This window comes from Bartonella sp. MM73XJBT.G (assembly GCF_028618435.1).
Lineage (GTDB): Bacteria > Pseudomonadota > Alphaproteobacteria > Rhizobiales > Rhizobiaceae > Bartonella.
On sequence record NZ_JAQISW010000008.1, the window covers coordinates 1 to 57671 of the forward strand.

The 57671-nt window shown below is 38.3% G+C and carries 41 protein-coding genes and 3 pseudogenes; 12 read left to right on the forward strand and 32 right to left on the reverse strand.

What is annotated here, in order from left to right:
* Both PVV59_RS05645 and PVV59_RS05650 read left to right on the forward strand, forming a co-directional pair.
* Window positions 1–356 (forward strand): annotated as a pseudogene (locus tag PVV59_RS05645) (hypothetical protein); the annotation flags it as partial.
* An 85-nt stretch (window positions 357–441) separates the two neighbouring features.
* A complete protein-coding gene (locus PVV59_RS05650; RefSeq protein WP_273755156.1) occupies window positions 442–1350 on the forward strand; it encodes a hypothetical protein in 909 nt (302 codons plus the stop codon).
* A gap of 657 nt (window positions 1351–2007) precedes the next feature.
* Here PVV59_RS05650 and PVV59_RS05655 read toward each other — a convergent pair.
* The 5 genes and pseudogenes from PVV59_RS05655 to PVV59_RS05675 all read right to left on the reverse strand — a co-directional run bounded on the left by PVV59_RS05655 (window position 2008) and on the right by PVV59_RS05675 (window position 8962).
* On the reverse strand, window positions 2008–2145 hold the full coding sequence (locus PVV59_RS05655) for a hypothetical protein (RefSeq protein WP_273755158.1): 138 nt from the start codon (window positions 2143–2145) through the stop codon (window positions 2008–2010).
* A 1503-nt stretch (window positions 2146–3648) separates the two neighbouring features.
* Complete coding sequence (locus PVV59_RS05660; RefSeq protein ID WP_273755160.1) at window positions 3649–5010, reverse strand: MFS transporter; 1362 nt, start codon at window positions 5008–5010, stop codon at window positions 3649–3651.
* Window positions 5011–5058: 48 nt separating this feature from the next.
* On the reverse strand, window positions 5059–6315 hold the full coding sequence (locus tag PVV59_RS05665) for a cytochrome P450, cyclodipeptide synthase-associated (protein ID WP_273755162.1): 1257 nt from the start codon (window positions 6313–6315) through the stop codon (window positions 5059–5061).
* 50 nt (window positions 6316–6365) lie between these two features.
* Window positions 6366–7109: pseudogene (locus PVV59_RS05670) on the reverse strand (tRNA-dependent cyclodipeptide synthase).
* A 776-nt stretch (window positions 7110–7885) separates the two neighbouring features.
* Window positions 7886–8962: a YrzE family protein gene (locus PVV59_RS05675; protein ID WP_273755164.1), complete on the reverse strand. Its 1077-nt coding sequence runs from the start codon at window positions 8960–8962 to the stop codon at window positions 7886–7888.
* 502 nt (window positions 8963–9464) lie between these two features.
* Between PVV59_RS05675 and pyrF the strand changes: the two genes are divergently transcribed.
* The 3 genes and pseudogenes from pyrF to hisS all read left to right on the forward strand — a co-directional run bounded on the left by pyrF (window position 9465) and on the right by hisS (window position 13157).
* Window positions 9465–10310 carry an orotidine-5'-phosphate decarboxylase gene (gene pyrF / locus PVV59_RS05680; RefSeq protein WP_273755165.1) on the forward strand — a complete coding sequence of 282 codons (846 nt, stop codon included), beginning with the start codon at window positions 9465–9467 and terminating at the stop codon, window positions 10308–10310.
* Window positions 10311–10912: 602 nt separating this feature from the next.
* Window positions 10913–11271 (forward strand): annotated as a pseudogene (locus tag PVV59_RS05685) (helix-turn-helix domain-containing protein).
* A gap of 398 nt (window positions 11272–11669) precedes the next feature.
* On the forward strand, window positions 11670–13157 hold the full coding sequence (gene hisS, locus PVV59_RS05690) for a histidine--tRNA ligase (protein WP_273755167.1): 1488 nt from the start codon (window positions 11670–11672) through the stop codon (window positions 13155–13157).
* 511 nt (window positions 13158–13668) lie between these two features.
* On the opposite strand, the gene PVV59_RS05695 is transcribed toward hisS, so the two are convergent.
* Window positions 13669–14193 (reverse strand): peroxiredoxin, encoded by a 525-nt coding sequence (locus tag PVV59_RS05695; RefSeq protein WP_273755168.1) that lies wholly within the window; start codon window positions 14191–14193, stop codon window positions 13669–13671.
* A gap of 215 nt (window positions 14194–14408) precedes the next feature.
* Between PVV59_RS05695 and PVV59_RS05700 the strand changes: the two genes are divergently transcribed.
* Window positions 14409–16037 carry an alpha-D-glucose phosphate-specific phosphoglucomutase gene (locus PVV59_RS05700; RefSeq protein ID WP_273755169.1) on the forward strand — a complete coding sequence of 543 codons (1629 nt, stop codon included), beginning with the start codon at window positions 14409–14411 and terminating at the stop codon, window positions 16035–16037.
* A gap of 778 nt (window positions 16038–16815) precedes the next feature.
* Window positions 16816–17151: a zinc ribbon domain-containing protein YjdM gene (locus PVV59_RS05705; RefSeq protein WP_273755170.1), complete on the forward strand. Its 336-nt coding sequence runs from the start codon at window positions 16816–16818 to the stop codon at window positions 17149–17151.
* 1146 nt (window positions 17152–18297) lie between these two features.
* Here PVV59_RS05705 and PVV59_RS05710 read toward each other — a convergent pair.
* The 23 genes from PVV59_RS05710 to PVV59_RS05820 form a co-directional block, all read right to left on the reverse strand.
* Window positions 18298–18876, reverse strand: a complete 579-nt coding sequence (locus tag PVV59_RS05710; protein WP_273755171.1) for a NifU family protein — start codon at window positions 18874–18876, stop codon at window positions 18298–18300.
* 61 nt (window positions 18877–18937) lie between these two features.
* Window positions 18938–19429 (reverse strand): universal stress protein, encoded by a 492-nt coding sequence (locus tag PVV59_RS05715; protein ID WP_273755172.1) that lies wholly within the window; start codon window positions 19427–19429, stop codon window positions 18938–18940.
* 84 nt (window positions 19430–19513) lie between these two features.
* The gene (gene trpS / locus PVV59_RS05720) at window positions 19514–20584 is read right to left on the reverse strand and encodes a tryptophan--tRNA ligase (protein ID WP_273755173.1); all 1071 of its coding nucleotides are present in this window, start codon (window positions 20582–20584) and stop codon (window positions 19514–19516) included.
* Window positions 20585–20645: 61 nt separating this feature from the next.
* Entirely contained in the window at window positions 20646–22217 is a 1572-nt protein-coding gene (murJ, locus tag PVV59_RS05725) for a murein biosynthesis integral membrane protein MurJ (RefSeq protein ID WP_273755174.1), read from the reverse strand.
* Between the two features lie 1052 nt (window positions 22218–23269).
* Complete coding sequence (locus PVV59_RS05730) at window positions 23270–25687, reverse strand: BID domain-containing T4SS effector (RefSeq protein ID WP_273755176.1); 2418 nt, start codon at window positions 25685–25687, stop codon at window positions 23270–23272.
* Between the two features lie 344 nt (window positions 25688–26031).
* Window positions 26032–28005: a BID domain-containing T4SS effector gene (locus tag PVV59_RS05735; RefSeq protein WP_273755177.1), complete on the reverse strand. Its 1974-nt coding sequence runs from the start codon at window positions 28003–28005 to the stop codon at window positions 26032–26034.
* Between the two features lie 306 nt (window positions 28006–28311).
* Window positions 28312–29625 (reverse strand): BID domain-containing T4SS effector, encoded by a 1314-nt coding sequence (locus PVV59_RS05740; RefSeq protein ID WP_273755179.1) that lies wholly within the window; start codon window positions 29623–29625, stop codon window positions 28312–28314.
* Between the two features lie 357 nt (window positions 29626–29982).
* Window positions 29983–30831: a BID domain-containing T4SS effector gene (locus PVV59_RS05745; protein WP_273755180.1), complete on the reverse strand. Its 849-nt coding sequence runs from the start codon at window positions 30829–30831 to the stop codon at window positions 29983–29985.
* A 357-nt stretch (window positions 30832–31188) separates the two neighbouring features.
* Window positions 31189–32331: a BID domain-containing T4SS effector gene (locus PVV59_RS05750; protein ID WP_273755181.1), complete on the reverse strand. Its 1143-nt coding sequence runs from the start codon at window positions 32329–32331 to the stop codon at window positions 31189–31191.
* Window positions 32332–32650: 319 nt separating this feature from the next.
* Window positions 32651–34249 (reverse strand): BID domain-containing T4SS effector, encoded by a 1599-nt coding sequence (locus PVV59_RS05755; RefSeq protein ID WP_273755183.1) that lies wholly within the window; start codon window positions 34247–34249, stop codon window positions 32651–32653.
* 1655 nt (window positions 34250–35904) lie between these two features.
* Window positions 35905–37821 carry a Ti-type conjugative transfer system protein TraG gene (gene traG / locus PVV59_RS05760; RefSeq protein WP_273755184.1) on the reverse strand — a complete coding sequence of 639 codons (1917 nt, stop codon included), beginning with the start codon at window positions 37819–37821 and terminating at the stop codon, window positions 35905–35907.
* 151 nt (window positions 37822–37972) lie between these two features.
* Window positions 37973–39607, reverse strand: coding sequence for a BID domain-containing T4SS effector (locus PVV59_RS05765; protein WP_273755186.1), 1635 nt, complete (start codon window positions 39605–39607; stop codon window positions 37973–37975).
* Between the two features lie 10 nt (window positions 39608–39617).
* Entirely contained in the window at window positions 39618–39833 is a 216-nt protein-coding gene (locus tag PVV59_RS05770; protein ID WP_273755188.1) for an antitoxin VbhA family protein, read from the reverse strand.
* Window positions 39834–39906: 73 nt separating this feature from the next.
* The gene (gene virB11 / locus PVV59_RS05775; RefSeq protein ID WP_273755190.1) at window positions 39907–40977 is read right to left on the reverse strand and encodes a P-type DNA transfer ATPase VirB11; all 1071 of its coding nucleotides are present in this window, start codon (window positions 40975–40977) and stop codon (window positions 39907–39909) included.
* Window positions 40974–42155, reverse strand: a complete 1182-nt coding sequence (virB10, locus tag PVV59_RS05780) for a type IV secretion system protein VirB10 (RefSeq protein WP_273755191.1) — start codon at window positions 42153–42155, stop codon at window positions 40974–40976. Before virB10 ends, virB11 begins: the two co-directional genes overlap by 4 nt.
* Complete coding sequence (virB9, locus tag PVV59_RS05785; RefSeq protein WP_273755193.1) at window positions 42148–43014, reverse strand: P-type conjugative transfer protein VirB9; 867 nt, start codon at window positions 43012–43014, stop codon at window positions 42148–42150. The genes virB10 and virB9 overlap by 8 nt, the downstream gene beginning before the upstream one ends.
* Window positions 43011–43715, reverse strand: a complete 705-nt coding sequence (locus PVV59_RS05790; protein WP_273755195.1) for a virB8 family protein — start codon at window positions 43713–43715, stop codon at window positions 43011–43013. The genes virB9 and PVV59_RS05790 overlap by 4 nt, the downstream gene beginning before the upstream one ends.
* Window positions 43669–43983, reverse strand: a complete 315-nt coding sequence (locus tag PVV59_RS05795) for a type IV secretion system protein VirB7 (protein ID WP_273755196.1) — start codon at window positions 43981–43983, stop codon at window positions 43669–43671. Before PVV59_RS05795 ends, PVV59_RS05790 begins: the two co-directional genes overlap by 47 nt.
* A gap of 205 nt (window positions 43984–44188) precedes the next feature.
* On the reverse strand, window positions 44189–45196 hold the full coding sequence (locus tag PVV59_RS05800; protein ID WP_273755198.1) for a type IV secretion system protein: 1008 nt from the start codon (window positions 45194–45196) through the stop codon (window positions 44189–44191).
* Window positions 45183–45716, reverse strand: coding sequence for a type IV secretion system protein VirB5 (locus tag PVV59_RS05805; RefSeq protein WP_273755201.1), 534 nt, complete (start codon window positions 45714–45716; stop codon window positions 45183–45185). The genes PVV59_RS05800 and PVV59_RS05805 overlap by 14 nt, the downstream gene beginning before the upstream one ends.
* Window positions 45703–48066 carry a VirB4 family type IV secretion/conjugal transfer ATPase gene (locus tag PVV59_RS05810; RefSeq protein WP_273755241.1) on the reverse strand — a complete coding sequence of 788 codons (2364 nt, stop codon included), beginning with the start codon at window positions 48064–48066 and terminating at the stop codon, window positions 45703–45705. Before PVV59_RS05810 ends, PVV59_RS05805 begins: the two co-directional genes overlap by 14 nt.
* Before the next feature lie 22 nt (window positions 48067–48088).
* Window positions 48089–48397 (reverse strand): type IV secretion system protein VirB3, encoded by a 309-nt coding sequence (locus tag PVV59_RS05815; RefSeq protein ID WP_273755203.1) that lies wholly within the window; start codon window positions 48395–48397, stop codon window positions 48089–48091.
* Window positions 48398–48718 (reverse strand): TrbC/VirB2 family protein, encoded by a 321-nt coding sequence (locus tag PVV59_RS05820; protein ID WP_273755205.1) that lies wholly within the window; start codon window positions 48716–48718, stop codon window positions 48398–48400.
* Window positions 48719–49112: 394 nt separating this feature from the next.
* On the opposite strand from PVV59_RS05820, the gene PVV59_RS05825 reads away from it, so the two are divergent.
* Window positions 49113–49838, forward strand: a complete 726-nt coding sequence (locus PVV59_RS05825) for a thermonuclease family protein (protein WP_273755206.1) — start codon at window positions 49113–49115, stop codon at window positions 49836–49838.
* Window positions 49839–50487: 649 nt separating this feature from the next.
* Here the strand turns inward: PVV59_RS05825 and PVV59_RS05830 are convergent.
* Entirely contained in the window at window positions 50488–50847 is a 360-nt protein-coding gene (locus PVV59_RS05830) for a helix-turn-helix domain-containing protein (protein WP_273755208.1), read from the reverse strand.
* Window positions 50848–52112: 1265 nt separating this feature from the next.
* Here PVV59_RS05830 and PVV59_RS05835 point away from each other — a divergent pair.
* Both PVV59_RS05835 and PVV59_RS05840 read left to right on the forward strand, forming a co-directional pair.
* Window positions 52113–52958: a TIGR01459 family HAD-type hydrolase gene (locus PVV59_RS05835; RefSeq protein WP_273755209.1), complete on the forward strand. Its 846-nt coding sequence runs from the start codon at window positions 52113–52115 to the stop codon at window positions 52956–52958.
* Window positions 52958–53959, forward strand: coding sequence for a bifunctional riboflavin kinase/FAD synthetase (locus PVV59_RS05840; protein ID WP_273755211.1), 1002 nt, complete (start codon window positions 52958–52960; stop codon window positions 53957–53959). Before PVV59_RS05835 ends, PVV59_RS05840 begins: the two co-directional genes overlap by 1 nt.
* Here PVV59_RS05840 and PVV59_RS05845 read toward each other — a convergent pair.
* Together PVV59_RS05845 and PVV59_RS05850 are read right to left on the reverse strand one after the other, a co-directional pair.
* On the reverse strand, window positions 53943–54104 hold the full coding sequence (locus PVV59_RS05845) for a hypothetical protein (protein ID WP_273755213.1): 162 nt from the start codon (window positions 54102–54104) through the stop codon (window positions 53943–53945). The two genes, PVV59_RS05840 and PVV59_RS05845, sit on opposite strands and share 17 nt — an antisense overlap.
* Before the next feature lie 467 nt (window positions 54105–54571).
* Window positions 54572–54907 (reverse strand): TIGR01244 family sulfur transferase, encoded by a 336-nt coding sequence (locus PVV59_RS05850; RefSeq protein WP_273755215.1) that lies wholly within the window; start codon window positions 54905–54907, stop codon window positions 54572–54574.
* 1243 nt (window positions 54908–56150) lie between these two features.
* Here PVV59_RS05850 and parA point away from each other — a divergent pair.
* Complete coding sequence (gene parA, locus PVV59_RS05855; RefSeq protein WP_273755217.1) at window positions 56151–56777, forward strand: ParA family partition ATPase; 627 nt, start codon at window positions 56151–56153, stop codon at window positions 56775–56777.
* Window positions 56777–57004 carry a hypothetical protein gene (locus PVV59_RS05860; protein WP_273755219.1) on the forward strand — a complete coding sequence of 76 codons (228 nt, stop codon included), beginning with the start codon at window positions 56777–56779 and terminating at the stop codon, window positions 57002–57004. Before parA ends, PVV59_RS05860 begins: the two co-directional genes overlap by 1 nt.
* Window positions 57005–57671 lie beyond the last annotated feature (667 nt).

A 57671-nucleotide genomic window follows, 5' to 3' on the forward strand; every position in this document is an offset into this window, starting at 1 on the left:
ATTATGCGCATGTTTCTCATGATGCTGCGGTCTTTAGCTATGCAAGGGTCTATGGTCATGCCAATGTTTCTGGATCGGCTTGCATTTATAGCCATGGCAAGGTTTATAATTATGCTGTTATTAGGGGGCGTGCAAAGATTTATGGAAAGGTTTATGGCTCTGCTAGCGTGGCTGGCTCTTGTGAAGTTTATGGCTCTGTCTATGGCAATGCAAAACTCTCATATTGTGCAAAGGTCTGGGGGCGTGCTTATGGCAATGCAAAAATAAACAAAAAAAGCAAAGAAAAGTTGGTGCCCCAAAATTGTGAGGTTTATGAAAGCGATCATGTTATCAAGATTGTTGATGAAACAGAATAAAGAACGGCATGGGGGGCTTAAAAAAATATCTTGTTTTTGATTATAACTATTAAAAATAGATCAGAATCAGATTAGAAAATCCAATATGGGGGAAATAAAATATCTTCTTTCAGGAGGCTTTTCTCTTATGTTTTGGTTCTCAAGCATAGAAAAAAAATATACATTTACAGATGATATAAGATCAATTGGAGGACACGAGGTTTATCGTATTAAAGCTGTTAAGGATTTTAGTGATGTTAAAGCAGGTGACTTAGGTGGTTTTATAGAAAAAGGAAAAAATTTATCCCATTACGGCGACTGTTGGGTATATTCTGGCGCTTGTGTCTATGGCAATGCCAAAGTCTATGACAATGCTAGAATTTATGGCAATGCTGAAATCTATGACAATGCTAGAATTTATGGCAATGCTAAAGTTTACGGCAAAGCCCGCGTTTATGAGAATGCTAAAATCTGTGACAATGCTAAAATTTATGACGATGCTAAAATTTATGACGATGCTAGAATTTATGGCAATGCTAAAGTTTACGGCAAAGCCCGCGTTTATGAGAATGCTAAAATCTGTGACAATGCTAAAATTTATGACGATGCTAGAATTTATGGCAATGCTAAAGTCTATGAATTTTCAGAAGTTTATGGGAAAATCGGTGCTTTTAGAGCCTATATTCACGAAATTACCGAAGTTTATGGCTGTGCAAAGATTTATGGCAATGCCAAAGTCTATGACAATGCTGAAATTTATGACGATGCTGAAATCTATGACAATGCTAAAATTTATAAAAGCGCAGAAGTTTTTGGTAATGCCAAAGTCTATGACAATGCCAAAATCTATGAAAAATCCAAAGTCTATGGCAATGCTAAAGTTTACGGCTATGCCGAAGTTTATGGCTATTCTTTCATTTATAAAAACGCTGAAGTTTTTGGCAATGCTAAAGTTTATAACGGGACTGCAATTTTAGGTAAGTTAGATTGTGATATCCGAAAACCTAACAATTAAACTATAAATCATCTAGAAAACACGAGATAGTGGATAAATGACAAGCTTTTTCACATTATATAAAAACTCGTAATTATATACTTTAATGCTGTTTTAAAATTTTATTGTTATCTTAAAAATTATCCTCTTATAGAACAATCTAATGTTACTATAACATCTTTAGATTTTGCGCTCGTCAATTTTGGCGAACGTTAATTTGTTTCTTTTTATGCGATTACCAATCCAATCGTTAAAACAAGCTGTGATCTTTAAACGTATGTTATAGATAATTCCAAACGACTAAATTTAAAAACAATGCGATTTTTGAGTGATAAAAACGTATCATAAAATTTATGAACTGTTATAAATGGTAGCTGCTTTTCATTTCATTTGAATACACACATGCGTTATAATATTCACATCATGATTTGCTTTTTATGCTCTATTCATACGTGCCAATCTTTTATAAAAAATGGTCAAATGAATCATGCATAAAAGTGTGGATTCTTAAGTGGATTCATATAAAATAATTACACGCAACATATTGACTTTATTGTGTTTTTTGATATTATACTGTGTACTTTCCTAAAACTGTACGTTTATCTTTTTGTAACTGTAAAATTTTTTCATATAATGATGGATTTAATCCGCTTGGGTCTGGGTCATAATATTCTTTTTCTAAAAATCCCCAAGAAAGTTACCAAGGACTTCAAGCGGTTCTTCGCATTCCACATTGATTGCACGTAGCCATGCTTTAACTTTTTCGGATTTTGTACCTTCTGGAATCTCAGAAGGAGCAAATGATGCAATAAACAAGTTATTTAACTCCTTACACGTATAATGGTGCGCAAACATTGGAGGAAGTAGTCCAATGATTACAGGAGGAATTTTGTTTTTCTGAGAGATTTTTTGCGGAGGTGATAATTGCATTTTATGGCTTTATAATATCAAAAAGTGGTGTGTGGAGTGGTTTTTAGAATATAATTTTATTGTCTGACCTTGTATAGAAGGTCGCGCAACAATTTTGTGGCTTATATAAGATTTGTGAAAGATAAATGCCATATTGTGTTTTAATTTTTTTCTCCTTTCATTGTTATAACAGTGAAGGGGGAATAGTGTGTGATAATTCGAAAAATATAGAATGAGAACAGAAGTATAATTTTGTATTATCGTAACTGCAGTAGCATTCTTTATTGGCAGATTATTTATTAGAGAGAAGGAAGCAGGCAATGCGCATAATCCCTGAACGGAAGGTCTTGTGACAAGAATTTCAATAATGGCATGTTACTAAATGTTGTGTGTGTTCTTTGCTTGTCAGAAAAAGTAGATGGGGCTCTTTATTTGCATAACCGGTATAGAGTAATGAGTAATGCGGGAGGCTAGTTTAAAATCTCGTTTATTCCGTTAAAGCTTACGGTTTTCTATAAAAAGACTGTTTTCATTATATCCGCTGTGAAGCTCGCATACTTGGTAGATGGAAATATACGCGTTTATCGTGTCTGTAAGGGAGCTTGAAGCAATGAAGTTATGTGTAAAAGAGTTCTGAAAAGCTTCTTTTGTCCGTAAATTTTATAAGGAAAATCTAAAGGCAGGAAAATGTTAGAGAAATCTCAGAGCACACTGTAAAAGTAAAAAAACAGCCTTTTTAGAGATGGTTTGCTGTCTGTCATCGTGCATCATGATTTTCAATGTTTTTAAAATTTCCCTCTCAATGAGAGAGGGCTTTTTTATTAAAGTGGGGGAGATTTCTTATAACAGTTAACAATGAGATGGAGAGAAGATGCTGCTTTACCAGCTGTTTTTGTCGCTTCAGTTTCATTTGGACCTATTGCTGTTATGAAAGCATAGTGATTCAATGACTTTGAAAAGGGGAGAATAACATTATCAAGTTTGTAATACAGTGCGATTTTTCACATCGCGGTGTGTGGTAAAAGATGATTAGCATTTATAGGGGCGTGCGCGGGGGCGGGTTCTATATTCTATGCTGGTGCGGTAGGGCGTCTGTTAGCGCATTTATGGAACTATTCCGCATTGAAACGCGTGCTTAATTTCGTGGATCTTTGCAAAGGTCTGATCAGAAAATCCCATATTTTAAGAGGTTTTTAGAGGGATTTAAAAGCACAGAGGTATCATAAAATTACAAACACCGTACGTTACTGGAGGTGATCAATTTTAGAGCTTAAGGAGCTTATCGATTTAGTGTTCTTTCATAAAAATGATAAAGGCTGAGGCAAGGTCGTTGATGGTCTCTAACAGTGCAAATATTATATGATCTCTTATAGAGCATTGCAAATGTTATGCGTTTTTCAAACAAATATATCACAAATCTGAGTTCTTCTCTTTAGGTGATAAGGAGAGTGCGAGGCAAAACAGTAAAAATGCAGCGATAGAGAATATGAAGAATACGATATATGTTTGATTTAAGGACAAGTATTCTTCTGTCAGTGAATGGATCAAAAAACCAGCGAATATACCCCCTAAGGCACCGCCTATTTGCTGTAATATGCGGGTGATAACGGCTGTATCTTTGACGTATAAACGATTGACATATTGGATGGGCGCGGATAGGCATACAATGGTGGTAATGCCAAGTCCTACGCCTCTTAGTAAGAAACCAAGCCCATCTAAGCTTATGTGATAGCCAAAGCATAATAACCCAAAGCTTGATATCACCAAACCAATGCCGATCATGAAAAAGGGCGTTTTTTCTTTCCATTGCTGGTAAATAAATTTTCTTCCAATCCATGCGCCTACCCCTTGCAGCGCAAGGACTGCACCGATGATAAGGAGGCTATTTTTATGGCTTTCTTCTATAGTGGTGGCTAATGGGAAATAAACGAGGAAGCTGTAAAAGAGAAATGAAGCAATAAGCCCCATGATCATAAGCAATGTGTAGCGCGCATTTTTAAATCCGCTAAAGACGATGAGTTTGTTTTTTGCGTTCTGATTAAAAATAATGAATAATATCAGAGAGATCACTGCTATAAGTGCTAGGATATATACGGAGTTGTTGTTTCTATTTGCGGCTTCTGTGAGGTAAAAAAATGAAATAAGGGATATGGAAAATGCTAAAAATGCAAGTAAGTTAAATTTTGTTTTTGCTGTTTCGTTGGTTTTTAAATGTTTTACGCCAATGGCGACAGCTAAGAAAATAAGGGGAATATTGATAAAAAATAACAAACGCCAAGATACATACTGAGCAATTGAGGCACCCACCAGTGGACCAAAGGCAGGAGCAAAAACCGTTGGTACGGCTACGGAGCCCATAGCTTGGCGCACCCGTTCTTGTCCAAATTGTAAGGCAATAATGGTTTGGGTTAGGGGCAACAAAAGGCCTGTTCCAAAACCTTGAACGATACGGGCTGATATAATGGTTTGAAAATCATAGCTTAATCCTACCCCCAATGATCCAAGCATAAAAATGCAGTTTGCAAGAAGCCAAGTCTTTTTAATCCCTATTCTCCCCTGTACAAAAGCTGCAATCAACAGTCCAGGAACAGTGGCAAGAAAATAGGAGGTTACAACCCATTGTATATTATCGTTCTTTGTTGAAAAATAACGCGCAAGGTCAGGAAGGATGACATTAACAATGCTTCCATCCAGCAAGGGAAGTATACTGGAGATAATGACAGTATAGATGACATACTTTTCTGATTTGCTATAGGAATCTTTCTTCTGCATTATTATGCCCCTTGCTAGATATTATTTATATTGCTTGTTTCCCATAAATCATAGGCCTTGAGAATGAATACCTGTTTGTGAGGATTGTGATATCGGGGTGAATGTGATTGGGAGTGCTGATGGCCCTCTTGTATACAATCCTTCCTCTTCCAAAAGAAAGCCATCGATTAAACTAATCTTAAGGAGTTTATCGAGGAGTCTATTCGCTGTCAGCTCTATTTGCATAAGAGCAAAAGCAGAACCTACACAAATATGTATGCCTGCTCCAAAAGCTAAATGGTTTGCGGTCTTTATAAGATCTGGTTCAGTTTTACGGATCCGTTTGCGTTTTGGGATAAAATTATTGGGCTCCATAAAAACATTAGGATCGCGGTTTGCTGCTCCAATCATGCAAAAAATGAGAGAGTTAGCTGGCAATGAGATCCCTGCAAACTCCATTGCTTGATTGGTCTGGCGAGGTATAAGTTGAACAGGAGAAGTGAGGCGTAATGTTTCTGTTATAGCATCGCCAAGAACTGTTCTATCGTTTTGGATTTTTTCTAATTCATTCGGGTTTGTGAGCAAGTGATAAAAAAGATAAGCTAATGTTTTATCAGCAGGTTCTATGGCAGCCAATAACATGTTAAGGACGAGAGCAACTATTTCAGAAGTTGTCATATTATTGCCATCATCTGTTTTCTGGCATAAAACAGAGATTAAATCTTCTGATGAATTTTTATCCCATTCTTCTATCAGCGGTGTGAGATAAGAAATGATATTTTTACTACATGATAAGCTGAATTCTTTTTCCTCATCTGATTGGTTAAGGCTGGTAACAAAAGATGCGATACCCTTGTGCCATATCGATATATCCTTGTAGCGATCTATCGGTAGACCTAAGACCATTAATGTAACAAGCACACTATAATCTTTTCCGAATTCATTCATAATATTTATTCGCCCCTTTGCAAGATAGGGCATGAGAAGCCGGTCTATTGTTTCTTCAATAAGGGGAGCATAGCGTGTGCGAAACATTTTTCCGGTAAGTTTTGACAAGACAGCGTGTCGCTTTTTATGATGCTCATCTCCTTCCATTTGTGCCAAAACACGATCACCCATGACTGGCTCCGCTCGCACGGCTAAGGGGGCTGTTGTAAAACGGACATCCTTCAAAATCGCGTTGACATCTTCATATCTGCCAAAAAAATAAGCTTTAAGATTTTCATCCCAAAGAACAGAATTAGAAGAATGGATAGCTTGGTATGTTTTATATGGATTGTTTTGGAAACTTTTATCCATAATGTTGAATTGAATAATGTGGCGCATTATACTCCCCCCTTGTTTTTTTAATCATAAATTAACTCTTTATCATAAATTTATGTACATATCGAAACAATTCCGTGGCCTTGTTGTTTATCAACATAGAGAGGAGGCTCGCCTCTGAGCAACAATTCTCCTACTGGCCATTCACGATGGTAGACTAAAATTGAGCTTTCTATGTTAAGGAGAGATGGAGTGTTTATGTAGAACGGTATTTCATCAAAAATATATTCAATAGAAATATCTGTTGTTTCCAAACGGTTTATTTCTTCAGTTGACAATCCCACACTTTTTGCCTGATGTCCAACCGCTTGGATTGACATTTTAGTGCATAACGAACTAAATTTTCCGTTTTTTTTTGTACAGATCTATAGCTTTTGATTTTAGTATTTTGTAATTTTCACTTTGCTTATATTGAGAGAAGTCAAGAACGTGAAATAATTTTTCTAAATTATTAAAACTTTGAATATTGTATAATAACTTTGAATATTGTATAATATACGTCTTATACGATTGAGTTCCTTTTTTGTTTTTCTCTCTGCTTTAATTTTAGTTGCTCCAGATGCTAATATAAGAAGCATCGCTGATTCTATATCGGGGAGCAATATGTCAATGCTATCGAATTTTTTTGCACACCAATATATGAGCTCAGTAATATATTTTTCTGAAAATCTTGAGTTAAATGGGCTTACGCCAATCATAACATGCTGCTTCATCGCGATTAAACGCGAGCAATTCTCCGATTGTCCCCTTATAGAAAACGAAAAATGATCATTGACATCTATTTTTTGTAAACTCACTCTTCCCCCCCTATCCCCACATTATATAGCAATTAATGATTACAAGATCCTGATTTATAAAAAATAAATGATTAATCATCTCATCACATGAACTTATAAAATAAATAAATTGCTTTGTAAAGATTATAAAGGATCGTTGATCCGTTAAGTTACCATAAGATATACATGAGGATTTTTACCACTCACTTTAGTCATTAACATGGGTGTGTTTTCTAAACTTAACGGCTTGGATTTGATGTTTATTCAATGCTGGTAAGAGAAATTGGACACGTATCAAATTGAAGTGCTGGTAAATGGGTAGTCGTATAGAAAAATATTTGTTGAGAGCAAAAATGTATCGCAGAAGCCTTTTAGTGGTAGTCTTTTGATTTTTGACAAGGATACGTGATATTTATGCACTTTGAGCAATGCAATACTAGGAGAGGAAGTTCTCAGTAATCATTAAAATAAATGAGGTTATCATCATATTATATCGTGGATTTCGGGGCTTATGAAATTTAAAAAAAACGTATACGTATAATATCTATAGCTGTCTTATTCTAAAACCGACAAGAGTAGAGTTTTTTCAATGAAGGTTGTGCTGGGGGCTTTGTCGTGTTGTTCACTTTTATAAAAGCTGTATTTAAATTTTAAAAATTCTGGCTGCGTTAAAAAGAATAAAAAAAAATCAAGAAGATTTCGCCAAGGGAATACTTATTGTTATGATTAAGTCTTGCAAGAAAAAGCTGTACAGAGTGTACAGCTTTTTTTAAAGTGTTTGTTTAGAGGTATAAGTTTTAAAGTTTGAAAATATCCTTACGGCTTCTGTAACCATAATAACCACAAACACTGGAAATAATGGCGCCTATCAGACTCCCTAAAAAGCCCCACCATCCCATGTGTGATGCTTTTGTCGTGGCTTTATCAGCTATGTGAAGTGCATCTTTGGCCCGGGCATCAAGCTTTTGAGACAAGGTATCGGTTTGTTTTTCTAGTGCCTTGAGGGTTTGTTCTGTTTTTTCTTCTGCCCCTTGATAGAGTTGAACGGCGCGGGTGGCTGTCGTTTGTGCCTCTGTACGCGACATGCCATTGTTCATCAGGGCTTTGATGATATCGCTTTGATTAACTTTTTCTGTCAGTGTTTCTAGGCGATCAGAAAGGCTATTCCCTAGATTTTTCAGAGTTGTGCGATAATGCGAAGGATCATTTTTGAAAGCGGTGATTGCAGAACCAATATCGTTGAGTGCAGCCTGATAAGTTTGTTTCAAGCGATCAAGATTGAGAGCCGGAATATCGCTTTTTTTGAGAAGCGTACGCAATTCATTGCCCAATTTATCAAAATTAATCCCATTATCACGGTTTTCTGCAAAAAACTTTTCAAAATTTTCGTTGTTTAATTTTGCAAGAAGAGAGGGGAGGTTATCGACGGTTTGTTCTATCATAGAAGCGCTTTTCCCAACTGCTTTAGCGCTTAAGTTTGCTGTACTCGAAACCACGTGGATGGCTTGGAGGGTCATTAGCAATGTTATGAGAGCCCAAGTTAAGAAACCATGAAGAGCCCCAGAGATTTCAGCAAAACGCCCAGCAACAAAGCCTCCACTTGCAAGGCTTATCACCATAACGATGAGAGAGCCAATACCCATTGAAAGGAGAGAACCTCTAAAAGGGGAGGACGAGGTAAAGTCCATTTGGCTTAAGCCTAGAGCGGCTATGAGGAAAGAAAGGCATATTGAAACGGCAAGAGCTGTAACCAGTCCAGCAAAAATGGCGGACCATGAAATAGGGGTATGAAAAAATGAATATTTTTTGTCTAGAGATGTTTCTTCTAGAAAATTCGTATCGAAAGGTGTTTTTTCAGGAATGCGGGTTTCCATGTTTTATCTCCTTGAATATGCTGGAGATATAATGTCTTTTAGCCAATTATGTTCCAAAGTTTATTGCCCATCATGGATAATTAGGCTGCTAAAGGTGAATTGGAGAAAACTAAAGTTAAGATTGAAAACATCATGGTGAAACTTTTTTAATTTTTGTTTAAACGCATGATCGAGCACTTTAGTTGAGTGTAAAAAAGAAGTGTGAAAAAGATAATATGGAAAGCTTTACGGAGACTATCGAACGAAATAATATGGCGTGTTTTTTTGTTTGTATTCTGTCATAAAGTTTAAATTTTTCATTTCATGATAATGTCTTAATTGATAAACATCCGATAGGCTTTGTGAATGGGAATATCTTTTATAAGTTAAGAGCAGATTTTGTCTATGAGAGTTCTATATGAGAGTGCTTTCTTAAGGAGGGGTAGGATTGTATTCTTTTGACAAATGCTTTTCTTTTTGATTGTATCAAAAAGTTTAAAGAGAGGACGTAGTAGGATATCAAATGTTTTGTTCAGCTTTTTTTAAAAATAGTGAAAAATATGGCCCCCTTTGTGTTGGATTTGACCCGAGTCATAAAGTTTTACAAGCATGGAATTTGAGCTGCGATTATAAAGGCTTAAAAGATTTTTGTGATATCCTCTTAACAGCGGTTGTAGGAAAGGTGGGGATCATCAAGCCGCAAGCTGCATTTTTTGAGTTATATGGGGTGGAAGGACTTCAAATTTTGAAAGAACTCATTGAAAATGCACAAAAACAAGGTTTGTTGGTTCTTGTTGATACAAAAAGAGGGGATATTGGCTCTACCGCTGAAGCTTACGGTAAAGCTTGGCTTGGTGCCGATAGTCCTTTCAAAGCTGATGCTATAACAGTCAATCCTTTTTTAGGGTTTGATGCTCTCATTCCTTTGATAAAGATTGCAGAAGAAACAAAAACAGCGGTTTTTATGGTTGTTCAATCGTCTAATCCTGAGGGAAAGCAAATTCGAAATGCTCGCATTGGGGATCAAACGGTTTCTGTTCATTTGGCACAGAATATTGTTGACTATAATAGTCAATCTTCAAGTCAATATCGCCATATTGGTCCTATCGGTGCCGTGATTGGCGCAACATTAGGCTGTGACGCAAAAGAGACAATTGAGCAGCTAGAAAATAGCTTGTTTCTTGTTCCGGGCATTGGAGCTCAAGGGGGAACAATAACACAATTAACCCAGCAGTTTCCTCAAAGGCTGTGGCAGAATATTATTCCTTCAATTTCAAGGTCAATTACAGAGGCTGGTCGAAAGAGTGCTGATTTAAAAAATGTTATTCATAACTTTGCTGAACAATCTAAAAACACACTTCTCTCTTAATTTTTGGATTCTTTCTCTAAGGGAGAAGGCTCTTCCTAACCAATCTTCCTTATAAAAAGATTTCACTTTCTGATTGCATATGGGGGGCTATCCTCTCAATGACGATGTTTTTGTGGGATAGTAGAATAATTATTCAGCTGGAGCTCGTGTGAAGGATAAAATAAAAGTTGTTTTGTATTGTTTAAGGAGCCTATCTAAGGGGGTGGGTTTGAGAAACAAGGGTGAGAATCCTTTCGTGAAATGCGGGTCGATGATGGTATGATTTTGATGCGTGCATGTTAAAGAATTTAAGACGCCGATAATTTCTCATTAAAAATAAAATCTGCGATCTCCTGAAAAACTATTTTTATTGCAAAAATCTTGAAATTACTTTACACATTAAAAGATGATTTTGGTCGCATACGTGGCGACCAAGTGGGCCTTGAAAACCCTAAATCCCTAGCGTAAAAATAACCTCACTATTGTGGGTATCCCGGAGTTCTGGGAGTTTTTGCACTGTCTAGGTGCATTTTCGCACTAAAAGAAAAAAAGCTGATTAGGTTTCAGTACTTTCAAACTCCTGGAATACTCATGCGAGGGCGCTCGCACTAGGTGGGGGGCGAATGCAAACTCAGAACCTTAATATTGATCTTTTTGTCGGCAAAAAATTCGCTTGAAGCGAAAAATGTTGGGGATTCTTAAAAAAAACATTAGGAGACACTTTAGGTGTGAGCTTCCAACGAATCCAGAAATATGAAAAAGGCTTAAATCGTGTGAGCGCAGGACGTTTAAAGGAAATTTCCGATATTTTGAATGTTCCGGTTTCCTTTTTTACACTGATATCACTACAAACGAAAATGCTTCATACCCTTATGATGAAATCGCCTCAAACAGAGAGGAATATTTGCTTTTAAAAAGTTTTAGAGTCTTGACCTCTGTCAAACAAAAAGCCATTTTAAAATTGGTTTCTGATCAGAATTAAAAACGTTTTACATGATGTATGGCGCTATCTTCTCTCTATTTCTTTCTTATCTTAAAAGATGCGGATTTTTCATGCACCCTGACTTTTAAAAAAAATCATTTGTAAAACATCTGGTGTTTTTTCTAACACCTTTCATTTGGCTGGGTTTATATGAATAGAGACGACTTCTTTTCATAAAGATTTATGAAAGTGTCTAGAAACGTCTCATGGCAATAATGCGCTTGTTTTTCTTTGACCTTTGAACGGTTTTTAAAGATAAAGATTAGTTCTACCGATCTGTAGATGATAGAAGGCCTCTAACATGTTGTTAAAAGCTTTGAGGGCGATAAAGTCATTGCAGCGTTTGTTGCTATGAGATAATGGTTATCCGTGAACACATATTGTTGCTAGAGAATAACATGTCATTAAAACAAGAAAAAACCAAAGCCCGTTTACCCCGTGGTTTTGTGGATCGTACAAGTGCACAATTGTATGCTACTGAAACCATGATTGCGCAAATTCGTGAAGTTTATGAACTTTACGGTTTTGAAGCGCTTGAAACCCCCATTTTTGAATATACGGATGTGTTGGGGAAGTTTTTACCTGATTCAGATCGCCCCAATGCAGGGGTTTTTTCGCTCCAAGATGATGATGAACAATGGATGTCTTTACGCTATGATTTGACGGCTCCTCTTGCCCGTCATTTTGCTGAAAATTTTGAAACGTTACCAAAACCCTATCGCAGTTATCGATTGGGGTTTGTTTTTCGTAATGAAAAACCTGGACCAGGGCGGTTTCGGCAATTTATGCAATTTGATGCGGATATTGTTGGAACACCAACTGTTGCGGCAGATGCGGAAATTTGCATGATGGCAGCCGATAGTTTGGAAAAATTAGGTATTGCACGCCATGATTATGCCATTCGTTTGAATAACCGAAAAATTCTGGAAAGTGTTTTGCAGTTGATTGGTTTGGCGGGAAATGAGCAGGTTGATCGGCGCTTAACCGTTCTGCGAGCAATGGATAAACTGGATAAATTTGGACCGGAAGGCATACGTTTGCTTTTAGGAAAAGGACGTTTGGATGAAAGTGGTGATTTTACAAAAGGGGCTGAACTTCAAGATAAAGAGATTGAATGTATTCTTTCCTTACTCACGATAGAAGCAAAAACGGCAGAAGAAACGCTTGATGCTCTCAGAAAAATCGTTGGTCAAAGTGCGCAAGGGCTTGAAGGGGTTGGCGAGCTTGAGGAAATGCATGCAATCTTTGCGGCCAATGGGTATCATAATCGCATTAAAATTGATCCTTCGGTGGTCCGTGGATTGGAATATTATACGGGACCTGTTTTTGAGGCGGCATTGCTTTTTGATGTTCTCAATGATGATGGGCAAAAAGTTGTCTTTGGCTCTGTTGGGGGTGGGGGACGTTATGATGGGCTGGTTGCGCGTTTTCGTGGGGAAAATATTCCGGCAACAGGCTTTTCAATAGGGGTTTCACGTTTGATCGCTGCTTTGCAAAATCTTGAAAAACTGCCAGCAAAAAATACGCATGGACCTGTTGTGGTACTGATGATGGATAAAGAGCCAGAAGCTGTTGCACGCTATCAAAAAATGGTCATGCAATTGCGAAATGCGGGAATTTGTGCGGAACTTTATTTAGGAGCATCGGGAATTAAAGCGCAGATGAAATATGCTGATCGGCGAAAAGCGCCTTGTGTGATCATCCAAGGGTCACAAGAACGTGAGAGTGGAAAAATACAGATCAAAGATTTGATTGAAGGGGCGCGTTTGTCTCATGAAATTAAGGATAATCAAACATGGCGTGAAAGCCGTCCTGCGCAAGTGATGGTGGATGAAGAGCAATTGGTGCAAACAGTGCAAGATATTTTAGCAACCCAAAAACGGTAATGGTTTTGTAAAAGAAATTGCTGCGGAAAGCTTGAATATTTCCCCTTCAATTTTATGGAACTACCCATGAATACGATAACGATAAAGTCCTCAATAATATAAAATCTATTGAGAATATAAAATTTATTGAGCCCCATCTTTATACTTATGAAGGAGTAAACCGGCATCACCATCACAAACTTGCCAGTCTTAGGATGTTGCGGACCAACCCCTTGGCATTTCTCGACGATTCATAAAAAGGCATTTTCGTTCTTTCTTGTACAATTTTTATTCACACGCTAACTTTGCTTGTGACGTGCAAGCCAATGGTTTTCATTGGTCTAAGATAAACAGATTTGAAATGGAAGAATATGACGTTAGGATTTTACCCAAGTCGAATAACACTTAAATAATCATGATCAATCAAAATATTGTGTCGAAGAGATGTTTTTTAAAAAACACAAACGACACAAATTTTCTTTTCTAGAGAAATTTGTGTCGTAAAATTTAAATAGACGATTTTGAGTTGAAGTTAGCTTTTTAAAGCTTTTAAAACATTTTGTGGTGAAGAAACTTCATAAGGGTCGGTTGCGCAATTGTCTGAAAAACCTGCTTCTTCGAACCATTGTTCAATCACACCATCATTAATCACAGCAGCATAGCGCCATGATCGCATACCGAAGCCAACATTGTCTTTTGCAACCAGCATACCTATTTTGCGTGTGAATTCACCAGAACCATCGGGAATTAATTTCACATTTTTGATATTTTGTGTTTTTCCCCAAGCATTCATGACAAAAGCATCATTGACCGAAATGCAATAAATTTCATCAATACCAGCTTGTTTAAATTCATCATAGAGTTTTTCAAAATCGGGTAGCTGAAAGGTTGAGCAGGTGGGGGTAAAAGCACCAGGAAGAGAAAAAAGAATAACGCGCTTTCCTTTAAAGTAAGCATCGCTTTTAACCTCTTGCCACCGATAAGGATTATCTCCACTCACTGATTCATCGCGGACACGTGTATGAAATGTAACATTGGGAACTGTTTTTTTTATCATAAGGATGCTCCTGTATTTTTTATGAAAATTGTGTTTTAAAACAACCCTTGTATCTAAAACCACATGGAAAGAGCGTTTCAAATAAAAGGGCTTTTTAAAAAATTTTGATCTTTATCAAGTGTGCAAATATTTCATTGTTCCGTCAAGTGGAATTAATGGTCGACTTTGAATACTCTTCATCTTAAAGTTAAAGAAAAGAGTATGAAGGGATGAACATGACCATAAAGACAGTTTTAACCACGGCTTTTGAGGGGCAAAAACCGGGAACGTCTGGTTTGCGTAAAAAAGTGTCTGTTTTTCAACAACCCCATTATGTGGAGAATTTTATACAGTCTCTTTTTGAGAATATTGGACCTCTTGAAGGAAAGCTATTGATTCTTGGGGGAGATGGACGCACCTTTAATCGGACACTTCTTCAGATTGTGTTGAAGATGGCGGCGGCGCATGGTGTTTCTCGTATTAAAATGGGGAGGGGCGGTATCCTTTCCACACCTGCTGTTTCGCATCTTATTCGTAAATACCATGCGCATGGTGGAATTATTCTTTCTGCAAGCCATAATCCTGGTGGTTTAGAGGGAGATTGTGGGATCAAATACAATATTTCCAATGGCGGCCCCGCACCTAATTCTCTATGTGAGGCTATTTTTGAAACATCGCAATGTCTTTCTTTTTATAAAATTCTTGAAGCGCCAGATGTTGATTTAGACCGGCAAGGCGTGACTTTTATGGGTAATATGCAGATTGAGATTATTGATCCTGTTGCCGATTATGTAGCTTTGATGCAGGAAATTTTTGATTTTGACTGTATTGCTAAAGCTGTCGCTAAAGGTCTTAGTCTGCGGTTTGATGCCATGCATGCGGTAACAGGACCTTATGCCCATGAAATTTTTGAAAAATGCTTAGGATTTTCTAAAGGGACGGTGGTCAATGGTCTTCCTTTGCCAGATTTTGGAGGCGGTCATCCAGATCCCAATTTGGTTTATGCTAAGCCTCTTTATGATTTATTGATGTCAGAGCAAGGACCAGATCTTGGCGCTGCGTCTGATGGCGATGGTGATCGTAACCTGATTATTGGACGTCAGCAATATGTCTCACCTTCTGATTCTTTGGCAATTATGGTAGAACATGCCGATCTTATTAAAGGGTATCAGCAAGGCATTGTGGGGGTTGCGCGCTCTATGCCAACAACACCTGCTGCAGATTTGGTTGCTAAAAAACGTGGATTAAACTTTTTTGAAACGCCAACGGGATGGAAGTTTTTTGGAACGCTTTTGGATGCTGGAAAAGTAACCTTTTGTGGTGAAGAAAGCTTTGGAACCGGCTCTCATCATATCCGCGAAAAGGATGGTTTATGGGCTGTTTTATTTTGGTTAAATCTTTTAGCGGTAACAGGAAAAACAGTTGCACAAATTGTTCAACAGCATTGGCAGAGCTATGGGCGCTTTTACGCACAACGTTATGATTATGAAGAAGTTGAAGAAGACAAAGCTTTAGCTTTACTAGAACATTTGCGGCAGCACTTACCACAAGCTGGAACAGAACTTTTTGGATTTTTGGTCAAAAAAGCAGATGATTTTACCTATCATGATCCTGTTGATCAAAGTGTTAGCACACGGCAAGGGATCCGTATTTTTTTCGAGAATGGTGCACGTTTGGTGGTTCGTTTATCGGGAACAGGGACGTGTGGTGCGACCTTACGGCTTTATTTTGAACAATATGAAGGAGATCCGCGCAGATACAATTTAAATCTGCAAGAAGTTCTGCAACCTTTGCAACAGGTCGCCTTAAAACTGTTAAACATACAACAAGAATTGGGACGAGAGCGCCCTGATATTATCACGTGAGATCATTGGAATATTTTTTGCAAAGCTATCATGATTGATTACATTATGGTTTTAGAGGGAGGAGAGTTTTAGAGGAATGATTTTACTTATCATAAGAGAGAGCCTCTATTTTCAGGTTCGTTTTATTTTTTCTACGTTTACATATGGCGGACTTCCTCAAACTGTTGGATTCTTAAAATAGAGGTGGTGGGTCATCATAATCTGGCATAATTTGAGCCTTTATGCCCAATGATTTCTGGGTGTCTCGATAAAGGTACTTTCTAAAAGAGTCATAGAGGGGATGTCCTTTACCTCAAATAGAATATTATCTAGAATATTATCGTTGTTTTACTTTTCATATGTTTGTTTTAAGGAGAGCCTTTCTCAAGATACAAGAAACCATCTGATATATGCTATTCATGAAGAGGATAACAATCCATTGAGTACCATCATTTTTACCTTTATGAAGGAGAAAAGTCATATCATCCGTTTCAATGTTAGTTCTTGCATTTGATGGCGTTTTTTAAGTCTTTTCTTAATCATTTTATACAGTTTTTCCCTTTTGTAATATGCAAGCGAAAGGCTTTGGTTAATTCAATATAAGAAGAATCTTATGGTCTACGGGGACATTGTATAATGTTATAAACGCATCGGTTGTTGAAGATGATTGCATTTGTGAATACAGGTGGCTGATCGAGAGGAAATAAAAGAACATGTTTTTCTAAAATAATGGACAATAAGCCCTTCTTTCTTTATGATCCATCATCATGAATGGTTTTTCTTTAAAAAAGGCGAATTTATGACCCAATATCCCAAGTGTCCTCGTTGTGATTGTCTTTATACTTATGAAGAGGATGAAAATTTTGTGTGTCCTGAATGTGCACATGAATGGACCCAAAAGAGTGACGATACTGTTCTTTCCGCGATTGTTTATGATGCCAATGGTCAAATTTTGACAAATGGGGATACTGTTATGGTGATAAAAGATCTGAAAGTAAAAGGTGCTTCCTCTGTTTTAAAAGGTGGGACGAAGGTCAAGAATATTCGCTTGGTGGATGGGGATCATAATATTGATTGCAAAATTCCTGGGATAGGACAGATGGGGTTAAAGTCGGAATTTGTTAAAAAAGTGTAGGCGTTTACCCTTTTGCCATTGTTTTTGCTTTTCGTTGCTTTTCTATTTTCATAGATGATGCTTATCCGATAGACACAATATCTTTATCCTTATGGAATATAAAAGCTATGTTTTACAAGAAAAATACTGACTGTGTCTTTTCTCTTAAACATGCTGATTATGCTAAGGATTGTTGATTGATAAGAAAACAGTAAAAGCATGCGTTTTATGAGAAGAATAATGCCGTAAAGTAAGAAATTTACCACGGCTGAATTGATGAAATTTTTCTCCTTTCTATCAGATCATTTCCCAAACAACTCTCATAAATTTGGCTTTGATTGATTTTTTTAAGGTCTTAATAGCTTTTGCGTCTTCAGTTATGGTGATAAGAGTAAAGGGGATAGAAGTGGAATTCTTGCTTTCAAGAAGAGGAAAAGCCGCTATGATCTTTAAAAAATCTTCTTAAGATGCTTAAGCTTCTTTCACAATGAGACTTATAAAATGGTATAGAGAAAAACGCTGTTGAGCGCTATCATTTAAAAGAGCAAACCATCAACCATTGCCCTTACATATTTTGTTATCTTCCAATTTGTGATGTGTTCGTGAATGATTTTGATTGATGCCATAAAGACAATTGAAATGAGAAGATTATCAGGATTCCCATGAAAGGTGTAAAGGTGAGCCCTTTATCAATTGGTTGTTATAAGAAGCATTTTACGGAATTTTATCGTCGGAAATGCTGAAAATGATGGGACACAAGGGAACGAGTGTATAGCTTTGTCTTACATTCTTTTCTTTTTGCGGGCTTTTCTTTTTGCTGGAATGGCTCCTTTGTTTTTAGGAATAAAATTGCATGACAAGGTCATGAGAAAAAATAAATTTAAAGTGCGCCTCTTCCGATGCGTTATTCTTGCATGTATGTGATGGGTGGTGGAAACGATGCTTTTAAAGGGGAAAAAAACATTTTAAGGCATAGGGAAAGTGAAAGGAAAACCTATCATTTTCTAGGATTTTTTTAAGTCATATTGTATTTTTTTATGATTTCAGCATGGCTTGTGTTTAAAATGATGAGGAATAAAATAGTGTAAGATTTTCACACTCCATGTTTGAGCGTTGGTGAAGAAAGACAATCTGTGTGGTCATTTTACCTGTTGAGGTGTCAAATATTTATTGTGGCATGGCTTCAACGCCTAAAACTTCAGGGATAAAATGGCGTAAAAGATTTTCAATACCATGTTTAAGCGTTGCCGTTGAAGAAGGACATCCAGCGCAGGCGCCCCGCATATTGAGATAAACAATACCATTTTCAAACCCGCGAAAAGTAATATCACCACCATCATTGGCAACGGCTGGGCGAATACGTGTTTCAAGCAGCTCTTTAATGGTTAAGACAATATCAGCGTCTTTTTCGTCATAAAACTCTTCGTTAAGGGCATGGGCTTTTGCTTGTGTTGTCGCATTGGTGGTGATAACGGGCTCATTGGAGAGAAAATGCTCCATAATTGTGCCTAAAATGACAGGTTTGAGATGTTGCCATTCACCATCTTTTTTGCTCACAGTGATAAAGTCATAGCCTAAAAAAACACCATTAACATTGGGAATATTAAACAGTTTAGCGGCCAAAGGCGAATTTTTAGCTGCTTCTTCACGGTCACGAAATTCTAATACGCCCTCCGAAAGGACCAGCCGCCCTGGTAGAAATTTAAGTGTTGCAGGGTTTGGGGTTGTTTCAGTTTGAATAAACATAAACTCTCCTTTTATCATGAAGGATTAGAAAGATCATTCCATTTTTAAAATATTATATTTTTTAGGCAATAGACCGAATATCTTCATCAGCAAGATTGCTAGGAATGACAATGACAGGGATTGAAAAAGCCGTTCCTTTATTCCCGATTAATTGGATAAGGGGGCCTGGTCCTTCTGCATGTCCACTGGCGGCTAAAACAATCAGTGCAATTCTTTTATCTTCGTCAATCAGTTTAGAAATTTCATCAACTTTTTTTCCTTCACGCACGACTATTTCTGTTTCAAGCGCATGGGAAGTGCGAACATCACTGGCAATGTCTCCTAATATTTTATGAGCAATTTGTGTTGATTCTGTGCGCATAACGTTGTTTACACCCAGAAAATGTTGAAATTCTACACTATCAACAACACAAAGCAAGACCAAAGTTCTCTTGGTGTTTTGGGCATGTTGTGCGGCGAACGCAACGGCACGCCGACACTCTGGTGTCTCATCGATGATGACGAGGTTCTTTTTCTTAGGTTCTCTTTTCGGATTTTTGGGTTCAGAAATCATGCACTTTCTCTATTTTGTACAAACGATTTTTTTGCTCTCTACAGTCTTTTTTCGTTTATTGTTTTTATGTTTCGTTTATTGTTCTTATGTATTGTGCAAAAATCCAACAATTTCGCGAATTTTTTTCATATTTTCTTCTGCGAGCATACTAGCACGTTTAGCGCCATCATGCAAAACAGAGTCAATATAACCACTTTCTTGATGAAGGCGACGTAATTCTTCTGTTATAGGGGCAAGCTTATGGACGGTAAGGTCGGCTAGCGCTGTTTTAAAATGCGAAAATTGATGACCAGAAAACTCTAAAAGAGCCTTTTCTTTACTAACTTTGGCAAAGGCGGCGTAAATACCAAGCAGGTTATCCACTTCTGGTCGTTCTTTTAAAGCCTCAAGAGAATCTGGAAGAGGTTCGGAATCTGTTTTTGCTTTGCGTATTTTTTGGGCGATAAGATCTGCATCATCGGTCAAATTAATGCGTGAGAAATCTGAAGGATCTGATTTTGACATTTTTTTTGTCCCATCACGCAAGGACATAACGCGTGTGGCTGTTGTCCCAATCAGCGCTTCTGGGAGGGGAAAGAAGCCTTGTTTTTTTTCTTCATCCGTTTGCATAGAGATGTTAAAATTTAAGTCGGCAATACGGTGTGCATAATCATTGTTAAATTTTTGTGCAATATCGCGTGTGAGTTCAACATGCTGTTTTTGATCTTCACCTACCGGAACATGCGTTGCACGATAGACTAAAATATCAGCAGCCATCAACGTGGGATAGGCAAAAAGCCCAAGGGATGCTTTTTCGCGATCTTTCCCTGCTTTATCTTTAAATTGTGTCATGCGTTGAAGCCAGCCGATACGGGCAACACAATTTAAAATCCAGGCGAGTTCAGCATGTTGAAAAACACGTGATTGGTTGAAAATAATATGTTTTTGGGGATCAATACCAGCGGCGAGAAAGGCGGCTGTCACCGTTCTGGTGGATTCGCGTAAGACAAGGGGATCTGGGTTGACGGTGAGCGCATGCATATCCACAACACAATAGAGGCAGTGATAAGTGTTTTGTAGTTCAACCCAATGTTGAAGGGCTCCAAGATAATTGCCAAGATGTAAGTGACCACTCGGTTGTACGCCGGAAAAAACAAGGGGAGGGAAGGGATCCATAGGAGTGCGCTTTCTTTAATTAGAGGTTATTCGTTTTGTTGTTTTTGACAAAGTATAAATATTATAAACGTTTTTTCAAATTTTTAAGTGTGTGAAAAAAGGAACGGGGATTGGATAGAAAATAGGCAATAAAATAGAGTGAGAATATGCCAAGCATGATCCCTGATAAGGTGATAAAACGCAAGAAAAAAGAGGCTTTTGAGGATAAAGGAAAAGATAAAAATCCAAACACATTTAATCCGTAATAGAGGGCGAGTGCACTCAAAAGGGAAGCGATCATGAGGCATAATATTCGCTTGATCAGTTGGGCGTCGTATTTCCAATAACCCCGTTTTATGAGAACCCCCCAAAGCAATAGGGTATTGACCCATCCAGAAGTAATTTCAGCAATAACAATGCCGCGTGCGGAAAAGGAAGGAAATAATGTTAAAGCGAGGCTGATATTGATGAAAACACAAATGCCCGTAAAAATCATTGGTGTTTTGGTATCTTCATGGGCAAAGAAATTAGGAATAAAGACCTTGATGAGTACAAAAGCTGGAAGTCCTAGTCCATAAAGTCCTAATAACTGTGCAACATGTTGTGTTGATTGATCAGTAAACTGTCCACGCTCAAAGAGTAAACTAACAATGGGGGTGGAAAGCAGCAAAAAAGCAATAGATGCTGGAAGCGTTAACAGGAGTGTTAATTCAATAGAGCGGTTTTGCAAATGGTGGGTTTCTTCATGCTTTTTGCTCCGTAATGCGCGGGTTAACTCTGGTAAAAGAACGGTTGCAACGGCAATGGCAATCACGCCTAGAGGCAATTGATAAAGCCGATCAGCATACATTAAAGAAGAGACAGCCCCCGATTGACTAGAAGCAATGTTGGTATTGATGAGCAAATTAATTTGTGTGATACCACCCGTGATGGCTGCGGGGAATGCTAAGGTTAGTAGCTTGCGAACATTAGGGGTTAAATGGGGACGACGGAAGAAAATTTTCATGCCACTTTGACGTAAAGCAACAGCAATTAAGACAAGTTGAAGAAGCCCAGCCGCTAAAACACCCCAAGAGAGATTTAAGCCGATGTGCCAAGCGTCAAGTTGATAGATCCAAGCATAGGCGAGTACACCAATCAGAATAATATTTAAAAAGAGTGGCGCAACAGCAGCAATAAAATAACGCCGTAGAGCATTGAGCATGCCCCCCATCATCGCAGCGAGCGACATGCAGGTTAAATAAGGAAACATGATCGCCGTAAAATGAATTGTGGCATTAAATTTTGTTGCGTCTTCACTAAAGCCTGGAGCAATAATCGTTCGCACCAAAAAAGGCATACTCAGTTCCATTGCAATCGTTAATAATAAAAGAAGAGAAAAGAGGACACCAAAGACTTCTTCTGCGAATTTGCATGCAGATTCTTGGCCATCTTCAGTGATTTTTTTAGCAAAAAGAGGAATGAAAGCAGCATTAAAGGCACCTTCAGCAAAAAAACGGCGGAATGTATTGGGAAAACGAAAAGCAGCGTTAAAGGCATCAGAAACAGGACCCGTCCCTAGTGCTGCGGCCATAAGCATCTCACGGACGAAGCCGAAAATACGGCTCATGAGAGTTCCGGAAGCAACTGTTGCAATTTTTTTAATCAATGTCATAAAGATATATCAGATTCGTGGTAAAAGAGAAGCGATGAGTAGAGAAATAAGCCGTTTTAAATCGTAAAAATCTGATCTGTATTCTCATACAAAAATATAATACAAAAATATATTTGTGCAGCGTTTTACGACGGTGTTTGTCTTTCTGTCAACAATGGTTGCGTGAAGACTTTTAACATGCTCCTTGTTTTATTGTTGCCTTACAATTTTTATTGTTGCCATAAAATAATTAAAATTTCTTTAGGGGCATGACCCATTTTTACGCTTATGGAGTAACAAGCCGGCTCACCAGCACACACTTTTCCAGCTGCTCTAGAATGTTGTGACAGACTTTGCATTTAGATGATTTAATTTAGATGATTTATAAGAGACATTTTTACTCTTTTCTTAAATTATTTTTATCCATACGTTAATCTCATTTGTAACGTGCAAACGAATGGTTTTGATTGATGCAACATGCACGCAACATAAAGAGACTTAGAATAAGAGAATATTACGATCTTTGGGGCTCTCATTCAACAGGCAAAATAGTGAATACGCATTATAAATCAATTTATTACACCCTATTTAAAAAAATGAAAATAAAATAAAAGTTTGAAGAAATGTGCAGTTTCTATGATTTAGGGCTTTTGATGCTTTTAAACGTTTGTCAGACTGAGCTTAACGGTGATGGCAAAACAGTGTGATGGATTTTTACTTTTACGGCTTTATGTTCTCACCAAATGAGGTCGCCTTCTTATTTTAGAGATTCCATAAATATAAGGGTAGAAAGACGTAATCTTTCAACAGCGTCTTGCCTGTTTTTAGCACCACGGGCAAGAGCATTATAGGTAATGAAAGGGTTGATATGATCTTTTCAAAAATGATCAATCCTTTGCTCTGCTGAGATTTTTTTCATCATTGATGGGAGGGTAAAATCTGAGCCAATAAAGAAAGTTTTCCCTTTATGGTTTTCGTATCTGGTTGACACACGATTGATTTGCCGATGAACGCAGGGGGAAAGCCCCTCTTTTTTATCAGAGAGGGCAAAAAGTGAAAACTTATATGAATTTTTAGAGAGTCATAGCCTTTGTGTGCTGCGTTTTGTGAGAGGGAATATTTTCTTGTCTCTTGATGTTTTGATGAACGTTTTCTATCATTTTTTGTGTTTTACTTGCTTCTTTATCAAAGGTGTTCGACCATGTTTTTTCAGTGTTTTTCTTGAGCCATTGATGCGGGAGAGATTGATGCTGGTTTGGTGCTGAGCGGTTATTCAATTGGGGGGTATAAAAATCCATGGAGCGTATGTTTTGTTCTATCTCTTTTGTCTGTTTAACGATTTCCAGAATCTCTTTTGCTTTGACAGCTGATGTTCCAAGGCTTGTAGCCAGTTTTTCGGGATTATTTTCCTTTATCGCCTCATGCTCGCTTAAGGATAAGCGTTCATTGATTTTTCTCATATAAGTCCTTATTTCCCCCCTTAACTCAGGAGAGTTTGATAATGTTTCTTTCTGTTGTTCTTTTGGTAAGGCGAGGAGATTTTGCATCCAAACCTTAGGCATTAGGACCGATTGTTCACAACGTTTTTGTTTTGCGTGATGGTTATGGAGAATATCTCTTTCTGTTTGTTTTAAAATATCGAGGTAACACTCAATGGCTCTACAGAGGGGCAAAATATTGGCTTCAGCTTCAGCGCGTGCATGATTTTTTATGCCAAAGATATTGCTTCCAGACAACTGAGAAATCGATTGAGGAGATGTGGCAATTTGATGGGTGAGCTGTTCTCCTCTCTTATGATTTTCATGAATCCGTTCAATTTTTTCCTGCAAAATATGCCGATTGCCATAAATGATTTGGCATAAAGTTTCGATTTCTGTTCTTCTTGCTTGAAGTGATGTGTTATTTTTTATCCTCGTGGTAATTTCATTGCTTGTAAGGGGGGGTATTTTTTTTGCGGCAATCAGCACCTCTTGCTGGTGTTGAGCGCTTGGTGTTGTAAAGGAGAAGGTTTCATCACTTGTTAATGTTTGTATCGGCTCTGGTGTGCGCTCTTCTTTCAGTTTAGGCGATAAGGAGAGTTTCTCAGATGGGGCGGTGTCTGTTGTTTTTATCCCACTCTCCCAGTATGCCATTGCTTTTTGGGGGTACTGTTTTGCTCTTTCTTGATGATCTGAACCTGTTGTCATTTGGACGGATATTTGATCATTTGTTGCTATATGGTTCGTTTGTAAAATGGTTTCTTGAAAATCTTTTTGCGCTTGCCTCATAGAGGAAGCAGAGTGAGCCATTGGTTGTGCCCTTTGTTCTTTTTCTTGTAGATTTTGGGGGATAACTTTAGCGTCGTCCTGTAAAGCATGGGGGACAACCCATGGTGAAAAATGGGCTTTTTCTTTTCTCTTTGTTTGAATGGATGTGTTGTCTTTGCTTTTTTCAGTTATTTCATCGTCTTTAAGAGCGTCTCTTTTTTCTTCTGAAAACAATGTTTTTGGCTGGGTTTTTTGCTGGATTTTTTCTGGGCTTTGAGCTTTTGGTACTGTAAAGGAGAAGGTCTCACCACTTGTTAATGTTTGTCTTTGCTCTGGTGTGAGATCTTTTTTATTTCCCAAGATGAGTGTTCCCTGAACATCCATCATGAAACCATTGGCTCCACAGCCTCTATAGGTCCCATGATAGGTTTCACCTTCTTTTGCGACGACAGTGAGATAATAATTTTTTTCACCCATTCCAAGCTTTCTCATAGAGTTGGTGAATTCTTGTAAAATGAGCAATTTTTCTGGATGAGAGATATCCTCAAGCAGATGTTTCATAGGCTCTGAATCGCTACGTTCCATGGCGGCTGCGCGGACAAAGTCTTTACGCTTTTTGCTCACAACAGAAAAATCGAGCGTATGTCCTGCTGCTTGAGCGAGTTTTTCAACAAACAGTCTCTTTGTACGTCTATTGCCCTCTCTGAAAGGATGCAAGTGGTGTAAATCTATCATTATTTCAGCAGCGTGTTCAACAAATTCTTCACGGGATAAGTCTTGTAAATTCTTTTTTTCAGCAAGTGTTTTATCTAACTTTTCTAATCCTTCCTGGATTTTTTTTCCCATAGCAAAAGGTTTTGTAAATTCTTTTCTCTTCAAAATGGGCATAGAAGCAACAGTGCTATCTTCAAAGGTAAAAGGTGTTTCGCGGGTTTGTCCAGCCCATTCAAATGCCCGGAAAAAGAGGCGATGATGAAGATATTTGAGATAGGCGGCATCAAATTGCTCTGGTGGGGGCTCTTGGCGCAGTTTGATCATTTCTTTTTTTACATCATCAGAACAGCGTTCTTTTAATATTTCTTTATCTTTAATACGGTATTTATTTTTGAGCACATTGCTATTGGGGTAGAAAAAATTTTGCGCTGCTTCATTGATTTGCTTTAAAACGGCGGCATTTATTGCAGGGGATTGTTCTTGCAATTCTTTCTGTGTAGAGGAAGCCCCCTGTTCTGTGTTTTCTTTCATGTATATTTCCTTTCAAGTTTTTAATATTTGTTTTTTTAAAAAGCTTCTTTTTTACATTTTTTGCCTTATGTTATTTTCATTAAGCTTTTTCTTCTTCTTCAAAGAAGAATACCGATTGGAATGATGGGAAAAATTTGACTCTCTTCGCATGGAGCCCAAGTTGATGATAGAACAGCGTTAATGTTTGTAACTTTTATGAAATGTTATCGTGCAATTTTTTTGATGCGTTTTGTCATATGAGAGTTTATTCAAATTTTTCTGTATGTTATATGCCACCCTTGGTGCAACCTTGGCAGGATAATTGCTCCAAGGTGGTGTGTGAAAAGCCAAAGGGGATGAGACCATTACGACAAAGCCATTGCTTTTGATGTTTCACCTCTGCGTGGTCGAATAGGGGGGTGCTCTTCTTGTCTCGATGTTTCAGTAACCTCTTGACGTCGCTTTGTTGTTGAGCGCTCAGGCAACTTCTGGGGCTCTGATAAGCTTTGTTGCTTTTGCAATTTTTTATCGAGATCGGTAAGCGGTTGATGGCGTTGTTGTTGCTCTGTTTGATGGTTTTGCACAATGGTTTCTCTTAATTGCTTTATCGTATCAGCATAATCCTTAATGGCGGTACAAAGGGTAGGAAGATTTTCTTCAGCGGCTTTGCGCGCTGCGTTTTTTATGCCAAGGGTTTTTCTACCAGCGAGCGGAGCAAAAAATGTTGGATCCTTTTCAATTTGAAAGACAAGCTCTTCTCCCATATCTGGAATTTTGTGCATATCTTCCATTCTATATTGCAAAATAAATGGATCATTATAAACAATTTGGCTCCAATATTGGACCTCTCTTTGACCATATTGAACCGATGGATCTTGTTGAACTCTGCGGGCAATTTCTTGATTTGACAGAGGCCCTATTTTCTTTTCTGAATTGAGCGGATTTGGTGTGTGTTGAGCGATTGCTTCTTCCTGTTGCGCGTGTTGATGCTGTCGTTGTTTGGTGTGAGGACTCCGTGAAATATTTTGACTCCGTGAAATATTTTCTTGTATATATTTTGAGGTATATACAAAACCGTTAATGGCTTCAGACAGATTAGGAAGCGTTTCTTCAGCTTCTTTGCGCGCATGACTTTTTATGCCAAGAACTTTTCGACCCGCAAGCTTAGAAATAGATTGAGGGTTTTCTCTAACATCCCATAAGAGCTGTTCGCCCATAGGAGGATTTTCTCTAATTTCTTCTATTCTTTGTTCTAAAATAAGTCGGTCACCATAAACCTTTTCGCATAAAAATCGTATTTCTTCGTGATATGCTATGAGCAAGAACTCTTTTTCCATTGTATTAAAAGAAGTTTTTTGTTCCTGAGGCGGTTTTGGTGGTTCATTTGCTGTTTGTGGGGAGCCCGTTTTTTGCGTGACAGCACCGCTTTGTTTTCTGTCTCTTATTTGGTGTGCTTTGCTTGAACGAGGGACTGCATATATTTCACTGTCTTGTGATGATGAACTGCTTTGCTGCCGGACTGTTCTGTGCTGGGCTGTTTTGGGTCTAACACTTGGGATGGGAGTTTCAGGGTTTTGGCTTTTTGTGCTGGTTTGCGCGTTTTCTCTCATGCCTGGAGGCGTTTGCGCTCTTGGTGTTGCATAGGGATTTTCTTCTTTTTGAACTGCTGTTTTGTGCTGGATTCTATCTTTTGCACGCGGTGGTCTTTGTGGCGGCGTTTTTATCTGCGTGGTGGGGTGCTCGAGGGTTTCTGTCTTTTGAATTTTTGCCTCAGTTGGTATTTTTTCTCTTACACGTGGGGGAGGGGGTGGGGCTACTTTTGGGGGGGAGGAGGAAGCTTCAACTTGTGGACTTTGTTGTTGCCTCTCTTTTGCCCGTGGGGGTTTTGGTGGTGCTATTTTTGCCTGTAGAGGAGGCGTTTCTTGGGTTTCTGGCTTTTGAATTTTTGCTTCAGTTGGTATTTTTTCTCTTACGCGTGGGGGTGGGGGTGGGGCTACTTTTGGGTGGGAAGGGAAATCTTCAACTTGTGGGCTGTGTTGTTGCCTCTCTTTTGCTCGTGGGGGTTTTGGTGGTGCCACTTTTGCCTGTAGAGGGGGCGTTTCTTGGGTTTCTGGCTTTTGAATTTTTGCTTCAGTTGGTGTTTTTTCTCTTACGCGTGGGGGAGGGGGTGGGGCAACCTTTGGAGGGGGTGAAAAATTTTCTGGTTGTTTTTGTAGAGGTGGTTTTTGTGGTTTTGGAGAAACTTGGGGAGGAGATGTTCTGGTGGGGGATTGTTCAGTCTGTTGTTGAAATTTTTCCATCATTTCGGTGATAAAAGGGGAGGGGGTTCTTTTTTTCATGCATGGTCCTTTCAAACTCTTTCAATATTGTTTTTAAATACTATTTAAGAATGTGTGTTGGTGTTTATTCTGTTTTATGCTTTTTTATTTTAACTTTATGAGAGAGGATGTGAAACTGAGTGGTCTAACACGATTTCACTCTCTTGCTCTCTTGATGCTGCTTATGATCACTCTTTAAATACTGTTTTATCAATGGCTTAGATTAAATGGTGGAGAAATGAACTTCGTTCCTTTTTTCTTGGCGCAAACCACCTCTTTTATGTGTTGCGCCAAGATGTTGGATTCAGCGTGAAAATTTATGTCTGTTTAGCTAGCAAAAGCCATCGCTTTTGAAGCAGCAGTTTTGCGCGGACGAAAATCTGTTTCTCTTTCTCTCTGTTGGGTAGAGGGCGTTATTCCTTCATGTGTTATTGTTGAAGGCTCAAGGCGTTGAGCAGACTGTGAGACGTTTTGTTGTTGCTGCAAGCTTTGGGTTTGCTCAGATGCTTCACGACGTTCTTGTTTTGTTTGCTGAGTTTTTAAAATGCTCTCTCTTACCTGTGTGACAGCCATTGCATAATTGTCAAGGGCGTCAATGAGGTGAGAAAGACCCGCTTCAGCATGGATGCGTGCTTTATTTTTTAAGCCCCCAAAGTTGTGACCGGCGTATTTGTGAATAGACTGAGGGTTTCCAGCAAGTTGCTGTGCGAGCTGTTCTATTGTTTCAGGGTTTTGGAAAAGTTCTTCCACTTGTGATTTTAAAATGTCTGATTGACCAAAAACAACTCCGCACCAATATTGGGTTTGGGCATGGTGTCTTTTGACTTTTGAATTTTGATGAATTTTGGTGTACATTTCTGCTTCTGAAAGGCTTTCTTTTTCCCTTTGAGAATGATCTGTTTTTTGCAGAAGTTTAGCGACAGCTGCTTTTCCCATGAGGCGTTCATAGTTTTTGAGTTCTTGCTCTGGAGATTGTGAAAGGCCCTCTCTTGCCTGTCTTACGGCTTCTGTATAACAATCAACGTTGATACAGAGGCTGGAAAAGCTCTCTTCTGCTTGTCTACGTTCTCTATTTTTGAAGCCCAAAATACTGGTACCGGAGAGTTTAGCAATGCTTTCAGGATGAGCAGCCATGCGCCATGAAAGCTCTTCTCCCGCTTGAGGATTTTTTTGAATTTCTTGCATTTTTTCTTGCAAAATGTTGGGGTTTCCATAAGCTCTAGCGGATAAACGTTGGATTTCTTCTTGATAGGTTCGAACCAATGAATGGTGGGGAAGTAATAGAGAGATTTGTTCTTCTGAGAGTCGTGTTGTTGCTCCTTGGGCGGCTTGTGGGGCAGCTGCTGTGCGTGTTGTTTCAGTTTCTTGCGGTTTTTGGGGCGCGTTGTTTCTTGAAAGAGGCGTTGTTGAAGGTGCTCTCCTAACGGATGCCTGTGCACCTTTTGCTGTAATCGTTTCTTCTTCTGAAAGAGAAAGTCTTCCCTCATCTTCTTCCAGTATCGTTGATAGTCTTTTGCTTTTTAAAGGCTCTTCTTTAGGGAGAGGGGGGATACCTGAGACTTCTGCTGCTGCTTGTTCATAGAGTTCTATGAGTTCTTTTATTGAAGAGGATGGAAAAGGGTGAGGGTGATCTTTTTTCATGCACGTTTCCTTTCAAAAATTGTTTTAGAAAACCTCTTTGGTGCATAGTCGTTCTTTATGCTTGGATTACTTTGAGACAAAGGAAGATGTCGAACTGATATGCGCTCCAAAGATCTGCGCTATTTAAGGCTAGAATAATGGAGCTTTGTGTCTTTTATACAGTTTTTTTGTGAAATTTTATCAATAAGTTATAGGAAATTACAGGGTCCATTTTTAGGACCGTTTTAGGACTATTTTTTGTAACATTCTAAAACAATTCTTGGCGCAATCGTAAGGAGACGATTTACGCCAAGAAAATTACTCAAAAAGAGATTAAACGAAAAACAAAAATTGATCTGTTTTTATACTCATGTTCCTTTACATGGCATAAGCCATTCCTCTTTCTCCATGTCTTTGTCGTTGTTGGCTTTGCTCTGGACTCTCAGGATTTTGTCCTCTTTCGTGATGATGGTGATGACGATGATGAGATCTTTCAGCGTGCTGAGAATGTTCTTGATGGCGTCTTTGTTCCGCGTGAGGGGTTTGTAAAATCCTCTCTCTTGCCTCTTCTACAGTTTTTGTATACCCATCAAGAGCATCAATGAGCGGCTTAAAGCCATCTTCAGCTTGTTTGCGTGCTTGACTTTTCATGCCAAGCGCTTGGCGACCAGCAAGTTTTCCCATGCTTTCAGGATCCTCAGCAAGTTGATCTGAAAGGTCTTTTCCTTTGCTGGGATCTTTAAGTATTTCTTGCAAGCGTTGCTGGAAAAGTTTGTCATTGCCATAAACAACTTGACCCCAATGTACCACCTCTTCTGCATATGCTTGGACCTTTGGATTTTTTAAAAGCATAACACTCATTTGGTCAGGTGTGAGGGAAGATGAAGGTCTTCCTCTTTGTTGTGGAGCAACCGTTGCATAGTCGGTTTCAGATTCTGATAGCTTTTGTTGATTGCGTCCAACTTTTGAAGGGTCAATGTTGCTAACAGATGCGTATGTAACTTCTTCTTCGCGTTTTCGGGGAGCAACTTCTGTGTAATCGGTTTCAGATTCTGATAATCTTTGTTGATTGCGTCCAGCTTTTGAAGGGTCAATGCTGCTAACAGATGCGTATAGAACGTCATCTTCTGGGTTTGGTCCGCGCTGGTTTCCTCTGTTTGGTTTATTCACTGTTGCGTAGAGGGGTTCTTGGTTTTGGGGATCTTGGTGTGGTTGATGTTTTTTCATGGCTGTTTCCTTTCAATATTTTTAGAAAACCTCTTTGGGGCATTCTTGCCTTTTATGCTTTGTTTGTTTTGAGACAAAAAAAGACATTTTACCGAATGTCCTCCAAAGATTTCGCGCTATTCGAAATCAGTGTAACGGACATTTGTGTCTTTTATACAGTTTTTTTATGAAATATTATCAATAAGTTATAATAAATAACGGGGGTCACTTTTAGGACTATTTTTTGTAACACTTTAAAACAATTCTTGGCGCAACCGTAAGAAAACGATTTACGCCAAGAAACTCACTGCAAAAACTTTATGCAAAAGAAATGATATAAAAAAACAAAAATTGATCTGTTTTTATATTTATGTCCCTTTACATGGCATAAGCCATTCCTTTTTCTCCATGCCTTTGTCGTTGTGGGCTGTGTTCTGGACTGTCTGGGCTTTGTCCTCTTGCATGATGACGACGGTGATGGTGTCTGTGTTCATCCCTTTCTGGACTTTTTTGTTTTTCACCTCTTTCAATTTCACGTGTAAATTGTTTATGAAGTTTTTTTGTTTTGTCTATATGTCTTTCAAGGGCTGAGCAAAGGTGAGAAAAACCCTCTTCAGCCTCTTTGCGATCAGGACTTTTTATGCCAAGGACTTGCCGACCAGCAATTTTTCCAGCGCTTTCAGGATGAGCTGCAAGATTCCATAAGACCTTATCAGCACCTTGAGGATCTTCAAGAACCTTCGCAAGTTGTTCATTCAAGGCATGCTCATTGTTATAAACGGTTTTGCACCAAACTTGAACTTCTCTTACACCATATTGAAATCCTTCGTGTTGTAAAAGTTTGCTCGTAACCATATCTTTAGGGGTTTGAGGAGGGGGCGTTGCTGCTCTGCCCACGCCTTCGTAGATGGGATTTTCCCGTTGTTGGGATTCTTGTCCGCCTTCAGCCCCCATGCCCAATGTTGCATAGACAGTTTCTATTGGTTTATGAGGAGCGCGCCCGCTCTGTGTTCTCGGATCAATTTCTGCATAGAGATGTTCCTCTTGTTTTTGGGGGGCGCGTAAATCCTGCGTGCTTCCGCTAGGTGAGTCATAGAGGGGGTTTCTTTGTTCTTGAAACTCTGTTTCACCTGTTGCTAAATTAACGACGGCATAGGGATTTGTGGGGTTTTCTGGGGAAGGCTCACGTGAACTTCTTCCAGCAGCTGCTGCACGGGTAGCTCCTAGTGGGTATTGGGGGGCATAGGGCGTTTCTAGTGGTCGCTGAGAAGGCGGCGTATCATAGGCACCTGCTCCCATTCGCGGTGTGTTGTAGGGAGTGTTTTCTTGTGTATTTGATCTCCCCCGCGGTGTGTCATAGGGAGAAGCTTCCTGGAGAGGCTGTCTTCTGTTTGCTGCTTGTATCTCTTCTGGGCTTGGGATGCGCGGACCGCCTCTTCTGCGTGATTTATCAACTTGTGCGTAGAGGGGCTCTGGGTTCTGGGTTTCTGGATTTTGAGGTTCTGGGTGGCTTTTTTTCATGGCTGTTTCCTTTCAATATTTTAGAAAACCTCTTTGGTGCATTCCCCATTTTTTTGATAGCTTTTTAAGACAAAAGAAGATATCAAAATGAATGCTCTCCAAAGATTTCGCGCTATTCATATTGGCTTGTAATGGAGGTTTATGTCTTTTATACAGTTTTTTTGTGAAATCTTATCAATAAGTTATAATAAATAATACATAAATAACGGGGGTCATTTTTAGGACTATTTTTTGTAACATTTTAAAACAATTCGTGGGGAAAAGTGCGATGAAATGATTAGGATCAAGCGTTTGTTGGAAGGCAAAAGGGAGCGCATTTTTATCCGGTAAGAGCTAGCGATGAGGAACGACTAACTTTCAAACTGCGGACTTGACATTGTGCGTCTTGGGTATCCTTGACAGTCTGTGCAATTTCTTTGGCTTTGCTTTCTGATGTTCCAAGAAGACAAGCTAGTCTTGTATGATCTTTTTCTTGTATGGCTTTACGCTCATCTGAGGAGAGACGGTTGTGTAGTTGGCGGGAAAAGGTATGGAGTTCTTGTTGTAGTGAACGAGAATGCAATAAAGTTTCCCTTTGTTGTTCTTCTGGTAAAGCAAAAAGGTTTTGTAAATTTTTTCCAGGTTTTTCGATCACGCGGCTTAGGCGGTTTTGTTCTCTTTGATGATGCTCTAGAATTTCATCTTTTGCTTGTTGTGTTATTGCACCATAATTTTTAAGGGCTTGGCTGAGTTGTGGAACGGTCTGTTCGGCTTGTCTGCGATGTGGACTTTTTATGCCAAGAGTTTTTCTCCCGGCAAATTTAGAAATTGATTGAGGGTTTTGTAAAATTTCATCAGCAAATTGATTTCCTAAGTTTGGAGTTGCTGTTATGATATCCATTTTTGTCTTTAAGGCTTGGGTTTTACCATAAACAATCTTTGATAAATGTTCGATTTCTTTTCGGCATGTTTCAACATAAGAATCATTTGAAACTTTTGTGATTAATGATTCATGGGAGAGAGAGGTTAATGTTTCTTTTGGAATGAGAGTTTCTTTTACATTTTGAACGTTGGTTTTTTGAAAACGGAGGCGATCGCCGTTCTGTAATGTTTTGATCTGTTCTGGAGGAAGATCATCTTTGTGGCTCACGACAAATCCGCCCTCGACTTCCATAACAAACCCTTCTGCTGAAGCGCCTCTAAAGATGCCTTCATAAAGGATCCCTTCTTTTGCAGCAACAACAACACGGTTGTTAATTTCATCCAGTTTAGCTTCTCTCATTTGGGAGATAAATTCTTTTAAAACAAGAGACTTTTGCGGATGGGTGATATCTTCAAAAAGATCTTTCATCGGTTGGGGATTGCCATATTGCATGGCTTCAATACAAGCTGCTGTCATGCGTTTTTTTGTGATGAACGAAAAGTCAATGGTATGGCCTGCTGCTTGTCCAAGTTTTTCCATAAACATTCGATTAACGCGTCCATTGCCTTTTCGGAAAGGATGGGCGTGTTCGAGCGCCATAAAAACTTCAGCAGCACTTTCAGCAAACTCTTGGCGTGATAAACCTTTCAAATTGTTCTTTTCGCTTAGTGTTTTTTCAAGTTGTTTGAGCTCTTTTTTTATCTGTGGACCAATGGCAAAAGGAACTTCATAACCTTTGGGGCGCATCGCTGGCATACGGGCAGTGCTGCCATCTTCAAAGGTAAAGGATGTATCGCGGGTTTTACCTGCCCATTCAAAAGCTTGGTGGAAGAAGCTCCAGTGAATTAATTTGAGATAAGCGGCATCAAACTTTTGGGGTGGTGGTTCATGACGAAAATTAATAGCCTCTTTTGCGATATCTTGGGCGCAGCGTTCATACAGTTTTTGGGAGTCTTTGATGCCATATTTATTTTTTAATGTTGAGGTTCCTTTATAGAGATAATTTTGCTCTAACATATTGTTTCTCCTTAAAAGATAGGGTGGTGGTTGATACGCGCCTTAAACGCGGGTCATGTTGAAAATTCCCCTTCGCATATTCTTTTGAGATTTTGAGTGTTATGAGAGAAATACTCTTTCTTCACGTGTATGGATGGTTGTAGTAACGGTTTTATGAAGCTTTTGAAAGCTGTTGGTATGAGAGCTCTACACTGTTCTGTTACGATTGTTTTCATGCCTATTCCTTTTTTCATTTATTTTAGCTTCTCTGATGTTTGCTTATTCTTTATAATCCTGTTACCCTGTAAAATACTGATATTAAAGACAGTGATATGGATCCCATGAGGAGATGGGTTTTTGAGAGTTTTTTTTGATAAACCATGCTGGATGAAATTTTTATTCTTTAAGATAAAGCTTTGAGATAAGGGGAGGCTAAAAAGAAAAATGTTGTTTAAGATTTTCGTTGTTTTGCCTTTAAAAAAGTTGTTTGCAAGAGCCTTTTGATGAAGGGTATGGATATGGCAGAGAAGATCGCTCTTGGTTATTGGATGGTTTGGATATTTTCCAGACACCGCTCTTAGGGATCTATGAATAAAAGCAGCTAGCAAGAATTTCTCTCCATAATGTTTTTTTATTGGTCTATGCGGACATTTCGTTGGTGCGTTTACAACAAAATGTATTTTACTTTATGTTGTTTTTCTTAAATTGTATGGCACTGCTTTAAGATCTATAAGAGGAAAAAAACTTTCTTTTGGCTAGAAAAAAGCTGTTTTTTCAGCGCTTGGTTATTAAAGTAGAACACGCGATGATATCGTAAAGGGGAAAAAAGCTGTCTCAGAATATTTTATTCATTTTGGTGTATATCTTGGATGTTTTTTGAGGGGAAACGGTGTTTATTGTGTAGGTATTTTGAGAGTTTTTGTCTTAAAGGCAAATCTTCTGTTTATTATATTCTGTAATGGAGGCACGTCCTTTACGTAAAATAGAGCACCATTATGTAGTATCTTTACAGGATTAGGATTGTTTTAAAGAGAGATCATTTATCCATTTGGCGAGGGGGCTCCTCAATGGTATAATGGTAAAGCTCCCATAAAGCGTATAAAATCTATTGAGCCCTCCCATTTTTATGCTTCATAAAGAAGCTGGTACCATTACACATTTTGTTCGTGCTGAAATGTTGCCGATCAATCCTTGGGCCTTGAGGTGATTTATGAAAAGGCATGCCTTTCTTGTACAGAGTTCTACTTTACTTGAGGCTCCTACTTATGACGTGTGAGTGATAGGATTGTGATTGAGTCAACATGGAACAGATTTGAAATGAGATAATTTTACGCTATTGGGTTTCTCATTCAACACAAAAATATGAATTATCATTATAAATCAATGTATTTTAAAATTATATATGAAAAACTTTGTGAGAGAATGTTCCTTTTTGGAGGATATTGGTGTCGCTATTGGTTGGGGGGATGGGCGTTTTTGATAGAGACTTTTAAAAGATCATGGTTGTTGGTAAAGTGACGCACAAAATATAAAAGGAAAAAACACGGATTTTTTGACTCTGTTTTTCTTGTATGGAGATGGGGGTTTTTCGTTCATAGGTTTTCAAAAAATAGAGATGTATGCTTTTTTTTGTTTTGTTGTCATTCTTTCTATCTTCAATACCTATAATGGGAGAGCTAATTTTTCTTTTGTGGGGCAAAACGGTTTTTTGCGGCAGCGGCTAACATTTCTTTTCTTCTGAAATAGACTGCGCGACCACATCGTAAAGGAGGATGCCCTTGCATAAGAATAATTTGTTCATCTTGACGCATTTCTTGAATAACCTCGTGGGGTAAAATGAGGGCCCTTTGTTGGTAATTTATATTGTAAGAGCTCTTCCCTAAAGATAGACTTCTTGGTTTGTTCACTCCGGTGACTTCAACGGTCATTTGACCACAGCGTTCGGAAATCTCTTTAGCTGTTTGAAGGTCTTTAATGGCAGCATAACTGACAAAAGAGCAGCTTTCAAACCATGAACGCGCTCCTGATTCGCCAAAGTGATTGACCAACTGACCAGTGGATTGATAAAAGAGCATTAAGGATGTACCGTATTTACGTCCACGATCACGGGCTTCTTCTAAAATATTCATATAGCCTAGAAGATCGACTTCATCTAAGACAAATAAAACACGCTTTTTATAGTTACCGTCTGCTGTAACCATGGCATTGAGAAAGGCACCAATAATGACACGTCCTATCGCTGGATAACTGTTTAAAATGCTTGCAGGGAGATTGAGAAAAACATCTATATTACCATTGGTAATATCTGAAGAGGAAAAATCATCGCCGCAGACAAGATTTGCGTAATTGGACAAAGAAAGCCATTGGGTGTCTTTTGAGGCGGTTGTGTAGACTCCTGAAAAAGTTTGTTCTGCCATTTCTGTAAAAATGCCCACCATTTCGCGAATAAAAGGAGAAGGTGTTGTTTCTTGAATCATACGTAATTGATTGATAATAGCTGTTTCTGATTGAGAAAGAATTTCACGCAGTGTTTTTAAATTGCGCTCATGGTCTTCATATTCATCAGAAAATATGACATGAGCAAGAAGAGCCGTTAAAAGATTATGGGCTTGTGTCGAGAAATATTCCGCTGAAGAATTGTCTGACTTTTTATCGGTGAGAAGAAGTTTGGAAAAACCGACAATATTTGCTTCACGTTGTGTGCGTGGGACGCTGTCGTCTAAAAGCCAATCGATGACATTAAAACTTTTTGTTAAAAGTGAATTAGGATCGAGAATAATAACATTTCTATTTTCCATTTTTTGACGGGAAAATTTGACGATTGGGGCAACTTCTGTTGATGGGTCAAGACAAATAATAGATCCTGGATAAGTTAAACACGTAGGAATCACTGTACTTGTGGTTTTATAACCACCAGAACCAGCAAAAAAAATCATATGGGTTGAACCAAAATCAAGGTTAAAGGTTAGCAAAGGTACTGTTCCACCTTTGCCCCATGTTGTTTTATTGCCAGGTGCAAAGGGAATTTTGCACACATTATCTTGATCAACACGGTATCTTTCCCCCACAACAATTTGTCCATTGGCAGGAAAGATTTTTGCGGCCTCTCTTAAATCCATCCATGCGGCTCCCCCAAAAACCTCTTTTTTTGCACGCTTGACCTTATTTTTAGGTGGAGAGGTTGTTATAAATTGAATGATAGAAAAAAAAGCACCAATAATGATGCCAAAGACAACCATAGGATCCATGAATTGAAGTGCATAGCTCCATGTTATTCCTTGTTGGCCAACATAGGGACTTAAACGTTTTATTTCAATTCCAATGTAGTAAAGAGCAATGGTTCCAAAAAAGGACAGGGAAACAACACTAATTATTTTACGCAGGTGCAATTTTTGCGAGAGACTATACAACAATAAAACAGCAGCCGTTAATGCTAAGTCTAATAAAGGTTTTGAACGAAGGGTCCAATACACTTGATCGCTCTTTAGTCCATTTGTTATCAGCAATAAAAAATGAGGAACAAGGAATATCGTTAAAGCACCTAAAGCAATAGGAGTTAAAATAAGGATCATTTGTGTCTTGGTATATTTCATTGTATTCTACTCTCAAATCTCTCTAGAATATATTGTGAAATGCTCTTTTTTTCAGGGGGGTAATACTCTTTTTTTGTAAAGGCGCAAGATAACGCTAACCCGTTTTCATTTATGCAGCTTTCTCATGAAAAAGAAAAACTTGGATCCATTCTTAGCTGGCCATAGCGAGCACATTTAAACGGTTGACTGTACGTGTGCAGGCTTGCTGGTGTGCTTCTTTGGCTTGCTTAATGGTTTGCGTAATTTGCTTTGCCTTATTCTCTGAAACACCAATGCTTTGAGCTAATGTTTCGTAATCATTATTTTTGACAGCTTTATGTTCATTTTCTGAGAGACGGCTATTGATTTTTTTTACAAAGCTGGTCAGCTCTTTTTGAAGTCCAAGATTTTTTGCTAAAGATTCTTGCTGTAACTCTTTTGGTAAGGCAAAAAAATTTTGTAAGCTTTGACTTGGCATTTGTACTGTTTTGGAACGGCGTGCTTGTTCTGTTGTATGTTCTTGAGTAATTTCCTTCTTCGCATGTTCTACAGCATGGGTGAAATTTACAACGGCAGTACAAAGCATCTCAAGATGGTTTTTAGCGTTTGCACGTGCTGGACTTTGGAGTCCACATAAACTCAAACCAGCAAGATGAGCAACAGAGTGCGGTGTCCTTTCGATCTGGTTGGCAAGTCGTTGGCCTAATTGCGGATTGTTAATAATCCCGACCATTTGTTTATCTAATGTTTTTGCGTTGCCATAAATAATGTTTGCTAATTGCTGAATTTGGTCTCGTGCTGTTTGGACACACGCATCTTCTGCGATCATTCCAGCCTTTTCATTTTTTGTTAAAGGGGCTAATTTTTCTTCTGGAATGAGAATTTTTTCAAGCAGTTCAGTTTTAGGAGGTGTAAAGGTCAATTTGTCGCTGGGTTTTAATGTTTTTTGTTGTTCTGTTGTCAGATCTGTTTTGCGGCCGATAATGTAAATCCCTTCTACATCGAGCATAAAGCTGTCAAAGAGAGCCCCTCTATAGATTCCGGTATAGGTTTCATCTTCCTTTGCAACCATAACAAGACGATCATTTAAATCGCGTCCGCTCTTTTTCATGTTGTTCATGAATTCTTGTAAAAGACATATTTTTTCTGGATGTGAGATATCTTCAAAAAGATCTTTCATCGGTTCTGCATTGCCATAGTGTGCGGCTTGGGTATAGGCCGTCATCATACGTTCTCGTGTTGTGAGTGAAAAATCAAGCCGATGGCCTGCGCTTTTGGCGAGATTTTCAAAAAAGAACTCTATTGTGTGTTCATTGCCATCTATGAAGGGGTGTATATTTTTAAGAGAGACAAAGAGTGGCACGGTTTCAGAAATGAAATCTTCGCGCGTTAAGCCTTTCAAATTATCTTTTTCGGCAAGTGTTTTCTCTATTTTCTTTAAGCCGTCGAGGATTTTCTCAGCATTTACAAAAGTATTGTCCCATTCTGTTCTTTTTATTTCTGGCATGACGGCAACGCTTCCGTCTGCAAATGTGAAGGGAGTCGTGCGGATTTGCCCAGACCATACAAATGTTTCTTTAAACAAATGGTGATGGATATAGCTTAGATAAAAGCAATCAAAATGTTCTGGCAGAGATTCACGACGCAGGCTTTTTAATCCTTTTTCTATATCATGTGAACATTTTTCCCGAAAGCGTTCTAAATCTGTCTCTCCATATTTATTTTTGAGTATTTGGGTTCCGGGATAGAGATAATTATGGGGAGAGGGGTGATCTATATTTTTGGTTTTTGCTTTTGCTTTGGGCATCGTTGCTTCCTTATAATATCGTGTTGTCCATGAGAGTATTAAATTCCTCGAGTGAAATAGTCCCCTTTGCATATTCTTCTAAATTTTTTAGCGTTTTGGAATGAAAGCTTATTCCTTCTCTCGTATGGGGGCTGATGGCGCAATCAACGGCTTGGCGGCATTGTTTTAATTTTTCCGCTGTCATCAATAAAAGGTTTTCTCTGTTTTCTATTGCTTTGGTTTTCATGCATTTTTCCTTTTATGTGCAATGTATGTCCAATCGTTGCTTTAAAAGAGCCTTCAACCGATATGATCTTGTCTTAATTACCTCCAAAGATGTTTCGTTGTTTGAAAGGATCATAATAAATTTCTGTGACCTTAAATTTTCCTTCAACCCGTTTGCATTGTATGATGATATCAATCATTGAAATCAATAAACCTCGAATATCATCACGCTCTAAATCGCCCCCTCCTTCACTTTCTTTGACCAAAAGGGTCATTTGCTCAAAAGCAGCAAGGGCTGTTGAGGCATGAACCGTCGTAATTGACCCTGGATGGCCCGAATTGACATTGCGGATATAATAAAAGGCTGTACCATCTCGAAGTTCTTGCAAAAGAATACGATCAGGACGCATTCGTAAAGATGATTCAAGCAATTCTTTGGGGCCAACAGAAGCTAAGCCTTGTCCATCTTTTGAATAGATCATCGAGACATGGTTAGGGTGTGGGATCACCAATTCTTGTGTGTCTTCAATGGTGATAATACGCTCGTCTTGAGGAATTTTGGCGATTAATGCTTTGGATAATGTTGTTTTTCCCGAACCCGTTTTTCCCGCAATTAAAATATTTTTCTGGTATTCTACAGCTTGATTTAAAAAGGAAACAAAGTCTTTATTGCAGTAGGCATTGGCTAAGTTATGCTCGATGACTTTGAGTTCATTAAAACGCGTATGATAATCATTCAATGGCGTGAAAGAGACCTGCTCACAGTGCGAGAAGAGACCTTTATGAGCGAGTTCTTCGAGAGAAAAATTCTGTGATGATGGTTTACGAATTGTCATACTAATTGTGCCTTTTTCGACAGCTGGTGGAATGACAATTTGAATGCGTTCATTGCCAGGCAGAGTCGCCGATAATATTGGATTCTTGTCTGAAATATTTTGCTTGGAATAGGAAGCGACAACTTTCGCAATCCCCATAAGCTCATTAAAAGAGAGAGCCGGTGCTTCTATTGTTTTCCAACCATCCAGCCCTTCCGTCATCACTTGATAGGGACGATTGATAACAATTTCAAAAAGACTCTCATCTTTCAAAAAAGCACTGATCGGTTCAAGTTTTGTGAGAACAACCGTGAGGGTTTCGTCGTTCATGGTGTGTAAGATTTGGTTCATTCTAAAGGTATCGCAGAATTTTTGTAAAAGTTTCTTGAAACAGCTCGGTTGATAATTTGTTTTTTGTTTTCGATGACTTTCAATTTATAAACGCCAGAAAAATCCAAATCGCGGGCAACAAAAACGTTCACCATTTCCCCTTGGTTTTTGGATAATGTTGGAGGAATATTGGCGTAATTTTCGACAATAATATTTGCAATATTTTGTCCTGAAGAGATTGTTTCAGTCTCTTCTTTGTCTTGTTTTTTTGATAAGCGTTTATTGGCATAGCTTGTTGCATCTTTTATCAGGGATACAAGAAGTGCAGATCCAATCCTCTCTAACCAATGATTATCGATATCACCGTCAAGACCAGAGCGTCCTAAACTATCTGTTGCCGGTGAAGCTAAGGATATAATGATCCCATTGGGGGTTTTTGCTCTATTCCATAGCACAAAGAGACGTTTTTGGCCTTTTTTCAATCCAGCGCGATATTCACCAACAATTTGTGTGCCTTTATCAAGGAGCACAACACGACCATTGTCTGATAAAATATCTCTGGAGATGATACAACTGGCAAAACCTTGTTGATCACTGTTGATGGCTGTTTCTAAGATACAAGGGATAGATGTTCCCATCGCGATGATATAATTTCGATTGCCAAGGGTTGAAGCACGAATACCTTCAAGCATGGTGGGTTTGAGAAGATGATTAAAACGTTGTGTTGTTTCATCCGGTTTGCTTTCCAGTTGGTGAGGCAAAACGTTTTTATCGGTTTGTAAATCTATTTTGCTTTGTTGTGTATTCGCATACGCTAATACAGGAGCACGTTGGGCTGCTTCCAACAGGGAATCATCAGAATTTAATTGATTGATCTTGGGTGTTGGTAGCTCGACTTTGGGTAATAGAGCGTTATTTTGGTGCGTCTGCTCAAGGGAGGAGGGAGGATTTGGTCGTGCAGGGCGGAAAAGTTCTGTTTGTTTGATAACTTTCCCTTCTTTTAAAGATTCAATCGGTTGCTTTTTCTCTATAAGTTGTTTTTTGTCTGTAACAAGTGTTGAATAGGCTAAATAAAGACAGACACTGAAAAGAATAACAAGGGCGATTGCTTTCCCTATATTGCTCTGTTGACTTTTCCCTTGAGCATTTTTTATTGTATCGCGATCATTAATGTTTTTTTCATCCACGGCGTTATTCATGGCTGTTTCCTATGTTCACTTTACGTTGTACAGATGGTGATGTCGTTCCCGTTTCAGGATTAATTCCTTCTGGGTTGAATCTCTTATTAAAGATGCACAATACTTCATTCCCACGCCGTAGCGTGAATTGTGCTGCTGTTGCATGAACAATAACTTTGTTGCCTTTAATTGATTTTGGAATAAGGGCTTCTTGCCCATCAGGCGTTACAAGGTAAATGGTGGGGATTTCAACATTACCTAAAAAGGTAAAGGTTGTTGTTTTTCCATTATCATACACAGAAGCAGGTTCAATGAGGAATGAGCCTTGCGCTTCATAAGCCCAATTGCGTGGTCCAAAATCTTCATGGATATTTAAAATATCATTGACAAAGTTTTCTTCACGTTGTTCAGCTTTTGCGGCTTCGGCTTGTTTCTTCCGCAAGGCTTCATCTTCTGGATAACGAAACTTTACCAAGAAATAGGTCTCATTGCCCGCTGAAACATCGCCTTCACGGATTCGCAGCTCAAATTGGTAAGAGCGTTGTGTTCCATCTTGGCGGCTTGTGACGATTTGTAAATTGGTCACAGGTTGGACTTCACGCGGTTTGAGAAAAACAAAGTGGCCTGCCGGCGCAACTTGCCAAGCAACGGAATTTCCAATTCCTACATAGATTACTTCTTCGTCATCGGCAAATTCCAGCTGAACGGAAGAGCGAATGGAGCCAATGATTTGTACGACGTTGTAAGGGTCATAATTGATAAATCTGATGCGGTTATCTTTACGGGCACTGACAGGCGCTGTTTCCGCAAATGAGAGAACTGTGTGAAAGCTGAAAGTGATTGTAAAAATTAAAAAGATTGTTTGTAAAAGTCTGATCATTTTATCACCTCTGGATCAGATCTATATTCCGATACTTGAAAACCAAGCGGGTTGATGAGACGATCAGACGTTGAAATGTGTGCGTTTACGTAGGAAAAATTTAAAATTGAAATCCAATGGGAAATATTTTCTTTTTCATTAAAGTCTCTGACCGTTTTATAGTAACGAACTTGGATAAGATCTTTGCTTATAAAAGAAATTGATTTGATTGTGACTGTCGCAATCATGTTATGATAAACATTTTGTGGACTTTCTGGATTATTGCCCGCGTACCATTTTGCAAAACGGTTTTGTTCTTTTGGAGAAGATAAAAGAGAAACTAAGCGAAAATTGTTTTCTGCTTCTGAGGTTTGAAAACCTTCACGAGCACGAACATATTGGCTGGCAAAATAACGCGTTATTGCTTCATCATAGTCGTTAGGGGATTCTTTTAGACCGCTCACAGTGTCAATAATGCCTGTTGAATTATCAACACGGATAACAAAAGGCTCTATCGTTTTTAAAGGCGTTAAAGCTGCGACAGCCAAAGCGAGCGCAATTGTCATCAATCCAAAAAGTATTGTTAACGCCATGGAAATTTTCATCCGCACGCGCATGCCATGCATACGGTCAATGTCAAAAGAGCGGGCTTCTTTTATATATTCTTCAAGGGCATCACTTTTCACGCGGAACCTCCACAGTTTTGTCAGATCGTGCTTCATAAATAGCCGGCTTTAATAAAGCTGGCTGAATTGTTAAATTGCCCGTTACTTTTTCACTTTCTAAAGTATTGAGAATGATGGGCGTTCTAACAGGCTTTCCGGTCTTTTCTGAGTGGACAACGTTTTTATTTTCCCAATTCCACTTGTCTTTATTTAAGGCACGTGTCTGTTTGCCATTACAGCGTGGTGGTTTTTTGGGGCCACTCAGAGAGGCACAGCCGGTAAGCGCGATTGTTAGGATCATAACAAAAGTTATTTTTCGTTTCATTTTTTGAACTCACAAATATCTTGGAATACAATGCATGAGAGCCTTTTATTTTAAACACTTTTACAAGTTTATGTGATGCAAAACCGTGTTTGATTTTGTTGTAAGGCCTAAGATGTTAAGTTTTTCATGGAACAGGACGATGACACGTGCGCCCTTTGGCGCACGCAAGGAAAAAATATTTATCCTTTTAGAGAGGTCCTTTATCTTAAAACCGTCCACGACCACCCCCTCCAGCGCTTCCTGAGCTTCCTGCTTTTGCTGCGGCGCCTGCCGTACCTTTACCGGCAGCTCCTGAGATGTTTAAAGTAGCACTTTTTATTGCATTAGCACTTGTTCTTGCACTATTGGCAACCATTGTGAAAATCTGTCCCCCTGAAGAGATACCAGCGCTAAAGTATGGTCCGCCAGAGGCTAGTGCTGTGGCAATACTGGGAAGTGCACGGAAGATAATAACCCCTATGATAGAAATGACCATGACAGGAGGGAAAAGAATGTAAATTGATTCATATGAAATTTTGAGAACCTGTAGGATAACTTGACATATAATTGTTCCAAGCATGATTACGAGAACTTGTAAAATGGTAAAATTGACCAAAGTTGTAATCCATGCATCGGTATATTTTCGCGTTGTATTGAACAAATATAAACTAATGAATAGAGGTCCAAGACCTATAATAATAACCAGTGCAACTTGTGCAAACATTTGGACAATAAAACCACCTATACAAAAGAGAATAACAGTGAAAAGCATTATAGCACCGAGAATGCCCACAACGATCTTTTCAAAAAGCCAAGCGTTATATAAGACTTCTTGATAGCGGTCACTTGCCTTTAACAAAATATAATCAAAAACATTGGAGTCTGCAGGATTTCTGTTTAACGCATTGCCAATAGCGTTGGACAAATCATTGAAGAAAATATCTTTGACATAACTATTAAATGTATCCGCATTCGTTGCCATTGTTGTCACAACAACGATTTTAACAACATTATTGAGAAGACTATGCATGGAAAGCGCAACGCGACCTGTCATAACATTGTAGCCATAAAGAAAGATAAAAATGATTGCAGCAAGATTTAAGGGCGCTGAAATAGCAGAAGATAACCCACTCACCGTTGTGTCCATCACATTTTCGAGAGGGTTTAAAATATACCCAGAAATGCTTGTAAATGGAGAAAACTTATCAAATGTAGGAGAACTATAGTCTGACATCTGTACCAGTGCTTTCAAGTTTTTCTTTTAGTTTTTCTTCTTTTTCTTTTAATTGTGCTTGAATTGTTTTATGTTTTTCTTGCTCCTTTTCTTCACGCAGCTCCTCTTTTGTCTTCGTATCTTTGGCTTGAATCATATCAAGAGACTGAAGTTTTAACGCATTCGCTTGAAGATCAGCTTGAAGAAGAGAAACTTTTAATTGAAGTTCTTGCTGAAGGGTTTGAAGTTTCTGCAATTCTTCAAGTTTAGATTGTTTTTCAGTTTCAGTTTCGGTTTTAGTTGTTGCTGTATTTATTTGTGCTTTGAGTTGTTCAAGTTGATCTCTTATCTCTTTGATTTTTTTTGTCTTTTCAGTTGCAGTCTTATAAATAGTCTCAGCGGTTTCTGATTTCGCAATATCGAGTTTTTGTGTGTTCTCGAGTGCTTGTTTATAATATTCATCAGCATCTGGTGAGACTTGTGATAATGCATGAGAAATAAGAGAAAAAGATAACAGTGTTGCTAAGCTATATTTTTTCATTGTTTTTTCTCCTTTGATAAAATATGGGTAGCCATTCATTAGGGTCTGCTCCATATTCGGTTATAATTTCATTCATGAGTTCAATATTTTGAGTTGTGCCGCTTAAAACGGCGATCTCATCGCTCATTCCACGTAAGTTAAGCTCTGCAACAACAGAACTTTGTCCTTGTTTGATAAGAAAACGACGGGATTCTCTGCTTAATTCTGACTGTATCAGTTCAAATTCACGCTCAGTGAGTTTGAAAGCTTCGACATAATCGTTATAATTTGCTTTTTGATTGGGAAAAAATATTTGGGTGGGGCATTGCTCAATAATTGTGTGTGCAATTGTGGAGTTTAAAGCGTCTTTGGGGCTTTGTGTTGCAAAGAGCATCATGCCATTTTGTTTACGGATTGTTTTTAGCCGATCTTGCGCAAAAGCTTTGAATGAATCATCTTCTAAAGCTTTCCAGAATTCATCAACGACAATAATGATGCGTCGTCCATCAATTAGATCAAGAATACGGTGAAAGAGATACATCATTAAGGGGCGCCGAATTTCTTCGTTGTCTAAGAAATCGGTCATGTCATAGCCAATGAATTGTGCATTTAAATTGAGATCATCTTGATCATTGTCAAAAACCCATCCTAAATCATTTCCTCTAATCCAGCGTTGTAGTCGTATGGCAATCCCTTCTTTTGATGTATTGTCAAAAAACAGTTGAAGAGCCCCAAGAGAGCGTTGTGTTGGGGGTAAATTTTCTAAGGAATCGATGGCTTTGGCAATCTCTTGTCGCTCTTCTTCGGTCACAATTTGCCCTTCAGCTGAGACGAGCTTTAAGATCCAATTGCGAAGAAAGATTTTATTTTTTTCGCTGTATTCCATGCCCTTTAAGGGAGAAATACCGGTGGGCTGTCCATTTTTTAAAGGTTTATATTTTCCTCCTCCAGCGCGGACAAAAATCTCTGCCCCTTGATCTTTGTCAAAAAAAACCATGGTTGGATTATGTTTTTGTAATTGTGCAAGAAGAAAATTAACAATCACTGTTTTACCAGATCCCGATGGACCACAAACAAACGTGTTTCCAAGATCACCATAATGAAAATTAAAATAGTAAGGTGAACCAGCCTGTGTTTTGAGCAAAGCGACAGCAGGACCCCAAATATTATCGTTCAATTTGCCAACAGGAAAAGAATGGAAGGGCGATAAAGCGGCAAAGTTTCTGCTGGTAATGGCGCCTGAACGCGCACGATAGCTAAAGTTTCCGGGTAATTGCGCCCACCATGCAGCTTCCAATCCTAAATCTTCTCTGGCAATAACGGCACCCCCATTGGTTAAATGGGAGCGTGCTTTTGATAAGTTCTCAGTCAATATTTTGGGGTTATCGGCAAAAACAGTTAAAGAAATATGATGTTCGCCCAAAACAAAACGGTTTGACTCTAAATCATCCAAGGCTTCATCTAGCGCATCAATTTGTGAGCTAGCACGGTCGGCTGCATTAATCATTTGATTTTGTTTGCGGCTCATAATTGCACTGGCGGCTGCTTTACTTTTAAAAACAAAGGATTGTGCTAAGATGAATTCAAACGGGACCGTAAGCAAACCATCGGTCATCCCTGGGCGTGTTTTAGAAGGGTATTCTTTCCACCCAAACATGCCGGCAAAGCGTTCATTGCTTTCATGACGAATTTCGATAATTTCTTTTCCAAAAATAACACGATCTGAGTAAATCGTTGACGCAATGGTGCCAAATGTCAGAGGAATACGTTCACGCCTTCCGCCCACCAATTGATGGAGAAATTCACTTTGTTCGGAAAATAAAAGCCCTTCATGTTCATAGATTGTTAGGAGACGGACCCCATATTCTTCTAAACCTTGCATGAGATCTTGGCTTAATTCTTCGAGTTTACGAATAGCTTCTTCATCGGGTTCAGATTGTGTTTTTTTTGCTTTGCTCAAGCGCTGAAAAAATGAAGCTAATTTCTGCGTTTTGTCCGCTGCAGGATTCCAAAGCAATGAAATAAATAGATCATTGCGATACAGCTCTTGCGAAACCATTTTCTTTTTGTATTTTTCATCTAATGTTGTTGCAAAAGATGAAATAAAATGTCCTTCTGGATAAATCGTTTCACGACGGCGAATGATGTGAGAATATAAAGCAACCCGTTCATCTGCAATATTTTTCAAAAGCGTGTTTAATTGGTTGTGTAAAGAATTGATTTGATCAGTATCTGCCGTATCAAAATTTACACCCTCGACAGCCATCACAACCATTAAACAGCGTGAATTTAAAGCAATGACATGCTGGTTGATGTAACGTATATAGGGAATATATTCTTCAGGCAAAGTTTCCCGTTTCATCATTGACATATGTTTCACCGGTTGTATTCCTTCAGCTTAGTTCCTTATAAGTGCGGACAAGGCGTAAGGGGGAGGTAGAACCTCCTCCCCATCGGCTGATATTTTTTTGTTTTCCTCTGGTATTGAGCCACGCAAATAGTATGCGAAATTGGTTGTGATCATATTTTGTCACTTCACGTAAAATAAAGTGCATCCCAACTCCAAGACCAAACATGGTAAAATCACTGGTCACAATAAAGAGAATGGATGTCGCCATGACATTGAGTGCCATCGCTTCCATTGTAACACCAATAAACATGGCCGGACGTGTACAGGCAAGGAAAAGGGTATCTTCGTTCATTTATGCTGTACCCGCTAATTTAGTGACAAGAGCGGGGGCACCAAAAACAAGAGCAATACCGAGAACACAGTAAGCTGCTTTGCGTAAATCAATAAAGCCGTACATCCAACCAATACCTACAGCAGCAACACATATAATGGCAATTAGCCTTGCCGTTGGACCCGTCATCATGGTGACAATGTTGCCTAAAACACCATCAAGATTCCCAAAACCACCCCCATTAGGAGCAGGAGCAGCAAAAGAAGGATCGGATACAAATACTGCTGTAAAAAGCAGCATGATCACGATAAAAATGATGTTCTGAAATCTACTATTTGTCATTTTACCTCTCTTTAACAAACAATATTTGTTCATCTATCGACATTCCATTGCCTCTAACACCTGGAGAATTCTGTTATTTTATGACAGTCTAAACTCCTCGTTTTTTTGTTTTAAAAGTCTTGATCGTGGATTTTCTCACTCTCAAATACTTCTTTTTAAAGAGACAGAAGTCTTTTCAAACTGAGATTGTGTTACATGAAAATGGCAATTTTAAGTTGTACTTTTAGTTAAGACAACAATATTAAAACAAGGTGAGAGAGAATATTATTCTTTACAAAATGTAGTTAATGTGTAACACAGATATTTTGATTTTTTCTTTAAAAACAAGGGGATTGCGATAAATAATGTGAAAGGATAGAAAAACAATGAATTTTTTAAGCGAGCGTGTTAAGAGATGCTATTTAAATTGATTGTTATGATTTACATTATAGTTTCTATAATGTGGGGATTAAGTCAATATAAGGATAAAATAGATTTCAGCTTTCTTGAAATATTAAAAATGAAAGATATTCAAGATATTGTTGATCTCTACAAGGAAGAAAAAAAATTAAGGCAATCGATCTCCCAACAGTCATTAGAAGAAAATAAACCAGCGCTTGATCAGCAGGAGAGCGTTGCATCAAATGATGAGGTACATAATGTGCTTGTTTTTCATGGTAGGGCATCGGTTACAAGTGGGGTTACATTTAAATTACTAACACCTTCTGCACAATCTTGGCGATCCCATATGACCCGTGATATTCATCTTTATGGTGTGGACACATGCGCACCACGCCAAAAAGCAAAATTAAAGGATCAAGAATGGCCCTGCGGTGCGGTTACAACGGCTTGGCTTGTCACCAAAACACTTGGTCAGGATTTATCCTGTAAGCGGGCTTTTATGCACAATGGTGTTTATTATGCGCAATGTTTTGTTCAAGGGATTGATTTAGCTGAGGCAGGTCTTAGAGAAGGGATGTTGGTGCTCCCAAAGGAGGGTAAAAATCCTCTTCCAACACAGTACCATCATGCAGAAGAAAAAGCACGTAACAATAAGATTGGTCTTTGGTCAAGCGATTTCACCGAACCCTTCAAGTGGCGACGAGATAATGGATCTTATAACCCGTTTGCAAGCCCTTGATTGGTTTTATTGATTTTCCTTGATGTTTATTGCAAAAATGTGTGAGATCAGGACAAACCAGACAGTCTCATGAGATGGTGTTCTTTGAGGTTGGTGATATAAAGGTGATATGAAATAAAACAAGTGAATATGCTCACTTAAAAAAACGGATTATTGCATTATTTACAGACTGAACTGGATTGAAACGTTTTGGTGCTTCAAGGTGGGGCGGGGAGGCTAGCTTTTTAGGACGTTTTTGCGCGTAGAGCCTTATGGAATATTGTCCTTTGAGAGGTTGAGGTTAGCTTAGTGAAACTGTTAGAGACGACATTAGATTTGTCGCTGGTCCTTTTAAAACAGGGAAGGTGGAGAGGATAGAACCTTTCAAAATTTGGAACAGTCAAAAGACATGTTGCTCAATATTTTAAGACTTGTATCATGAATTGTTTTCATGGATGTTTCAAGTGCTCTTGCCATGATGTGTTTTAAGATATTGTCAGAGGAATATTTATGAAGCGGTATGAAAGCTTATGAAAAGAAAATATTGTGTTTCCTATCGTAGGAAGTCAATCAAGGAGAATTTGAAAAAAACGCGTTGTGATATAAATTGCAAGCGTTTTGTTCTTAGAACAGAAAGCAGATTACAAGGATAAAGATCATGTAAAACATTTTAATTTTGATCAGAAATTAATTTTAAAATGGCTTTCTGTTTGGCAGATGTTAGAACTCTAAAACTTTTTAAAAGCAAAAATTCTTCTCTGTTTGATGCGACTTCTTCATGATGATACGAGGTGTTTTCTTTTGTGATAATATCCGTGTAAAAAAAGGAAACCGGAACTTTTAGGATATCGGAAATTTCCTTTAAGCGCCCTGCACTCACACGATTTAAGCCTTTTTCATACTTTTGAATTTGTTGAAAACTTACCCCTAAAGCGTCTCCTAAGGTTTTTTGAGACATTCCCAATATTTTTCGCTTCAAGCGAATTTTTTTACCTACAAAAAGATCAATATTAAGGTTCTGAGTTTGCATTTGCCCCCTCCGGTTGCGAGCGCCCTCGCATAAGTATTCCGGGAGTAACAAGCACTGACCTCGAATCAGCTTTTTGCTTTTAGTGCGTAAGACACACCTGGACATAGCAAAAACTCCCGGAATTCCGGGACACCCGCAAAGCGGGATAAATTTATGTATCGAGGTTTCGGGCTTGTTTTCCCTATTGGTCGTTGCGTATGCGACCAAAACATCTTTTGATGTGTAAAGTAATTTTAGGAGATTAGCAATAAAAATTGTTTTTTTAGAATGAAGAGATTTCTTGAATTAAGAGACTGTTTGCCGTTCAAATTTTTTTAAGATTGGCTTACGAAACTTATGTTCTCAGTCCTGTCTTTGATGAAGGGAGCCCCCCGTGGATTTTAAGATTAAGCGCCCTAGGGGAGAACTAAAGAGGTCTTTGATCAATAACCAAAATGGTTTTTTTTATGTGGTTGAAATCTCATGATGAGAGGGAAAAGCTTTCATAAATGGATATCCTTCATGCAAAACAGACTCAAAACGAAATAGATTTGGTTGTTGTCTATACCTGCTTATTTTTAAAAGATTTTTCTCAATGCTCATACGCATTTTACGAATGATGCTACACGAAAGTGTATCAAGGGAAAGCTTCTATGGATAGGATAAACGCTATGTTTCTATCTTTATTGAAAAAAAAGATGCATGACGGCATAGATGCCACATACTCTTTGTTTGTTCAAAATACTTTGATAGTTTCTGCATTTGAATTTGAGAGATTTTATTTTTTTATCTTTAAATGTTTTTATTATTTCTTCTACTTAATGAATGGGAAAACGAAGTGTTTTGATTGATTCAATATAAACAGATTTTGAAATGAGAAAAGATATTTGGAATTCCCATGAGGTTTGAAGAATAAACGATAATTATAAATTTAAGGATTTTATCCTTAAGAAAGTAATTTTAAAGCGTTTTTTAAATTTATTTATTTTTCAAATTAAAAATTTGAGTGTTTTCGCTAAAAAGCTGTATCAACGCAGTTGTTGTTGGAATTGAAGTTTTTATGAAGAAAATGAGTATTGTGGAATGATGAGCTTTTGTTATAAAGCGTTTTAGAATTTTGCACAGGCTTTTGATACCTTATTTATTTTATCATTTCTTATGATCTTTAATAAGCGATGCAAAGTTGAGATATGGTTTGAGAAAGCAGATGACAGAAGTCTTATCTTTCGATAAGTAGTTTTGAAGTAAAGACAGCCTGATCAATGACAAATAGAGATAGGTGCACCATGAATGAGCTTACCCATATTGAGACTGTTATAGAACGTTATGATGCTGTTTTTTGTGATGTGTGGGGTGTTGTGCATAATGGTATGCAGGCATTTGAACCAGCGTTGAAAGCGTTGTATAAAATTCGACAAATGGGAAAAACGGTCATTTTATTGACGAATTCTCCTCGTCTCCGGGAAGATGTTGCGGCTCAATTACAAAGCATGAATGTTCATCGTGACTATTATGATGCCATTATCACGTCAGGGGATGTCACGCGGGATCTCATTTGTGCTGCACCGCGTCAAGTTTTTTTCATTGGTCCAGAACGTGACTTGGTGCTGTTTGAAGGGTTGACGTGTGAATTTGTTGAAGAAAGGGAAGCTTCTGTTGTCGTTTGTAGCGGTTTTCTTGAAGATTTTGAGGAAGAGCCTTCTGCTTATGAGGCGATGTTTCGTCGCATAAAAGCGCGGAATTTACCCTTTATTTGTGCTAATCCTGATGTGATTGTTCATTACGGAAATAAGGAATTTTGGTGTGCTGGCGCATTGGCACGTCTTTATCAACAATTAGGAGGGGAAGTCCGCATCGCTGGAAAACCTCATGCTCCTATTTATGAGTGTGCCTTTGAAAAACTTCAAAATATGCGTGGAACAATAGAAAAAAGTCAAGTTTTAGCGATTGGTGATGGTCTTTTGACGGACATTAAGGGAGCTGCCCAATTTGGTCTTGATGCCCTTTATATTATGGGGGGGATTCATTGTTATGATTATATGCAAAATGGTGTGGTGGATAAGCAAGCTTTGCATTCTTTTTTAGAATGTCATGGTTATAGGCCACAAGCAATCATGTGGGCACTTCAGTAATGGCTAAATTTTTGCGTCTTCAGGGAATTCATATGTTTCCCTCGGTTTGGCGGGGAGCCGTGTTGGCACTTGGAAATTTTGATGGTGTTCATTGTGGGCATCAAGGGGTGTTGCAAAAAGCACTTGATTTTGCGCGGATAAAAAAGAAACCCGCTGTTGTTTTAACTTTTGAACCGCATCCAAGAAGTTTTTTTCAACGTTCAGCGCCTGTCTATCGTTTGACTGAGGCGGCTGAAAAAGCTGAAATTTTTAAAATCTTGGGCTTTGATGGCGTGATTGAGCAGCCCTTTGATGCTCAATTTTCTACTCTTTCAGCCGATGAATTTATCAAGTCGACTTTAAAGGAAACTTTTGATGTTTCTGTTGTGGTGACTGGCGAAAATTTTCAATTTGGTCATAAGAAAAGTGGAAACGTCTCTCTTCTTTGTCAAAGAGGAAAAGAAGAGGGATTTGAGGTCGTGCAAGTTCCTTATGTTTCTCATCCTCAAGATTCACAATCGTTGATTATTTCCTCTAGTTTTATTCGGCAACTTCTTTCACAAGGAGAAGTGGACCAAGCAGCCCATTTATTAGGCTATCGCTATCGGGTATGTTCCAATATTATTCAAGGCGACAAACTTGGACGTCTTTTGGGATTTCCTACCGCTAATCAGATGTTGCCTCCTCAGGTTCGTTTGGCTCATGGTGTTTATGCGGTACGCTTGCGTCGCACTAACGGTGTTTTATATGATGGGGTTGCAAGCTTTGGTTGCCGTCCAACCGTTGTTAAAGATGGGGCTCCTCTTTTGGAAACCTATTTATTTGACTTTAATGATGACCTTTATGGGGAAAGCTGTACCATTTCTTTTTTCCAGTTTTTACGCGGACAAGAAAAATTTGATGGGCTTGAACCTTTGATTGCACAAATGCACCGTGATGAAAAAAAAGCAAAAGAAATTTTAAAGACAGTCCAACCCTTATCACAGTTGGATCGGCTGCTTACTTTTAAAAATATGCTCTAAGTTTATCTGAAAAAGAAAGAAGAGCTGTTAAAATAGCACTTAAAGTGATGATAAGCACAAACATATATTCCAAAACATCACGGAATATATGTTTTTTGCGTTGTTGAGAGGGAGAATCGAATATCTGAAGATCTGATTGAGGCATTGTCTTTTCCAAAGTTAATTGTATGGCTTTTGTTATCAATTAAAACTTTACTGCTTGTTTCTTTCTGATCCGTTAAAATTCATGATGAATCGTGAATGAATAAGGACACAGCATCTTTGGCAAGAAGATATGCGAAGAAAAAAGAGAGCTGGTTTTTAACTTCTTGCACTTTTAACTTTAGAATTTCACAAAATTTAAAATCGATAATTTTTTTCTTTTAAAAGTTGATCGCTTGCATCAATTTGCCTGCATTTTTATAGCTTCTTGATGGCTTTAGAGGTGGAGATTTGTTGTCTATTTAAGAGAAAAGCTTTCTTATCGTGTCCGAATGAAGAGGGCCTCTTTAAAGGGGGAAAGTCTCCACGTGAAAGCTGTAAGACAAATATTCTTGACAGATGATTTTTTTATAGATTGGTGTGAATTTAAGAATTTTTGTTTTTTAGCGTGTGGGATTAAGCGCATGAAGCCTATGAGTAAAGACGTGCTAAACGATAAAGATGCAGTGAACGCGTTCCATGATGGCAATAGGCGAGAAGAGGTAAGGACGCTGTTTTTAAAATTGTCTGCATGGTTTCAACATCTGATTTTTTTATGGTTGGAGGCGAAATGGGAAGGTAATAGGCTTTTATGCCATAGTCATTTGCGACCATTTTTATGCTTGAAAAGTCAGGTTGATCAGGTTCTTCGTGATCGGGGCGGTTACAGACAATGGTTTTAAAACCAGCTTCTGCCAATGTTTTGATATTTTCTACGCTCATTTGTGCACCGATAAAAATATCAGGGTCAATTTGCTGTAAATTCATTTTTATTTATTCCCAATTTCCCGATTTTAACAATACTCTGAGCTCTATAAAAAGACATGATGAAGGGTAAGATTTTTTAAAGGGCATCTTAACAAAAATATTCTTTTTGTCGAGAAGACTTGCTTGGAAAAATGTGTTGTAAAATGTGTTGTAAGATGCAACATATTCGATCTTGAATAAGACATTGACCTATTATTTAACTCGAGTTAGAACCTTGAATACCGTAAGATTCCCTTATTTCAAGTCTGTTCCATGTTACATCAGTCAAGATCTTTTACTGATAAGCGGGAGGCGTGTGGAGTGAAATTGTATAAGAAAAGGGGAGAAAATGCCTTTTTATGAACCTTTTCAAGGGATAAGAGCCTTATACAGCCCATGAGCCGGCACAAGTCGTGTGATGGGGGTGGACTTAAGTGTAAAGATAGATGTATTCAATAGATTGACCTTTATAAAAGATAACGCTCTTTATGGATGGTTCATTGTTGTCACGAAGTAGAGCCCATTGTGTTGTTTTTTTTATCGTTATTTTTTCAAATTCATTACACTGTGTTGCGCGGGAAGATATCTCTTTCAAAGAGTATAATATTCATTGTACACCCCCTATTTTTCATTTAAGAAAAGGGACAAGCCGACACGATTATATACGAATTATATACTATATACGAGCCACCGATGCGGACCATAGTTCTTAATAGTTAAGATACTTCATAAGATATATTTTTTCCTTTTTTTCGTGTTTGTTTTCATATTTTCGTTCTGCTGGTGATGGCATATAAATGATTTTAATTGATTGAAGATAAGAGGGGGGATGAGCGAGTTTTATAGATTTTGCTTTTCTCATTCAATATGTCTCCCTTCCAAATCCTCCTGGGGCATTTGTTATTTTTTCAGGGTAAAGGCTTTTTTATTGGGCGAGATCAAGGCTTGCGTGAAGAGGGAAAAATCCAAAGGAGATTATGGAGAGATCCTGCTTGATCAATTGTCGTGGATTTAAGAAGTTTTTATTTTAAGGCGGGGGAAGAAGAGCCTATTGCTTGTTTAAATTTATCTTTTTCTTCCAAGAATATTCCTTTCAGAATATTTTGGGCTTCATGCTGAAAGAATATTTCTAAAGACAAAATTGAGAGTTGTCGTTTTTATCGTAAAAGTTAGCAGAAGTTGTTGTTTTGTCGATGTTCGATACTTGCTTCTTTTGTTATTTTCAGTATAATCGCAAAAACGATAATACTGAAAGATGTAACGAATGATCATTGGACTTTTGAATCAAAAAGGGGGTGTTGGAAAAACTACGTTGAGCGTGAATCTGGCCGCCAGTTTTGCACGTACCGGGGGACGGGTATTGCTTATTGATGTTGACCCACAGGGGAGCGCATTGGATTGGGCTGCTGCGCGTGAAGAGGCGCCTTTGTTTTCCGTTATTGGTTTACCGCGTGCAACGGTTCACAAAGAGATTACACAGATTGGCCATAGTTATGATTATATTATTATTGATGGTCCTCCGCGTGTGACGGACCTTGCGCGTAGTGCTCTTATGGCTTCGGATTTTGTACTTATCCCTGTTTTACCTAGTCCCTATGATATTTGGGCTGCTGATGGCATTGTAAAGCTGATTGATGAAGCACGCGTTTATAAAGAAAACCTCAAATCTGCTTTTGTTATTAATCGTAAAATAGTCAATACAGCGATAGGGCGTGATGTCAATGAAGCGCTTGGCATATACCCCGTCCATGTTCTTTCTTCTAGCGTTGCACAACGTGTGATTTTTGCAGAAGCTGCAGCTCAGGGAAAGGCTGTTTATGAAGTTGATAAGCAAGGACCAGCCGCCGCAGAGATTGAAGCTGTTGCAGCGGAAATCAAGGAGTTAGCGTGATGAATAAAAAAATTAAAATTGGCACAAAACCAACCAATAAATCTATTCCTTTAACAGCTGATGCATGGGTAGGAATCCCCAAAGGAAACGCGAATGGAGGAATGAAGCGCCTCACGATCGATATTCCTGAAACTTTGCATCGGTTAATGAAGGTAAGTTGTGCAAGTCGTGGAACTAAAATGGCTGATGAGGTGCGCGAACTGCTTGCAAAAAAATACGGAAAATAAAAATAAGATACGATAACAGATATATGATAATAAATGTGCGTTGGTTTGTTTTTTTAAAAAGATGATATCGGTCATTTTTACATGAAATTAATCGTGATAAAAGCGCTCATTTTTTACATGGATTGTTTTATTTAAGTTATTTTGCATAAGATTTATTTCATGAAAGGGTCATAAACCTATAAAAAATTCTTTATTTTAACTCTTCTGCGATGGATGAGATCCTCCTCCTTATTATTTTTATCATCGCTGGATAGGTCAGTTTATTTTTCCATAACAATTGTCTTGATCATGATTTTAATGTGGAGTTATTTGTTGTTTATTTTACTGAAATACATGGGTAAATAATGTAAATTAACAGTAGCTTTGATTGTTTTTTTCTGCTAGACGATGCTTTCTTTTTAAAATTATATTCATGTTTATCAGGGGGGATGAAAATCAATAAAATTAACTGATATGAGCGTGCTATAAGCTTTCCTTATAACCCCAAAAAATCATAGAGTATGATATGAAATTATTTCTTTCATTTTTGCGATTTTATAGACTATGTGTGCTTTTATGGACTGAGTATTGAATGTTACTTGATGGTAGGTAAAGAATAATTTTTTATGGCTATCAGGAATGTATAAGATCGCTTTTTTAGAGTTTCTATTGGCATTTGAAAAGTGTG

Bases quoted from the DNA above. Each gene is read 5' to 3' on its own strand.
- PVV59_RS05700 (WP_273755169.1), top strand. From the start codon at position 14,409: ATGACCATAAAGACAGTTTTAACCACGGCTTTTGAGGGGCAAAAACCG.
- PVV59_RS05820 (WP_273755205.1), bottom strand. From the start codon at position 48,718: ATGACAAATAGTAGATTTCAGAACATCATTTTTATCGTGATCATGCTG.
- PVV59_RS05860 (WP_273755219.1), top strand. From the start codon at position 56,777: ATGAATAAAAAAATTAAAATTGGCACAAAACCAACCAATAAATCTATT.
- PVV59_RS05660 (WP_273755160.1), bottom strand. From the start codon at position 5,010: ATGCAGAAGAAAGATTCCTATAGCAAATCAGAAAAGTATGTCATCTAT.
- trpS (WP_273755173.1), bottom strand. From the start codon at position 20,584: ATGGATCCCTTCCCTCCCCTTGTTTTTTCCGGCGTACAACCGAGTGGT.
- hisS (WP_273755167.1), top strand. From the start codon at position 11,670: ATGTCATTAAAACAAGAAAAAACCAAAGCCCGTTTACCCCGTGGTTTT.
- PVV59_RS05825 (WP_273755206.1), top strand. From the start codon at position 49,113: ATGCTATTTAAATTGATTGTTATGATTTACATTATAGTTTCTATAATG.
- virB9 (WP_273755193.1), bottom strand. From the start codon at position 43,014: ATGATCAGACTTTTACAAACAATCTTTTTAATTTTTACAATCACTTTC.
- PVV59_RS05805 (WP_273755201.1), bottom strand. From the start codon at position 45,716: ATGAAAAAATATAGCTTAGCAACACTGTTATCTTTTTCTCTTATTTCT.
- PVV59_RS05730 (WP_273755176.1), bottom strand. From the start codon at position 25,687: ATGAAAGAAAACACAGAACAGGGGGCTTCCTCTACACAGAAAGAATTG.
- PVV59_RS05665 (WP_273755162.1), bottom strand. From the start codon at position 6,315: ATGCGCCACATTATTCAATTCAACATTATGGATAAAAGTTTCCAAAAC.
- PVV59_RS05790 (WP_273755195.1), bottom strand. From the start codon at position 43,715: ATGAAGCACGATCTGACAAAACTGTGGAGGTTCCGCGTGAAAAGTGAT.
- PVV59_RS05675 (WP_273755164.1), bottom strand. From the start codon at position 8,962: ATGGAAACCCGCATTCCTGAAAAAACACCTTTCGATACGAATTTTCTA.
- PVV59_RS05715 (WP_273755172.1), bottom strand. From the start codon at position 19,429: ATGATTTCTGAACCCAAAAATCCGAAAAGAGAACCTAAGAAAAAGAAC.
- PVV59_RS05735 (WP_273755177.1), bottom strand. From the start codon at position 28,005: ATGAAAAAAAGAACCCCCTCCCCTTTTATCACCGAAATGATGGAAAAA.
- virB10 (WP_273755191.1), bottom strand. From the start codon at position 42,155: ATGAATAACGCCGTGGATGAAAAAAACATTAATGATCGCGATACAATA.
- PVV59_RS05745 (WP_273755180.1), bottom strand. From the start codon at position 30,831: ATGAAAAAACATCAACCACACCAAGATCCCCAAAACCAAGAACCCCTC.
- PVV59_RS05840 (WP_273755211.1), top strand. From the start codon at position 52,958: ATGGCTAAATTTTTGCGTCTTCAGGGAATTCATATGTTTCCCTCGGTT.
- PVV59_RS05705 (WP_273755170.1), top strand. From the start codon at position 16,816: ATGACCCAATATCCCAAGTGTCCTCGTTGTGATTGTCTTTATACTTAT.
- PVV59_RS05850 (WP_273755215.1), bottom strand. From the start codon at position 54,907: ATGAATTTACAGCAAATTGACCCTGATATTTTTATCGGTGCACAAATG.
- pyrF (WP_273755165.1), top strand. From the start codon at position 9,465: ATGTTTTGTTCAGCTTTTTTTAAAAATAGTGAAAAATATGGCCCCCTT.
- PVV59_RS05800 (WP_273755198.1), bottom strand. From the start codon at position 45,196: ATGTCAGACTATAGTTCTCCTACATTTGATAAGTTTTCTCCATTTACA.
- parA (WP_273755217.1), top strand. From the start codon at position 56,151: ATGATCATTGGACTTTTGAATCAAAAAGGGGGTGTTGGAAAAACTACG.
- PVV59_RS05795 (WP_273755196.1), bottom strand. From the start codon at position 43,983: ATGAAACGAAAAATAACTTTTGTTATGATCCTAACAATCGCGCTTACC.
- PVV59_RS05695 (WP_273755168.1), bottom strand. From the start codon at position 14,193: ATGATAAAAAAAACAGTTCCCAATGTTACATTTCATACACGTGTCCGC.
- PVV59_RS05710 (WP_273755171.1), bottom strand. From the start codon at position 18,876: ATGTTTATTCAAACTGAAACAACCCCAAACCCTGCAACACTTAAATTT.
- virB11 (WP_273755190.1), bottom strand. From the start codon at position 40,977: ATGAACCAAATCTTACACACCATGAACGACGAAACCCTCACGGTTGTT.
- PVV59_RS05650 (WP_273755156.1), top strand. From the start codon at position 442: ATGGGGGAAATAAAATATCTTCTTTCAGGAGGCTTTTCTCTTATGTTT.
- PVV59_RS05815 (WP_273755203.1), bottom strand. From the start codon at position 48,397: ATGAACGAAGATACCCTTTTCCTTGCCTGTACACGTCCGGCCATGTTT.
- murJ (WP_273755174.1), bottom strand. From the start codon at position 22,217: ATGACATTGATTAAAAAAATTGCAACAGTTGCTTCCGGAACTCTCATG.
- PVV59_RS05755 (WP_273755183.1), bottom strand. From the start codon at position 34,249: ATGTTAGAGCAAAATTATCTCTATAAAGGAACCTCAACATTAAAAAAT.
- PVV59_RS05830 (WP_273755208.1), bottom strand. From the start codon at position 50,847: ATGCAAACTCAGAACCTTAATATTGATCTTTTTGTAGGTAAAAAAATT.
- traG (WP_273755184.1), bottom strand. From the start codon at position 37,821: ATGAAATATACCAAGACACAAATGATCCTTATTTTAACTCCTATTGCT.
- PVV59_RS05810 (WP_273755241.1), bottom strand. From the start codon at position 48,066: ATGTCAATGATGAAACGGGAAACTTTGCCTGAAGAATATATTCCCTAT.
- PVV59_RS05740 (WP_273755179.1), bottom strand. From the start codon at position 29,625: ATGAAAAAAGATCACCCTCACCCTTTTCCATCCTCTTCAATAAAAGAA.
- PVV59_RS05770 (WP_273755188.1), bottom strand. From the start codon at position 39,833: ATGAAAACCAAAGCAATAGAAAACAGAGAAAACCTTTTATTGATGACA.
- PVV59_RS05845 (WP_273755213.1), bottom strand. From the start codon at position 54,104: ATGCCTCAATCAGATCTTCAGATATTCGATTCTCCCTCTCAACAACGC.
- PVV59_RS05835 (WP_273755209.1), top strand. From the start codon at position 52,113: ATGAATGAGCTTACCCATATTGAGACTGTTATAGAACGTTATGATGCT.
- PVV59_RS05765 (WP_273755186.1), bottom strand. From the start codon at position 39,607: ATGCCCAAAGCAAAAGCAAAAACCAAAAATATAGATCACCCCTCTCCC.
- PVV59_RS05750 (WP_273755181.1), bottom strand. From the start codon at position 32,331: ATGAAAAAAAGCCACCCAGAACCTCAAAATCCAGAAACCCAGAACCCA.